This is a genomic window from Nostoc sp. (assembly GCF_036917315.1).
Taxonomy (GTDB): Bacteria; Cyanobacteriota; Cyanobacteriia; order Cyanobacteriales; family Nostocaceae; genus Nostoc.
In genome coordinates this window covers 57,672-115,342 of the sequence record NZ_JBALDR010000013.1, presented here as the reverse complement: position 1 = coordinate 115,342, position 57,671 = coordinate 57,672, and the positions used below count along the sequence as shown (strand labels likewise).

Below are 57,671 nucleotides of genomic sequence, written 5' to 3'. Positions count from 1 at the left end.
AATCTGAGATGTATTTCCTAGTTTATTTAAGGCTTGCAAAGCGTCTTCAGCAGAAGTCAAACGTTTACTCGCAAATTGTGGTGCTGCTTGCCTTGCAACCATAGCACAACACTACGGTAGAACCTTCGGCATCAACAAAATGTGGGAATTAGTAGGTACAGGTAAGCAAGGTACTACTCTGCTTAGTTTAAGACGAGGAGCGGAAAACTTAGGTTTTAATGCCCGTCCAGTCAGAGCAACTCCTGAATTAATAGAACGCTTGGATAGAATTTCTCTGCCTGCCATTATTCACTGGAAAGGATATCACTGGGTTGTTTTGTACGCACAAAAAGATCAGAAATATGTTATCGCCGACCCAGCAGTAGGTATTCGCAAGCTCAACCATCAAGAGTTATTAGAGGGATGGACGAATGGTGTCATGCTGTTATTAACTCCAGATGAAACTCGTTTTTATCAACAGGAGTCGGATAAAATAGACGGCTTTGGACGTTTCCTCAAAAGAGTTTTACCCTATAGCAAAATACTTGCGGAAGCGATCGCAATCAATATTGTAGTTGGACTTCTTTCTCTAGCTTATCCTTTAATGATGCAGCTCCTCACAGATGATGTTTTGGTGAGGGGAGATATACAGTTATTAACTACCGTAGCCATTGCGGTTATTACCTTAAATATTTTTCAAGCTGCTATTGGGATTGTTCAATCTCACTTAGTAGGACAATATGCTCAAAGGCTAGAGTTAGGATTAATTTTAGATTACGGGTATAAACTCCTGCGCTTACCCTTATCTTATTTTGAAGCCCGTCGCAGTGGGGAAGTTGTTAGCCGCATTGATGATATGGAAAGAGTTCATAATCTAGTTTCTCAAATTGTTTTGGGTTTACCCAGTCAATTTTTTATCGCTGTCATCTCTTTGGGAATAATGATTTTTTATAGTTGGCAGCTTTCTTTAGCTTCCTTATTTGTCTTTATAATAGTTATGGGTATTAATTGGCTATTTTTACCAGCTTTACGACAAAAAACCCGTGCTTCTATTATTTTAAATACAGAAATTCAAGGTTTTCTTGTAGAAACTTTTCGCGGTATCCAAATACTTAAGACAACCCAAGGTACTCCTCAAGCTTGGGAAGAGTATCAAGCTAATTACGGTCGCCTCGCTAATTTTAAGTGGAGTACCATGAAGCTAGGGTTTTACAGTACCACCGTTACAACTCTATTCAATAGTTTGACAAATATTGGTTTGCTTTGGTTAGGCAGCTACTTTGTAATTAATCGCACTCTAAGTATAGGTCAATTACTTGCTTTTAACGGCATGAGTGGAAATTTCTTAGGGTTTTTGAGTTCGGTGGTAGGCTTAGTTAATGAATTTATTATTGCTCAAGTAGTAATTCAACGCCTCACAGAAGTCTTAGATGCTACAACAGAGGATGAGAAAGAGTGTAAAAAACCTTGGGCGGAAATCACTGTTAATACAGATATTGTTTGTACTAACCTGAATTTTCATCATCAAGGTAGAGTTAATTTATTAAAAGATTTCTCTCTCATCATTCCTGGGGGAAAAGTAACAGCCTTAATTGGACAATCAGGTTGTGGTAAAAGTACTTTAGTTAAGTTAATAGCGGGATTATATGAATTGCAATCTGGTAATATTCGTTATGGAAGTTATAATCAGCAAGATATATCTTTAGACTGTCGCCGTCAACAAATAATATTGATTCCTCAAGAACCGCACTTTTGGAAGATAGCAGATATCCATGACAATTTTTTTGCTGTTGATTCAGTATTTATATGGCTCATTTTCCCAAACTAAGCTTAGTAAGTAAATATATGGAATTTTATTCGCTATATAGTCTTTATTCTTATAATTATCAAGCTTTTCAAATGCAATATTTTTCAGGTATTTACATATATAAATAATATTTATATAATCCTTATTAATTAGTTATAGTCTTACAGGATTTATTTAAATTTATTAATAAACTTTCTAAATTATTTCTGCCTATTTACACTTAGATTTTTGTTCTGCTCAGGTATCAATTGTATGAAACGCTAAACTGGCATAGGTGCTGTAGCTTGCAAATAAGAAATTGGAACAACACGATTTTGTGAGGTTAGCTTAAAAACAAGCGATCGCACGACGAGACAATTCAGCTTTACGTTGCTGTTACGGTTCAGTTTTCGTTTTCGCACGTTTGTGGATGTCTGCCAAGATAACGATACTGTTGGCGAAATACTACTTATACCAATTCTGTATGAAGATGCGCCTATAGTGCAAGAAGAACAAACCGCCAAGAGCGCCAAGTACGCTAAGAATTAAGAGATTTGGCGCAACTTCACAAAGAAACGGTATAACCTTAAAGCCGTTGTTACTACAGCTTAAGTTGTGGTTATGAACATGGATTTTGTAAGAGTCTATTGCAAAGGAGTAGCGATCGCCTCAAATTGCTGCCAACAAAGATACAATGCACGCGGTACGTGAAAACATCCTTTCCATTTGCCACCTTTAAGGTTCAACAATACTTCTCCACGTCGATTCAGGTAGCCAAACCATTCACCGTATTCGGAATCAGCAAAGTGTGACCAGGCGTAATCGTGCATCTTTTCATACCATTCCCAACACACCTCACGCCCTGTCAACCGATAGCCCATCGCTAATGCAACCAAAGACTCTAGGTGAACCCACCACAGCTTTTGATCCCATTCCAATTGTTGTGGGGGATGACCATCTGCATCCATAAAGTAATACAGTCCACCGTACTCGCTATCCCAAGCAAAATTCAGGATATTTAGCACCACATCAACGGCTTGGTTAATAGTTTTAGTATCGTTTTGGCGACGCGCGATATCCATGATGAACCACATAGCTTCGATACCGTGACCTGGATTAATCAGCCTTCCCTCAAAACAATCTATATGGGAACCGTCAGGGGCAACGTTTTCGTACATTAGCCCCCGTTCTTGGTCGAGAAAATCGGTCATCACTTCCCGGACTGTCTCAGCTAGAACATTCTCTAGTGTTTCCTTTGGCAGCAACCATTCCATTTCTAGAGTCAGGTTGGCTAAAATCATTGGTACAGCTAATGATTTCATCGGGCGTGTGCCGGGATAGGTTTTATTATATTTACCCTTTGGGTTATCTTTGCGGCGTAATACGTTGTTATAAGCTTGCATTGCTACATCCTTTGCCCATTCTTCGCTGCTAGCGAGTGCATATTTACTAAATGCCATCGCTGCAAAGCAATCAGAAAAGATGTTGTAAGGATGAACCAATGGTTTTCCTTCACGGGTGAGGGCAAAGTACCAGTTACCATCGCTATCTCTGCCATGTTGGGCGAGAAAATTAGCGCCATTGCTGGCAATTTTTAGCCAATTTTCGCGCTTTTCTAACTGGTTGTAAAGCATTGAAAAAGTCCATACTTGGCGGTTTTGCAGCCAAATGAATTTGTCTGTATCATAAATTTTGCCTTCGCGATCGAGGCAAGTGAAATAGCCGCCTTGCTGCCAATCGATAGAATATTTTTCCCAAAAAGGGAGGACATCGTTGAGGAGAGCGTTTTTGTAAAGTTCAGCGAGCGCTTGAAAATTATACTCCATAAATTTCCTCCCCATTTTGTGCTAAAGCTAACAGCTTAACAGTTATCATATTTTGGCTCAAACATGGTGCGTAGGCGTAGCCCGTCGTAGATATCGCGTCAGTCTTTTACAAGATTTAGTCAGCAGCAGTTATACTTCTATCTTGTATCTTGCACCATTCTCAATAACCGTAGGGGAGCCAGTGAGGTTGTTATGAGTCAGATTGAACGAGTTGCGATCGTTGGAGGAAACCACGGTAATGAGTTAACAGGAGTACATTTAGTCAAAAAGTTTCAGCAATATCCTAATTTAATTGACAGGGCAAGTTTTGAAACTCTGGCATTACTTGGCAATCTCAAAGCTATTGAAGAAGGCAAACGATACATTGAAAAAGATTTAAATCGTTGCTTCACTAATCAAGGCTTACAAAATCCCCAACTCTCAAGTTATGAAGAGACACGGGCAAAAGCAATTCAAAAGATATTGCAACCGCAAAATCAGCCCTTTGTAGATGTAATTGTTGATTTACACAGCACAACTGCCAATATGGGGTTAAGTCTGATTTTTTGTGATATGCACCCTTTCTTGCTTCGGTTAGGCGCTTATTTAAGTTCTATCAACCCTTTGGTGAAAGTCTTTATTAATCAAGAATCCAAAGAAAATGGTTTTCTCCGTTCTTTGTGCGAATTGGGTTTTGTTATAGAAGTTGGGGCTGTGGCTCAAAATGTTTTAAACGCCAAATTATTTCAAGAAACAGAACAGCTTATTTATGCAGTTTTAGATTATTTTGAAAAGTGCAATCAGGGTAATATTCCGCAGACAAGCAACCACCTTACACTTTATAAATACATTGGAACTGTCGATTATCCTAGAAGCGATGCCTACGGTGGGCTGCGCCTACGCGGGGAAATTCAAGCCATGATTCACCCCCAGCTTCAGTTTAGGGATTATCAACCTTTGCATCCAGGCGATCCAATGTTTCTGACTTTTGAAGGAAAAGATATTTTCTATGAGGGAGCGTCTACTGTTTATCCTATTTTTATTAATGAAGCAGCTTACTACGAGAAAGGAATTGCGATGTATTTAAGTCAAAAGCAGGAAGAAATAGTTTAATTTGTTCATTGCCTTCGTTTCACTTTTATCTCTATTTTTATTCCCTAACACCCCTAAACTAGAAATCCCAGAACTTCAATTTTCTGCCTGCAATAACCAAAAGCCGCTATAAGTCATACCAGAATCATCGGGTTGAACTAACAAAAAATGCAATCCTCGGCTTTGCTTTTTGCGTTGTTCAAATGCTTGGGCTGCTGTTGTAACTTCTGGATCTTCAAATGTGGCAACAATCCATCTATCTACCAAGCTAGCTTCTAATATTAAGCCATCCGGTGCGCCAGAAATGTAGTTCAAGCTGACGGCACGGGCTTGCTGCAACCAGCGTGCTAGGCGCATTGATTGCCGTCCCCCATAAATAACTATGCCAGGAACGGGGACTGTTGATGCCAAACCTAAATTGATCGGTTTGAAATGTTCTGGAATGTGCAAAATGGGAATAGGGCGATCGCTAAATCTCGTTTCTACATCACTAGCAGCTAAACTTGCAAAACGCCATTGTTCTCCCCAGAGGTTTTCTGGTAATGGTGCTGGGGGTGGTTTATCCAGCGTTGAGGGATATTGCTTTTCTTGTAACCACTGCTTTAACGCCAAGGTGTGGCGGGTAGGTTCGACATTAATACTTAAGTTGCGTCCAGCCGCTTCAATTAAGCTTAGAGACTGAGGACGAAACACCTGAATTACATCTGGCAATTTTTCACCAGCAGCTAGCTCAAGTTGAGTCGCAACCCAATTAGAATTTGCTGCTGACTGGAGACAGCTAGCTTCATATTGAAAGCTGCGAGTTGCGTCACAAATCAACAATTCCCATAAAATTTGTCCAGACGCATCTTGTGAGGGACGACGATAAAAATCAACCTGCCAAATTTTCATAATTATGTAGGCATGGGGTATAGAGGGATGGGAGAGGGAGAGTATCGGTGAGAGTTAAAACTAAAAGTTTTAAGTTCAAAGGCTCAACTTCCGAGTTCAGAGGTTCAACATTCAAACTCATCTTCCCATGCCCAATGCCCAATGCCCAACACCAATTTATATAGCCTGAATCCATTCTTTGACAGAATATTCAGTCCAGACGCCATTTTTCCAGTAGGGATCATTTTCAATTAACTGGCGCACGATCGCTTCGTCTTCGGCTTCGTAAATCCCAAAAACTTTTGTGACATCTTTGGTGGGGCCAATGGTAATCAGCACACCGGATTCTTTCTGTTTTGCTAATCCGTCTAAATGAGCTTGGCGATGGGGGGTGCGTTTTTCGAGAACGTCTTCGCAGTAAGTTCCCCAAAGTACATATTTAGTCATAATTGCTTGTTACTCCTACTGGTTAATAAGATATTACTCTTGCGGTTTCTAAGCGCTCTTTTAACTCAAAGCTTAGACTCAATTTGTTGACTCAACCAATCACGAAAGTTAGCATGATAAACACTATAATGCATTTGTGCTGCTATTGATTCTAAATTTAAAAACTCTCGCCACTTGTCTAAAACTTCCTTTATTTCATATTCATCTACATCTAATATTTCTGCGCTCGCTTCTATTGATATCGGTTGCTCTTGAACTAAGATATTTAACACCTGCAAAGCCATTGATTGCTGTTTATGGGTTGCTAAATTCATTTTTTCTAAATGATTTTGGTAATATATCTGTAAATTTTGGGGGTAAATATCCTGATTAATAGCTGCTAAAATTTCTTTAACATACATAAAATTGGTTTCATCATCAAAACCTTGCTCTGTCATGTTGAGCGAAACATCTTCTTCGCTAACGCTATGCACCCTGCGGGAAGCCGCAGAAGCATCTACAGGATGACATGATTTACTTAAATAAGTTTTAATATATTCCTGGATATCAGCGCGATTTTGTTCAAGGTAATTTGATAAATCTAAAGATTGGGCTGGTGTTTCAATTAATAAACCTGATTTATCTGCCAAAAAAGGACGGCGACTAAGGATAAAATAAACTTTGTCAGGTAGATAACGGGGTAAATAGAAAATATTTGAGCCGCGTGGTTGATTGTTGAGATCAATTCTATCGCAGCCATCTATAGTAATAATTAAACGTTGTTTTGGTTGCAATCTATTGCTGATTTGTTGCAGTAACAACGATAAAAAACCACTGTCTTCTGTGGTAGAGTCAGGAAAGCTAGGGGTAAGATTGTTTCGACTCCGCTCAACACAAGTTTTAATACCTTGATTTTGGGCAATTTCTATTAATTGAGTGCAAATCGTTGTCAGAAATTCCTCAACGCGATTTTTACCTGTAATTTCGACATTGTAATAAACAACTCCCGGATTTTGGCTGACATAATGGGCAAGAATGGCACTTTTACCAACACCAGGATCGCCGATAATAGTAAAGTAGCCCCGGTCAGATTGACTGAGAAAGTTATTGATAGCAGAAAAGACAAATTCACGACCGACAAAATTATGATTTTTAGCAGTAATGATTTGCTGAAATTCTAGGGGATATCTGGGGATATCGATCGGATTTTCCGCGATCGATTTCATTTTTTTAACCCCCTTCTAAACGGAGGAAATGAACCCGCCCTGAGCTTTCGCCTGCTGCAATTGTCAATCCATCTGGGGAAACAGCACAGCAATATATATAACTTTCACCAGTGAAAGTAGAGATTTCCTTTGCTGTGTCTAAATCCCACAATCTCAGGGTGTGGTCAGCAGAAGCAGAAAGGCCTTTTTGACCATCTGGGGCGATCGCTACTCCTCTTACCCAGTGGTTATGACCTCTTAGGGTAGAGATTTCTGTTCCTGTCTCTAAATCCCACAGTTTTAAGGTCTTGTCATCTGAAGCAGAAAGGGCTTTTTGACCATTTGGGGCGATCGCTACTGCATTTACTGAGTCGTTATGACCTCTCAGGGTAGAGATTTCCTTTCCTGTCTCCAAATCCCATAGTTTCAGGGTGTTGTCACTAGAAGCAGAAACTGCTGTTTGACCATCTGGGGTAATGACTACTGCATTTACTGAGTCGTTATGACCTCTCAGGGTAGAGATTTCCTTTCCTGTCTCCAAATCCCACAGTTTCAGGGAGGTGTCACTAGAAGCAGAAACGGCTGTTTGACCATCTGGGGTAATGACTACTGCATTTACCGAGTTGTTATGACCTCTCAGGGTAGAGATTTCCTTTCCTGTCTCCAAATCCCACAGTTTCAGGGAGGTGTCACTAGAAGCAGAAATCGCAGTTTGACTATTTGGGGCGATCGCTACTGCATTTACCGAGTTGTTATGACCTCTCAGGGTAGAGATTTGCCATCCTGTCTTCAAATTCCACAGTTTCAGGTTATTAGAAGCAGAAACTGCCTTTTTTCCATCTGGGGCGATCGCTACTGTATTTACTGAACCTCTATGATCTCTCAGGGTAAAGATTTCCCTTCTCGTCTCCACATTCCACAGTTTCAGAGTCCACAATTTCAGAGTCCACAGTTTCAAGGTGTTGTCACTAGAAGCAGAAACGGCTGTTTGACCATCTGGGGTAATGACTACTGCATTTACTAAGTCGTTATGACCTTTCAAGGTAGAAATTTCCTTTCCTGTCTCCAAATCCCACAGTTTCAGGTTGTTAGAAACAGAAACGACTGTTTGACCATCTGGGGTAATGGCAACTGCTGTTACTGAGTTGTTATGACCTCTGAGCGTAGAGATTTCTCTTCCTGTCTTCAAATCCCACAGTTTCAGAGTGTGGTCACTAGAAGCAGAAATCGCTGTTTGACCATCTGGGGTAATGACTACTGCATTTACCGAGTCGTTATGACCGCTCAGGGTATAGATTTCTCCTCCCGTCTTCAAATTCCACAGTTTGAGGGTGTGGTCACTAGAAGCAGAAACCGCTGTTTTACCATCTGGGGCGATCGCTACTGCATTTACCGAGCCTTTATGACCGCTCAAGGTAGATATTTCCCTTTTCGTCTCCAAATCCCACAGTTTTAACTGTTTCAGACGACCTCTCAGGGAAGGGAAATCTCTTGCTGTCTCCAAATTCCACAGTTTGAGGGTGTTGTCACTAGAAGCAGAAACTGCTGTTTTCCCATCTGGGGCGATCGCTACTGCTGTTACCGAGTCTTTATGACCTCTCAGGGTAGAGATTTCTTCTCCAGTCTCCAAATCCCACAGTTTCAAAGTCCACAGTTCCAGGCTATTAGAAATAGAAATTGCTGTTTGACCATTTGGGGCGATCGCTACTGCTGTTACCGAGTCTTTATGACCTCTCAGGGTAGAGATTTCCTCTCCAGTCTCCAAATTCCACAGTTTCAGGGTGTTGTCACTAGAAGCAGAAACTGCTGTTTGACCATTTGGGGTAATGGCTACTGCATTTACTGAGTCATTATGACCTCTTAGGGTAGAGATTTCTCTTCCTGTCTCCAAATCCCATAGTTTTAGGGTGTTGTCAACAGAAGCGGAAACTGCTGTTTTGCCATCTGGGGCGATCGCTACTGCATTTACTGAGTCGTTATGACCAGTCAGAATACGCACTAGGTTTCCACCCGGAGAGGTTAAACTGGCTGTAATCGGTTGAAGTCGAGGAATTTCACTTTTACTTTGTACTGAATCTGCCAATATTTTCTGAATTTCTGGCTCAGGAAAACTCTGCAATCTTCCCCATAATTGTCCTACTAATTGATTTGGGTCTTGATTCAAAACATGGGCTGATAACTGTAGGGTACGTTGAATTAATTTCAGGGGTTTGATTTGTTCTGGGTCTAGTTTCTCTTCTTCTTCTAAGCTATCTAATATCTCTGGGTCATCAATCAAATAATAATCTCTAATCAGGCTTTCTACTCCAAATTGAGGATATTGAATTTTCAAACAAATAAAATCGAAATCTGTGAGAGTTTGATAATATTTTTCCGAGTTCCCAGCTTTTAATTGTTGTTCAGGAAATTGGCCCAAAAACAAATTTTGAAACTCTGCTGATTTGGATGCTAATTTAATGGCAATTTCCCCCAATTTATGCCATCTCCTTCAGCATAAAATTAGCCATACTTTTATTAACTTCTTTAAATAGTTTTCGACCTTTACCTAGTTTATCTTGACCTTTAAGAAATTCTAGAAAACTCTGATGGTAAATACTATAGTAAGTTTTTTGGTCATCTTCATTTACTTCCGATTTTACATACTCAACCCAATCATTTAACACTGATTTTACTTCATATTCATCCTCATCAAGAATTTCTGCAATCATGTTTAGGGATATTGGTTCACCTCTTTCTACCAATATATACAGTATTTTTACCTTTTTTTCATTGGATTCTTTATCCATCCCCATCCGGTTCCAATGAGCCATATAATAGTCATGAAGACCTTGTGGTAATCCCTTTAAAGTTAAATCATTGTATTTACCTTCAGAGATTCCGGGTAATATATAGCGCAAATATATAAAATTATTTTCACTCTTAACAGCTATTTCCTGAGTAAAAATATCTTCAGAAATATTGCGCTCATTAATCCAATTTCTTAGTTTATAATCATTATTCAAAAATAATTGAATGTACTCTTTTACATCTTCTTGACTCAAAGCTGTATAATCACGCTTTGTTAAATCTAATTCATCTACAGGAGTATCAGGAGACAAAGTTAAACGTTTTGTTTCTTGATTGTAAAGTCTTCTAGTCAGTAAAAAATAGACTCCATCGGGAAGATTTTGTGGTAAATCTAAAAGATTACTATTTCCTTCTTGTTCTACTTCATCTAGTGCATCAACAACAATGATAAGTTTCTGTCCTTTTAGTTCTTCACTGGCTTTTTGCAGGAAAGTTCTCAAATCAGCGTTGTCTACATTTTGAAGAGAATGACGCTTGATTAATTGTTGACGAATACTGGCTAAAAACTTTTCTGGTTTGTTGCGTCCTTCTGCGAAAACATTAAAATAACAAGGGAACTTAGTCGCTAAAACGTATTTAGCAGCAATGGAACTCTTACCCATCCCTGCATCCCCAATCACAGAAAAATAACCCTTGCTTTGAGTTGTGAAGAATCTTTGAATAGCCTGAAAAACAAAATCACGACCGCAAAATAAGCGAGTTTTTTCAAAGATTAAGGCTTTAAATTCTTTGGGATAAACATCTAAATTCCAATCTGGATAAGGCTGATATTTGGAGGCTTTCGTTTGTTTAGCAACCGCAATAAAGGCTTCACCAAATTCTTCTAATTCAGCCAAAAAGTTAATTTTAGCATTGATTATCTGCGTTTTTAGTTCGCTATTTTGAGTTATAAATTTTTTTGTATTATCTACAAATTTAAAGGGAGCATTAGAACTGTAAGCATCCCAAAAATAATCTTTAATTACTTTTTCTCTAAACAGCTTTAAAATTGCTTCCGGCTTAAATACACCATATTTTACCAGAGTGTAAGCATAAACCCCATCAATATCATCAGGAATTTGCGTAGGATTGAGTTTTAATTCTTGTAAAACTTTGATAACAGCTTCGTTTTTTTGAGCTTGTTTAATGATTAGTTGACTAGCTTGAGGAGCATATTTACTAATCACTGAAGTAATGGCGGCAAATTCTATCATGGCATATTACCGAAAACTTACTATCTTACGAGCAGTATTATACTAAGTACTGTTGCATAATATTATAGTTGCATAATGTTGTTGTATTTAAATATCTGCTAAAACTACTGCTGCTGGGGCATTACCTACGCAGGGCAAAGCTTACACACAGTACTGCAATTGCGATACTGCTTGTACAAAATATCTAATCTGACGTTGCTTACCTAGTGATAACACTGATTTATTAAAGGAAATTGGATTAGTATTATTTAGATGCGATCGCCTCCGGTGGGGCGTAGCCCATCGCTACACCTCGTACATCATCAAATATGATATCTGTCAAACTACTCATAATAAAACAACGCTTCCCCGCAAGCGGCTACGGTGTACGCACAAACCGGAAAAACTTCTCCACCAAAGATTTACGGTACGTTACGCTGGCGTGACAAAGCTAAATTGTTGCAATCATGGCGATGCCTACGGCTGGCTACGCCTACGCATTTGTTATTTCGGCAATCGCATTTGTTGATTCGGCGATCGCATTTGTTAATTTGGCGATCGCATTTGTTAATTTGGCGATCGCATTTGTTGATTCGGCGAACTCATTTGCTATTTCGGCGATCGCATTTGTTGATTTGGCGTATCCATAACGCACCTACTGGCGTGTCAACAAGTCTGAAATAGCTGATTAACCAGGATTTTACCCCACCCTAACCCTCCGCTTATAAAGGGGAGGGAACTAGATTTCTTTTTCCCCCCTTTCCAAGGGGGGTAATTCGACTTGTGTGTACACTGTAGCCTCGGGCGGGGTGGGGTTCTTGAGGTTTAGCAAGTAATCAGCCGGACATGATATAACTTCTAACTTCTCAAGTTCACGCCGAATTTTTCCACCAAGGCTTCGCGCACTTTATTATGTACTGGTTCGACTTCTGCCTCAGTAAGAGTGCGATCGCTAGCCCGATAAATTAAGCGGAATGCTAAACTCCTCTGTCCTTCGGGGACATTTTCGCCCCGATATTCATCAAATAATTCCACAGATTCGAGCAAATCTTTACCCGCTTTGGTAATTACTTTTTCAATTTCGGAAACTGAGATTTTCACGGGTGCGAAAAAGGCGATGTCGCGATCGCTAGCTGGATATGTAGAATAAGGCTGGAATGTGGGGACGAGAACTTCATCTTGTTCTAGCGAATCTAAAAGCACATCTAGATCCAACTGGAAAACGTAGACGGAATCTGGTAAACCTTTTTCTCGCCGCAGTTGGGGATGGAGTTGCCCAAAAATACCCAGTCTGTTACCCCGAATCCACAGAGAAGCGGTACGTCCTGGATGTAAGCGATCGTCGCGGCGATCGGGTTGAAATTCGATTTGCAAGCTAAGTTGCCGAAATACACTTTCTAAAATGCCTTTGGCTTCAAACCAGGTGATGGGTTCTTCGCGTCCACTTTTTGACCATTTACCAAGGGTGCGATCGCCTCCGATAATTCCCGCCAAAGCTTCTGTTTCTTGCAAACCGTCTTCTTCTTGCCAGAAAATTTGCCCGATTTCAAAGCCGTTCAGCGCACCATTACCCTGCTCTAAATTGTATTGAAAGGCATCAATTAACCCAGAGATCAAATCGGTTCGCAGCGCTGAATATTCAACAAATAAGGGATTTGACAGGACTATATTTCTGTCTTCTCCTGGTTTGACTAAAGAATAGTGGATTAATTCTGTCAATCCTTCAGCCCGCAGGAAAGCTCGTAATTTGCGAATTAGTTCTTGATCTAAAGGTAGATAACCAGCTTCCGCTTTTTCTGGTAAAGTATCGCAGAATTTGTTGTAGCCATAGAGACGGGCGATTTCTTCAATTAAATCAATTTCTCGCTCTAAGTCACGGTAACGATAAGGTGGGACGGAAACTGACCACGTAGGTTGATGGCTGCTATCTTCTCCTGAAGAAGTTAATTGACACCCCAATGCAGTCAGGATGCGCTCAACATCTTGTTTTTGAAGTTCGCCTGTGTCTTCTTCTAAATCGATGGGCCCCAATATCTGATTAACTCGGTCTAAACGCAGGGCGATAGAACGACTCCAAGTAGACGGATCGGGGCGGGTGTCGGCAATTTCCTGCTGGACAATAATTCCACTCGCTAATTCGCTAATTAAAGATAAAGCGCGGCGATTAGCTATTTCCAACTCAGCCCGGTTAACTCCCCGTTCGTATCTGCCAGAAGCCTCACTTCTTAACCCAACACTCCGAGAAGAACGGCGAATTGCCACGGAATCAAATAAAGCTGCTTCTAAAACTAGGCTTTGAGTACCTTGATGGACTTCTGTTTCTTCCCCACCCATGACTCCCGCCAGTGCAACGGGTTTTTCGTTAGCGGTGATTAATAAATTTTGGGTTGTTAGGGTGCGAGTTTGTCCATCTAGGGTTTTGAGGGATTCTCCATTATTGACGAAGCGAACGCCGATGCTTAAATTTTCGCTACTTGCAACAGATTTTAGGCGATCGCGATCAAAGGCGTGCAGTGGTTGTCCCCATTCCAACAAAACGTAGTTAGTAATATCCACCACATTACTGATGGGACGTACCCCAGCCGCCCGCAAACGCTGTTGCAACCATTCGGGAGATGGAGCAATTTTCACCTGTTCAATTACCGTACCGATGTATGCAGGACAAGCTTGGGTATCGGCAATTTTTAAAGCTAAATTTCCGGCATTTTTGGGAATAGATACTTCACCAGGTTCAGGAATGCTCAACTTTCCACCCGTTAAAGCGGCTACTTCTCTGGCTACACCTACCATACTCAAAGCATCAGCGCGGTTGGCAGTTGCAGTCAGGTCTAAAATTACATCATCTAAACCTAACAACGGCCGGACATCACTACCCAATGGTAAATTTTCCTGGGTAAAAATATGAATTCCATCGACATCGGTGGGCAAACCGAGTTCCTTTAAAGAACAAATCATGCCCTGAGATGGGACGCCACGTAGTTTTGCAGGTTTAATTTTTAAATCGATGTTGGGTAAGTAAGTACCCGTAGTTGCCACAGGCACATAGATATCTGCCTTCACATTGGCAGCGCCACAGACAATATTTAAAGTTTCACCTGCACCGATATCTACTTGGCAAACACTTAATTTATCGGCGTTGGGATGGGGTTGACGCTCAAGCACTTTGCCGATCACCACGCCATTTGCCCAAGTGCGGCGGTCTTCAATCTCTTCAACCTCAAACCCCGCCATTGTCAGGGTTTCGGCTAATTCTTCTGGACTAAGTTTTATCTCTACTAGTTCGCGCAGCCAATTTAGAGAAATACGCATGGAGTGTGCTTGTTTTAGGAATCGTCTTTTGCTCTTATTTTAGGGTGCAAGAAGCGCTCGATGGCTACTCGCCTTGCAAGGCGTACCCTTTCACTTGAACAATCCTACTACGTTAGACTGGCAATGTAAAAATTAAGTAAATACTGAGAATGTATCTACGCAGGGAAGTAAGTCCTTATTTTTATTTGGTTGATTTTGACCTTAAACTACATACGCCCGGATTTCTCGCTTGTGAAAAATCCGGGTGTTTTGTTTCAGACAAAAGCGTGTCAAAGGTTTGGTCATCTACGGTTTACTAACAACAATTTTAGCAATGTAGTCTTTGAGTGCGATCGGCTTTTTGCTATTTGGGTACGGGGAAACTCCTATCAATTTCACCGAATACTTATCTAAAAATTGAATTGGTAAAGTATCACGGCCTGGTATCAGGGTTAGCGTTAATGTTGAAACTTGCTGACCATTTTTTATGATGTCTAATCCAATAATAACTTGCCCTTGCCAAATACAAGTTACATCAGAAGGACACCGAGAATCCTGGATAACTTTTGAAAATTTGATTTCAATATTTTCAGTGGGGAGGTAAGCTGTCCTTCCATATCTAAGATAAAATGGAGTATTTAAAGTAGTTCCAACTCTAGCCATCAATTGTTGATGATGACCTTGAGCAATTGATTTAACTTCTATGCTTGAAGGCTTGATATTTGATAAGACTCCATAGGTAGGAAAACAATTTGCTCCACCAATCAATGTTAATATAACCGCTGCGCTTACTACACTTTTCATTTTTTATACTCCATAGTCAGGAATTTTATTATTAGTTGAGCCAGAAAGTAGACTTATAAATTGTTCTGTTTTCTGCTAGAGTGAACTTTTTGCGTCTGAGAGCTACAGACCAGACTGAAGTATCAACAATGACTTTCATCGACTTTGGCGCTGTTGCTCGTAATCATAATCATCGTCATATTCAATCGTGCCAAATAGCTCCAGAATTTTCAGTTGTTTTTGACGTTGTACATACTCTCGTAATGCCTCTTCAACAACGGCATCCTTAGTTGGATGGCCACCAAGTTCGAGTAGCTCTCCTCCTTAATTAAGTTTTCGTCAATTTCTAGATTAGTACTCATGTGTAGATTATCGCACAAAGGAATGTGCATAAAAAACTCATTGGAGTAGTTAATTTAAGTCAAATGCATAAAGACTATTTTCAGTAATTCGGCGCGAGTAAACGGTTTAGTCAGATATCCAGAAGCCCCGACTAATTTGGCTTTTACTTTGTCTACAATTCCTTTATTCCCAGTGACAAAGATAATAGGAGTATTTTGAAATAATGAATTATTTCGTATAATTCGGCACAACTCATAGCCATCAATTCCCAGCATGTTTAAATCCAACAAAATTAAATCCGGTTTGTGCCTTATAATTGACAAAACGGCTTTCACTGGATCGTTAATAGTCACTACAGAAAAATTTTCATTTTCTAAGAAATAACTAATTTCTTTAAGAATTGTAGGGCTATCATCTACAGAAACGATTTTGTGGACTTTTTTTACTGTTACCGTAGCAGCCGTTACTCTTTGGGAAGCAGAATTTATGTTATTTGATATTGTTGGTTGCTGAAAGTTTTCTTTTGAAGGAGTAGAAATCTGTGGTAATCGCTGAACAGGAACTATTTTCTCTTCAGGAATATTTGGGTAAGAATTGACAGTGCTACTTAGTTCTTGTTTGGTGTCAACTAACCCTGAAATCAATTTTGAGAAAAGCGATTGCTCCTCAAAAATCTTTGGTAACTTATCATAAGGCGGATCGGGTTCATGAAGGATAATCGCACCCTTAAGGATGTAAGGGTATAAATTGCGAGCTAGTTGAATTTCATCTTGATTCAAAATTACGGCCAGATGACACAGGCTAAAACCCTTCATCCAGTTAATTAAATCTGGCTGTAGATTTGGTAAATCTTGCTCGTCAAACTTACTGTTAATCAACAGATATGGACGTTGATATGGAGAAGAAATTTTAGGTATAAAAGCCTGCCAATTCTGTAATTTTAATTGGCAATATTCGAGAATTTTTTCGACACCTAGTCGGCAAATCTTTGGCATTCTCTCAAGTGGTTCTGTTAACTCATAAGTACCTACTTTGATGAGCAAAAATGATTCAATTACCTCTTTAACTAATTCTTGAACCAGCACTGCTGCTTGTGTAGAATGTAGATGTTGTTGACTAACAAGCCAGGATATAGCCTGATACTCAGGAGGATGGCTTCTGGAATTAGTGTCATCTTTGATTAACTGACTGTGTGAGTCAGGTTCAAACATCAGCCGTACTTGAGAGCGAACCTCATTAGTCAGGAGTGGGATTTGCTGGCTGAGGCGTCGCAAATGGCGTTCTAATCGATCGAAGGGTTCCACTGAATGGGTAGCGTAAGTTATTTTGCCCTGTTCTAAGTAAATCGACCAAGAAACTGAGTTACTCAATACTTGTAAACAAGTACTGTCGGAACAATTGGATAATTGTCTTAACAAACTTAGAGGACGTAGTTTGGTGAATGTACCTGAGTTATTCATATTTTTGAAGTTTTTTGCGGAATCAACAACCGAACATTTGTAGATTGAAAATATCAGCTATAAAGTATTCTCTTCTTTGTAATATTTTTCTATCCACAAATTATTTATTTGAAAATATGTACATATATTAAAAGATGTAATGCTTCTAAGTCCTTTGTTACATTTAGCACATTTTACTTAATCTATCTCAAAAAACAAGTAGGTGTGAATAAAGGTAAGAATCTATCATAGCGAGATTATCAGTAGATGTTGGTTAATTCTGGATTTTACTAACTACTGAGAACTCTTGAGTGAAGACCTTAATAATGATGTTTATTTATGCCCACTCACTTCAAGAGGCAAATTTGATTCCAAGTTCGCGTAGTTACACTGGTATACTTATAGAGTTAACAAGCTTAATTATGGTTAATTACTTTTCCTTAAAGAAACGATTCTTCTACATAAAATCTTTAAAAACTTATCTAGGAAAGTTTACGTATTTATTGTACTCTAGGTTTAATGGATATAACTTTTTGGTAGATACATTACAACAGATAATGCTGGGTTTTGATAAACTCTTTTTTGCTAAACTAAGCTGTACTCAAGTTCATCTTAAATATATAGAGAACTTCATGAAAATAATTTGTTTAATAAAGATTAGAGCATCTACCAATAGATACTATATTCTGTAGTCGCCTCGGCGATTGAAACTATATACTCTGAGCAAAGGGAAACAAAGCTTTGGACTTTACCATAACACAAAAAGTTATGCATGATACATTAAGACTTGATGAAGTAGTAGAATTTGCTGAGAATCCAGAACCACGTTGTCCTTGTGTACTTTTATTAGACACATCTGGGTCGATGCAAGGAGAGGCGATTGAGGCTTTAAATCAAGGTTTACTAAGCTTAAAGGATGAATTAGTCAAAAATTCCTTAGCTGCCAGACGCGTGGAAGTGGCGATCGTCACTTTTGATAGTAATATCAATGTAGTACAAGACTTTGTGACTGCCGATCAATTCAATCCACCTATTTTGACAGCCCAAGGCTTGACAACAATGGGTGCGGGAATTCATAAAGCTTTGGACATAATTCAAGAGCGGAAATCTCAGTATCGTGCCAACGGGATTGCTTACTATCGTCCTTGGGTATTTATGATTACCGATGGAGAACCCCAAGGTGAGTTAGAGCAAGTGGTAGAGCAAGCATCCCAGCGTCTACAGGGAGACGAGGCAAACAAGCGGGTAGCATTCTTTACAGTTGGAGTAGAAAATGCGAATATGACGCGTTTAAATCAAATAACTGTACGTACTCCCTTAAAGCTTAAAGGATTAAATTTTATCGAGATGTTTGTCTGGCTGTCAACTAGTATGTCGGCTGTTTCTCATTCACAAGTAGACGAACAGGTAGCACTACCGCCGATTGGTTGGGGGACTGTTTAATTAAAAATTGCAGCTTGATGTTTACACAGCTAGCTGCTTGAAAAAAAAATTTATGAACATATCAAAACAGATTGCTCAATGGCGGATTGTGGCTGCGTCTGTATGTGGTACAAGTCACTTAAAAAACAATCAATTATGTCAGGATGCTCATCACTGGCAGATATTGTCAGATAATGTTTTAGTGGCGGCCGCAGCAGATGGCGCGGGTTCTGCTAGCCTTGGGAAAGTAGGAGCGATGGTTGCTGTGGAGACAGCAATCGAAAACATTTCTACCAAAGGGCTGACTCGAAAAAGTTTGACTGATGATACATTGGTGCGATCGCTCTTAAATGATGCCATATTCGCCGCCAAAAAAGCTGTGGAAGATGAGGCGGCTACTTGTGACAAACAGCCTCAAGATTTAGCAACTACCTTAATTATGCTGGTTGCTACACCAGAAGTTGTAGCTGTAGTTCAGATAGGTGATGGTTTGGCAGTGGCAAAAGATAGTATGGGCAACCTGCTGGCACTGACGATGCCTGATAGTGGTGAATACATTAACGAAACTACTTTTTTAACTTCGCCTAATGCCTTAGATACAGCACAAATGAGATTATGGCGCACAGACATAGTAAACGTTGGTATCATCACCGACGGATTACAAATGCTGGCTTTGAATATGGTTGTTGGCGAACCTCACAAACCATTCTTTTTTCCGCTGTTTGAATTTGTCGCCAATACCGAGGATAAGACAGAAGCGAAGGAGCAATTGGTAAAATTTCTACGCTCAGAGCGGATTACGCAACGCACTGATGATGATTTGACACTCATTATAGCTGCATTCAACGACTCATGAGCAATAAATCTACAGGTTTCACATCTTACAATAACTTCCGTTAGCGGTAATTTCATTATGCAGGTACTACGTTGTTCCCCCAAAAAAGAAATCCTCAGTCTCAATGTCAGTTTGGGACGTGGCGGTGAAGCTTGTGTTTATGCAGTGCCATCCGATAACGACTTGGTGGCAAAGATTTACCACAAGCCAACCACTGCCCATGCAGAAAAACTTCAGGCGATGCTTGCTAACCCGCCAGAAAACCCTACGGCGAGTTTAGGGCATATCTCTATCGCTTGGCCAGAGGATTTATTACGGGCGGCAGATGGCAAAAATAGCATCCTGGGCTTTTTGATGCCACGTATTCAGGGGATGCGTCCAATCATCGACTTTTACAACCCCAGAACCCGTCGGCAACACTGCCCTCTATTCAACTATCAGTACCTGCTCCGCACGGCTCGAAACTTGGCGGCAGCTTTTGCCGCTTTGCACGCTAGTGGATATTGCATTGGTGATGTGAACGAGTCTAATATCCTCGTCAGTGATACAGCACTGGTGACTTTGATAGACACAGACTCTTTCCAAGTAACCGACCCAAACAGCAATGTTGTTTATCGCTGCCCAGTAGGTAAACCAGAATTTACTCCACCAGAACTACAGAATAAAACTTTTGCCCAGCACGATCGCGAAATCTCTCACGATTTATTTGGGTTAGGGGTGCTAGTATTTCAACTCTTAATGGAAGGCACCCACCCATTTTCGGGGATTTTTCAAGGTGCGATTGAGCCACCACCTTACGAAGCCCGCATTGCGTCGGGTCATTTCACTTATAGCGAAAAGCGTTACGTACCCTATCTACCTACTCCCATTGCCCCCCCTTGGGAAATTCTCCATCCCAGCTTACAGGAACTATTTGTCCGTTGTTTTGAAGAAGGTCATAACAACCCACAACTACGCCCCAGTGCCCAGACTTGGCTCTCAGCCATCGCTGAAGCCGAAGAGTCCCTGATTACCTGTACGACAAATCCCCAGCATCGCTACAACAACCACATGCGTAGCTGTCCGTGGTGCGAACGTACCGTGCGATTAGGTGGACGCGACCCCTTCCCATCACATCGGGCTATAGAAGCTAGAGAACATCTCCAACCGCGAATCAAAGCGAGAAAACGCTACAATCAGACACCGCATTTTCCCCAGCGAGCCATGTCACCGCAGGTAGCTAATTATTGGCAGCCAATAATGACTCCCAGCGGTTCATATAAACCTTCCAAAAAGTCAAAGTTGTACCCGATTATTTGTTGTTTGCTGGGTTTTGGTTTATTGGGATATGCAGATGTAATGATTAAATTTACTCAGCCGTTGGTTTCCCAAAATGCTTACACCCAACAAACGATCAAGTCTTCCCAGCCAAATAACAAACTCAGCTTCGCTGATTCTTATCAGCAAGGTTATATTGCTTATAAAGAGCGAGACTATGACAAGGCAATTGTCAACTTTAGCCAAGCAATTGAACAAGAACCGACACACGCTAGAGCAATTGTAAATCGTGGCAATGCCCGCTATAACCTGAAAGACTACGAAGGAGCAGTTACAGATTATAGCCAAGCTCTGAAAATCAATCCCAATCAAACCAAAGCTCTGGTAAATCGGGGCAATGCCCGCTATATGCTTGCTGAATATAGCAACGATCCCGATCGAGAATATAATCTAGCGATCGCAGACTATAATCGAGCTATCGGTCTGAATAATAATGAAATTGAAGCTTATGTCAGACGGGGGATTGTCCGCGCCCAAATGGCTAAATACAGCGGTGAATCTCAACAAGCTTACAAAAAAGCGATCGCAGATTTTACTCAAGCCATACAACTTAATGTCTCCAAAGCCGAAGCTTACTTCCAGCGGGGCGTTGTCTATTATCAAATTGCTCAATATAGCAGCAATTATCAGCAAGAATATAATCAAGCGATCGCTGACTTTAACCAAGCATTAACTCTAAGTCCTAAACTAGCAAAAGCATATCTCAAACGAGGTATGGTTCGCTATGAACTGGCACAATATGGCGGTAGTGAAGCTAACAAAAACCAGACAAAAGCTGTCGAAGATATACAGGCATCTGCCAAAATATTTCTTGAACAAGATGACATGGATAATTATCAACAAGCACTCAGTAATATGTGTGTAGTCATCGAAAACAAATGTGACCCTTTATTCCAAGGCTCAAGTAATATGGAAAAAACTAACTAGAAACAAGTATTTTTTGTTACTACCATATTATTGATTTTGATTGAAAAAATCAAGCCTGACTAGGGTTAGCGCCAGCTAATCCTAGTTATTTTATAGGTGACAATTTTATTTCATTGAGTAATTTATTTCTGTATTTATAGATATTCATAGAGCTTTTATATAGAAAAGATTTTAATTTATGTTACCTTTATAATTTCATCGGAAATTACAGTTAGATTATTGACGGAGAAACAGAAATCAGAAATACATTTCTCTCCCTTTAAGTGCATCCGCTTCATCTCGAAAAAGTTAAATAATCATATCCCTACAAATCTCCGAGGTAATTGCATGAAAGCGGTGATTTTGGCTGGAGGTCTTGGTACACGCCTCAGTGAAGAAACCAGTGTTAGACCCAAGCCGATGGTTGAGATTGGTGGTAAGCCAATTCTCTGGCACATAATGAAAACATACTCTGCCCACGGCATTAATGACTTTATTATTTGTTGTGGTTACAAAGGTTACATAATTAAAGAGTATTTTGCTAATTACTTTTTACACATGTCAGATGTTACCTTTGATATGCGCTTTAACCAGATGAACGTGCATTCTGGTTATGCAGAACCCTGGCGCGTCACCTTAGTAAATACGGGTGATAATACAATGACAGGTGGACGCTTAAAGCGAATCAGCGAACATCTTGGTAACGAGACTTTTTGCTTTACTTATGGCGATGGTGTCAGTAATATTAATATCACCGAGCTAGTTAAATTTCACAAAGAACAAAATAGCTTAGGAACACTCACAGCCGTTCAACCAGCGGGGCGTTTTGGTGCTATTTCTTTAGGACATGAGCAAACCAAAATCAGCAGCTTTCGGGAAAAACCTGAAGGTGATGGAGCTTGGATTAATGGCGGTTATTTTGTGTTAGAACCAGAAGTAATCAACTTAATTGCTGATGACTCTACAGTATGGGAACAAGAGCCATTAGAAAAGCTAGCTGATATGGAACAGCTATCTGCTTTCAGACATGATGGGTTTTGGCAACCAATGGATACTTTACGCGATAAAAACTATCTCGAAGGACTGTGGAAGAACAATCAGGCTCCTTGGAAGGTATGGTAAGGAGAGTTGGGGGAGCAGGGGAGCAGAGGAGCAGGGGAGCAGAGGAGAATAATTAATAACCAATGCCCAATGCCCAATGCCCAATGCCCAATAACTTTATAGATTTACTGTAATTTGAAGTGCGATAATACTAATGTATGATTTTGCGATTATAGGTGGGGGAATAGTTGGACTCTCGACAGCGTTGGCTTTAGGAAAACGCTATCCCAATGCCCGGATTTTAGTACTAGAAAAAGAGAGTCAATGGGCATTTCACCAAACTGGCAATAATAGCGGGGTGATTCATTCTGGTATTTATTACAAGCCAGGGAGTTTCAAAGCTAAATTTTGTCGTGATGGTTCTCGTTCAATGGTAGAATTCTGCCAAGAGCATGGAATTGACCATGAAGTTTGTGGTAAGGTAATTGTTGCAACTGAAGAACAAGAACTACCACGCTTAGAAAATCTCTACCAACGCGGCTTAGACAATGGCATAGAAGTCCAGAGAATTAGCCCCGAAGAAGTGAAGGAAATTGAACCTCACGTAAGATGTGTAGGTGGGATTCGCGTATCCTCAACTGGTATTGTTAATTACAAGCAAGTTTGTTTGAAATATGCCCAGCTAATTCAACAGCAGGGTGGAGATTTGCACCTGAATACAAAAGTCCTGAAAATCTCTCCAAGTGGTAAAAATCAGGTACTGCAAACAAACAAAGGTAACTTTGAAACCCGCTTTGTAATTAATTGTACTGGATTGCATAGCGATCGCACCGCCAAACTAGGTCAAGTTGAACCCCAAGCCAAAATTGTGCCATTCCGGGGAGAATACTACGAACTCACGCCAGAAAAACGCTATCTAGTCAAAACATTAATCTATCCAGTTCCCAATCCAGATTTCCCCTTCTTGGGTGTCCACTTTACTCGGATGATTGATGGTAGCGTCCATGCAGGGCCAAACGCAGTTCTATCCCTCAAACGCGAAGGTTACAAAAAAACCGACTTTGACTTACGGGATTTTATGGAAGTTATCACCTATCCCGGTTTCTGGAAGTTAGCAGCTAAACACGCTGATGAAGGCATCCAAGAAATTATTCGTTCTTTTAGCAAAGCAGCCTTCACCAGAAGTTTACAAAAACTAATTCCCGAAGTGCAAGCAGAAGACTTAGTTCCCACCCATGCAGGAGTTCGCGCTCAAGCCTTAATGAACGATGGCAAGCTTGTAGACGACTTTTTGATTGTTTCCGGTCAAAACTCCATTCATGTTTGCAATGCACCTTCTCCTGCTGCCACATCTTCTCTAGAAATCGGCAAAGCACTTGTGGCAGAAATTCCCCAACTTTCGCATCTAGAGAGTGTAGTCACTGCATAGATATCATAGTCATTATTTCCGGGACTGCTGACGTAAGGGATGAATCTTGTATAGTGGGCATCTTTCTTTGCCTGCCTCGAAATACAAGGGACGGGTAAGATACCCATCCCACAACAAAAAAGTGTCATGCATCAATTAAGAACCGCTATAGAGTGCTACTACCCAATGGGTTAGTCGGCAAACTATGTAATGAATGTTAGCCGATATATATAGCGCTTCTGGGTTGAGTCCAATGACCTAACCCCCAACCCCTTCCCTTATAGGCTATCCATTAGTCACATCTTTCTTTACAATCTTGAAACGCTTGTTTTGTAGGCATCTTGAACACTGAGGTGTCAAACATACTTGACAGATTGGCTCTTAGTCTTCTCGCTAAAATTAGGTTTTTATTGAGAATTGACGACGAACGAATCAGGGTTAGAAAAAGCGTGAGTGAATACTCTCGTAAATGTTGAGAAAGATCCGGGTAATGGATAGCCTTATAGGGAAGGGGAGCAAGATTCAAAGCCTCTCTCCTAAGAGGAGAGAGGCTTTGAAGAGAGGTTATTTGCTTGCATACAAACGAAAAATATAGCGGTTCCCTTTTAGATACAACACCCTATAGGGCGAATATTTGTGCGTCCCTACTAAACGAAAAATTTAACTCATCAATACAAAGGAATTAACCACAATGAAAATATTAGTAACTGGAACAGAAGGCTATCTAGGTTCATTATTACCGCCTTTGTTAATCGAACGAGGACATGAAGTTATTGGTCTAGATACCGGCTTCTATAAAGTTGGTTGGCTGTACAACCCTAGTGGAGTCACACCCAAAACCCTGAATAAAGATATCCGCAACATCACTCCTGATGATTTGGAAGGTATTGAAGCCATAGTTCACATGGCAGAACTCTCCAACGACCCAGCCGGACAATTAGCACCTAATATTACCTACGAAATTAATCATGTAGGTTCAGTTCGTCTAGCTAGTTTGGCTAAGGCTATGGGTGTGCGTCGCTTCGTATATATGTCTTCGTGCAGTGTCTACGGTGTTGCAACCGCAGGTGATGTCACAGAAGAATCCGCAGTTAATCCCCAAACAGCCTACGCAGAATGCAAAACTCTGGTAGAAAGAGATGTCAGACCACTCGCCGACGATGACTTCTCTCCCACCTTTATGCGGAATGCGACAGCCTTTGGTGCTTCTCCCAGAATGCGCTTTGATATTGTTTTAAACAACTTAGCAGGGCTGGCATGGACTAGCAAAGAAATCAAAATGATTAGTGATGGCACACCTTGGCGGCCATTAGTCCACGCATTGGATATTTGCAAAGCAATAGTCTGCACCTTAGAAGCACCACGAGACATTGTACATAACCAAATCTTCAACGTGGGAGATACAGCAAATAACTATCGCGTTAAAGAAATCGCGGAAATTATTGCTGATATTTTCCCAGATTGTAAATTGTCCTTTGGTGACAACGGCGCAGACAATCGCAGCTATCGCGTATCCTTCGAGAAAATCAACACAATCCTACCCGGATTTAAATGTGATTGGAATGCCCGACTTGGTGCCCAGCAGCTATTTGATTTATTCAGTCAGATACACATGGCTGAAGATACTTTCTTGTTTAGAGGATTTACTCGCTTAAAACAGCTAGAGTATCTAATTCGGACAGAACAAATTGACAAAGATTTCTTCTGGAATAAAAAATAGATAAAGTTGCCTAACTGCAACGGAAAAAGAATCTAAGCTTCCGAATCAAATAGCGTTGATTCGGGCTTATTCCATCCATCCAATTATTTGCAATCAGCGAGTTAAATTTTATGGTTTTCCTCTCAGCAATTAGGAAGCGAGTTAGCCATCTGAAAGCTAAATTAATTGCCCCTGGATTGAATCGCTACATTTTGAGAAAAAGCCGAATAAACAAAGCAGAAGATGAATAAATTGCTGACTATCGCAATTCCTACATTCAATCGTGCCCAGATTTTAGATAAGCAACTTACTTGGTTAGCCAAATCTATTAAAGGGTTTGAGTCTGACTGTGAAATCTTTATTTCTGATAATTGTTCTACAGATAATACCCAACAAATTATTAAAAAGTGGCAGATAATTCTTGGTAATGTAACATTTACATCAAACAGGAATAGTGAAAATATCGGGGTCATGGGTAACATTGCTTGTTGCTTAAAAGCCCCAACTAGTAAATATATTTGGACAATTGGTGATGACGATCCAATTCAAGAGAGAACCCTAGATTATGTGTTAACAACACTAAAAAAACATTCAGATTTAGCACTAATGTTTTTAAACTTCTCTGGTCGTCAAAAACAAACAGGTCAACTTGTTGTCGAACGCTGGTTGAATAGCGATAACGACGAACTAAAAGTTGATGGCAAAACTGTATTTCAAAGTTATCTGAATGAAAATTTTGGTGGTGTACTTTTTATATCAGCAGCAATTTATCGCACAAATTTAGTGCAACGTGCTTTACAAAAATGGCCGTCTGCTACTAATAATTGGGCATCTCAAGCATATTGGACTGCATTTTGTGCTGCTCATGGAAGTGTCATCGTCACTAAAGATACTTATTTAGAATGTACTATGGGCGCTAGTCTTTTGGATCTCGACCCAACATGGAACTTTAAAATGCGATATGCGTACATACCTGAAGTTTATATAAAACTACTCAAAGTAGGATATCCTCATAAATTTTGTCAGGAAATGATTTGGCAGAATTTCCATCAAAAAACTGACTGGAAAATCCTATTAGGTGCTTTAAAACGTTGGCCTTTATTGACAATCAAGATATTTATTCCTTACCTACGTTTGTTAAGCATATCAGCTTGGGCAATTCTTTTTCCACCCAAACAGCTAGAGACTAACCTGTAACCATTCATATATCAATTTATTAACTACTATTTTTTACCATGCAGAAATTACTGACCATTGCTATACCGACTTATAATCGTGCTGAATTGCTGGATAAACAGTTAGCATGGCTAGCTCAAGCTATCAAAGGTTTTGAAGATGATTGCGAAATTTTAGTTTCTGATAATTGTTCAACAGACAATACTCAGGATACGATCAAAAAATGGCAAATAATCCTTAGCAGTATCCCATTTAAATCAAATAAAAATCCTCAGAATTTAGGCGTTGTAAAAAATATTATGTATTGCCTAAATTCTACTACCACAAAATATGTTTGGACGATTGGTGATGATGACCCAATTCAAGATAGAGCCATTGCTTATGTGATTAGCAAACTTAAGCGATATGAAGATTTATCATTATTGTTTCTTAACTTTTCCGGTCGGAACCAAATTACTGGTGAACCAGTTCATCCACCAACAATTGTTGGTAATCGCTGGTTTGATATAGATAGTGAAGATGGTGATGGCGATGGTAAAGCTATATTTGAGCATTGTTTCTCAAAAAGTGTCGGTGCGGTCATTTTTCTGACTGCGACAATCTACCGCACTGATTTAGTGAAACGCGCTCTACAAAATTGGCAAGATGCTGAGAATAACTGGATATCTTTAGCATATTTAGCCGGTTATTGTGCTTCTAATGGTCGGGTAATTGTCACGAAAGAGACTTATTTGGAATGTGTTGTGGGTGTGAGTTATTGGCAGAAAGAACCAAAATCTGCACTTTTAATGCAATACAAACACATACCCGAAGTAATTTTGAAATTGGAGCAGAGTGGATATTCTAAGCAGTTTTGCCGGCGGATGCTTTTGCAAAACGGTAAAGAAGTCAACTTGAAAGTTTTCTTCGGTGCTTTAAGAAGATGGCCTATGTCTGCCATTCAGACAGTAGTCCCATTTTTGGCTTTAGTCGGTTTATGTGCTTTTGACGTGATGATTTCTAAAGAATTTAGTTTAGCAGAATCAAGTGAAATGCCTGCTCAAGAAATACGGAACTATAAGCCATAAGTTACTAAATTACTGATAAATCGACATTGAAACTAGAAAGAGTTTACCAGATGTTTAATCTAATTAAACGCAAATTATCTACATTATCTGCTGACTTTGAATATTATGTAGCTCGTTGGAAGCATAGCAGAAATCTGCCAGCATTGGAAGGGCGCGATCGCAACATCCTCAAGGCTCTCAAAAAAGACGGTGTTTATGTCACAACACTGGCAGATTTAGGCTTAAACTCTAGCTCCGAACTGCTCAAAGCTGCTTACCAGCAATTGTCTCAGATGGAAAATCTCAACAACGACCATCTAGATGAAAAGTTGCCACAAATTTCCACAGTTACAGGTTTACCAGAGTTTTATGCCTGGGCAATGGAGAAAAGACTTCTCAATCTCATCGAAAATTATATTGGTCTGCCTATTGCTTTTCACGGTGTGCATTTACGTAAAGATTTCCCTAGCAAACATCAGTTTGGCACACTACTATGGCATGGCGATTCCGAAGACCGTCGCATTATCAAAATCTTTATTTACTTGAATGATGTTGAAGAAAAAACTGGGCCTTTTGAATACATTCCCCGCTCTTTAACTTCCTTATTTAGTTGGAATTATATTCGGCTGTTCTACAAACTTTGGAAGTCAGGCTATAGGGGCATCGATGATGAGGAAGTGAAAACAGTCATCCCCAAATCAGCTTGGAAATCCTGCCCAGGTCCAGCAGGTACTGTCTTGATTGTAGATGCGAAAAATACTTTGCATCACGGAACAGTCCGCACAGAAGAACGCTTAACACTATTCTTTTGTTACACCGCCAACCCTCCTGAAAAGCCAGAACTCTGCACCCAATACTGGGATGATACTTATCCCAGAGCAGAGTTAAGGCAGCAAGTCGAAAATAGCCGATAGTGTATTAAAGGTAGTCATGCAATGCTGATCGAGATTAAACGCAAAATATCTTCACTGGGATCTGAGTTCGTTTACAGATTAGCACTTTTGAAACACACTGCTAATTTACCTACACTAGAAGCAGGCGATCGCAAAATTCTTGATGACCTTAAATGTGATGGTATTCATATTACCACACTTACTGAATTGGGATTCGATTCAACACCAGAATTGCTCAAGGCAGCTTATGGGTATTCGTCCCAAATGGAATCTGGCAATCATGAGGATTTAAATGAAAAAATTCCCCAAGTTTACACAGTTACATATTTACCTGAATTTGCTACTTGGGGAAGCGAAAAAAGGCTCCTAAATATCATTGAAAATTACATTGGTCTGCCAATCATTTTTCATGGTGTACATCTCCGCAAAGATTTCCCTAATAAAAATCAGTTTGGTACACAACTATGGCATAAAGATGCAGAAGATCGCCGCATGATCAAAATCATTATTTACTTAAATGATGTTGAAGAAAAGCACGGGCCATTTGAATATATCCCAGCCTCTTTAACCTCTTTATTTAAATTAAACTATTACCGTACTTACTACAAGCTTTGGCAATCTGGTCATTTAGGCATCACAGATGAAGAACTAAATGAAATTATCCCGAAAGAGGCTTGGAAATCTTGTACAGGATCAGCAGAAACAGTCATTATTGTCGATCCCAAAAAAGCCATACATCACGGTACATCACGCACTGAAGATAGGTTAACTTTATTCTCGTGCTACACTTCTACTTCTCCCGAACGTCCAGAAGTTTGTACTCAATATCGAGACAATACTTTTCCTCAACCAAAGTTAACTGAACCAGTCAGTAATAGCACCATATAGTTTTGTTAAAGCAAGCTGCTTGTTAATCTAAAAATCCGCTCAAGACTATTGTTGATGGGATTTATAACAAGTTAAGTTTTCAAATGTGCCAAGTTTTATTGTCGTTAATATTCCTATCGAGGTTATTCATTCATGCTCTTCACTCCAACTGCACTCAAAGACGCATTCATCATTGATTTAGAAGAAAAGCCAGACCACCGTGGTTTTTTCGCTCGGTCTTTCTGCGCTCAAGAATTTGAAGCACACGGATTAAAGCCAACAGTTGCCCAATGTAACTTGTCTTTTAATTACAAAAAAGGCACTATCCGGGGAATGCACTATCAAGTTCTGCCAGCAGCAGAAACAAAATTAATTCGCTGTACTAAAGGCGCAATCTACGACGTAATTATTGATATGCGTCCTGAATCTCCTAGCTTTCTATCACATATTGGTGTAGAGCTAACCCCAGAAAATCGGCGCGCTTTGTATGTTCCAGAAATGTTTGCTCATGGCTATCAAGCGCTCACCGATGAAACTGAAGTTGTATATCAAGTGGGCGAATTTTACACCCCAGGATATGAAAGAGGTTTACGCTATGACGACCCATTCTTTAACATTGATTGGCCTCTAGATGTGACTGAAATCTCTGAAAAAGATTTAAATTGGCCCTTGTTGAGAATGATGACTGTTGGCGTATAGACTATTTCTCTGTGCCAGGTGTTTTCCACACAACACACTGGCTCCTCTGTATCAGGTAAGGTTAAGGTACTTCCAAAAAATATCCCATCGCTATAGAGGCAAGGGGAGGGAATATGCAAGAGCAACTCATACCAAAGAAAAGTTTGCCCAAGCCTACAGAAATGCTATGGAGCAAATTATCAAAAATCATAGCTGGAAAAACGGACTGCTGTTATAGCATCTAGCAAGCAACCAGTTAGTAGCTATCATTAATGATAATTTCCATGAAAATGTACTTAATGTTTAGCTGTAAAAAATTATTAAGTGCAAAATTATCGAGAATTTGTAACACAACAAACAGTTCCAAAAAGGAGTTTAGTTCATGATTATTATCGATCGCGCCTTACAAGCCCGTGCAGCAGCAGGAAATCCTATCAAAGTGGGAATGATCGGTGCTGGTTTTATGGGTCGAGGAATTGCCAACCAAATTGTCAATTCAGTGCCAGGAATGGAGTTAGTTGCTATCTCTAATCGTCAGATTGGTGCAGCTAAACAAGCTTATTCGGAAGCAGGAATTGAAGATATCCAAGTTGTTGCAACTATCAGCGAATTAGAAGATGCGATCGCTAACGGTAAGTATGCAGTCACAGAAGACGCTAAGTTACTGTGTCGGGCTGAAGGCATCGATGCATTAATCGAAGTCACAGGTGCAGTGGAATTTGGCGCTCAGATCGTTATGGAAGCGATCGCCCATTGCAAACATGTGATCATGATGAATGCCGAACTCGACGGCACCATTGGCCCCATCCTGAAAGTGTATGCCGACAAAGCAGGCGTGATTCTCAGCGCTTGTGATGGCGATCAGCCAGGGGTACAAATGAACCTTTATCGCTTTGTAAAAAGCATTGGTTTAACTCCCTTATTGTGCGGTAACATTAAAGGACTCCAAGACCCCTATCGCAATCCCACCACCCAGGAAGGATTTGCTAAACGTTGGGGTCAAAAGCCCCACATGGTGGCTAGCTTTGCTGACGGAAGCAAAATTTCCTTCGAGCAAGCGATCGTTGCCAATGCCACAGGCATGAAAGTCGCCAAACGGGGAATGTTGGGATATGACTTCAGCGGTCATGTCGATGAAATGACCCAGTTATATGATGTTGAACAACTCAAAGAACTAGGCGGTATTGTCGATTATGTAGTTGGAGCAAAACCAGGCCCAGGCGTATATGTATTTGCCACTCACGACGACCCCAAGCAACGCCACTATCTCAACTTATATAAATTAGGCGAAGGCCCACTTTACAGCTTCTATACTCCTTATCACCTCTGTCATTTTGAAGTTCCCTTGTCCGTAGCGCGTGCTGTTTTATTTGGTGATGCCGTTATGTCTCCACTAGCAGGCCCGTTAGTAGATGTTGTCACCACCGCCAAAATTGACCTGAAAGCAGGAGAAACCTTAGATGGCATTGGCTACTACATGACCTACGGACAATGTGAAAATTCCGATATCGTCCAACAGCAAAATCTTCTACCAATGGGTTTAGCTGAAGGGTGCCGCCTCAAACGAGATATTTCTAAAGATCGAGTCCTCACTTATGAGGATGTAGAATTACCTGAAGGCAGACTCTGCGACCAACTACGAACTGAGCAAAATGCCTATTTCGCTCCAGAAAAAATCTTAGTAGCAGTTGGATAATATCGGTTCTCAAAACATTTGCCACAAATGAATTGGCTGTAGGGGTGTACAGCTAGCTGTACGCCCCTAATACGTTTCGGATAAGATCCCCCCGCCTGCGGCGACCCCCTTAAAAAGGGGGTAAAAAGAAGAAAAAAGCCCCCCTTTTTAAGGGGGGTTGGGGGGATCTCCGACGCCTCTACCAAAATATTTGTAACAATAATTTCATCAAGAGGATAGAAAGCTATACTGCGGGACACTAAAGTTGTTGATAGTAACTTGCTGGGGAGCGTTTCAACAAACCCGATCGAAACTTTAGGTCAAATTTCATGAAAATTGCTCTCGTCCATGATTATTTAACCCAGCGAGGTGGGGCAGAGCGTGTGTTTGAACTGCTTTGTAAGCGTTATCCCGAAGCAGATATTTTCACATCTTTGTACGATCCCCAAAAAACTATCGATCTAGGCGATCGCATAGTTAATACAACCTTCTTACAAAAGATTCCTGGTGCAGCAAAATATTTCAGGTCGATGGCTCCTTTATATTTTCCTGCCTTTCGTGCCTTGGATCTGCAAGACTACGATTTAATTATTAGTAGTAGCACCAGCTTCGCCAAAGCAGTGCGAAAAAATCCCAATGCCCACCACATTTGTTTTTGCCATAACGTTACCCGTTTCTTATGGGATACAGCAACTTATTTAAGAGAGTACGGGGACTATAGATATTTTGCTCCTTTAATCGAACAAGTATTTCAAGTCATGAGAAAGGTAGACCTGAAATATGCACAGGAGCCTGACCTTTACATTGCTAATTCTAGTGTTGTTGCCCGCCGAATTGAAAAGATTTATGGTAAAAAGGCAATGATGGTGAACTATCCAATTGATACTAGTAAATTTGTTTTTTCAGATATAAAAGATGAATATTATCTGGCCTCCGCCCGGATGATCGGTTATAAGCGACTTGATATAATAGTCGAAGCTTTTAATTGGTTAGGGTGGCGGCTATTAATATCTGGTGACGGGCCAGAACTAGCACGGTTAAAATCCAAAGCATTACAAAATATTGTGTTCTTGGGACACGTAAGTGATAGAACCCGCAAAGACTTGTTTTCCAAAGCCAAGTCTATTATTGTCGCAGCCTTAGAAGATTACGGATTAGTTCCAGTAGAAGCTAACGCTAGTGGTACACCAGTCATCGCTTATGGAGCAGGTGGAGTATTAGATACTCAAATTCCAGGTGAAACAGGAGTCTTTTTCAAAAGACAAACACCCGAATCTCTACAAGTTGCATTACTAGAAGCCAACGCCATTTCTTGGGATTACGATCGCATCCGCAATCATGCAGTAGCAAATTTTTCAGAAAATGCATTCTTTGGCAAGGTTGAGCAAATTATTAACCAAGCTTGTGGCGTGCAGCAATTATTTATTTGATTTCTGAATCTCTTTCCACTATCAGATTACCTATTTCTTTGCTCTCTCCTCATTGGCGGTTCGTAAAAAAATAGGTATTCATCGGAGAATCTCTTAGCGTAAGTCTTGAAGACAAGGATATAAAAGTGGTTCAAACTAGTCTAAATCCTCATCTAGCTCCAGCTTCTGAAAGTGAACCAAGTTACGGACAAATGTTTGCCGTATTTGTGCGGCGGTTTCCTTGGTTCTTAGCAGTATTAATTAGTTCTATTGCGATTGCCAGCATAGTAACTGTAAAAACAAAGCCTACTTATAAAAGTTCTATGCAACTGCTAGTAGAACCTAACTATCAAGGTAAAACGGAAGGTGGCGCGGGGGTAGACAATCAGTTTACTGACTCTAACGTGGTCATAGATACAGCCACTCAGCTTAACTTGATGCAAGGTTCAGGACTCATCCAGAAAGCAGTTGATAAACTTCAGTCTAATTATCCAGATATAACTTCAGCTGAAATTAAAGCTTCTTTGGTCTTAACTCAAATCAGGAGCAAAGAAGATAATGTCGCTACTAAAATATTTCAAGTTGAATATACTGCTGGAGATCCTGAGAAGACCCAAAAAGTTCTAGATGCAATTCGACAAGTTTATCTGGAATATAACAAACAACAACAGACTTCGCGTTTACAAAAAGGTCTGCAAATCATCAGGGAACAGTTAAGTAAAGCCAGTGAAGAAGTAAACGCATCTGAAACAAATTTACAAAGATTTCGTAGAAATCAGAACTTAATCGATCCAGAGTCACAGGCCAAAGCAATTGAAACAGCTTTGAATAATCTTTCCCAAGAAAGACAGACAACTCGCGCTCAGTATGGAGAAGCTTTAGCACGCCAAAAATCTTTAGAAGAACAACTTAATCGTTCTCCCCAAAATGCCCTAGTTGCTTCTCGTTTGAGTCAGTCTACTCGCTATCAAGGCTTACTAAACGAAATCCAAAAAAGCGAATTGGCACTAGCACAAGAACGCTTACGCTTTACAGATCAAACTCCGAGCGTGCAAAAGCTCAAAGAACAGCTTCAGGGCCAGAAGGAATTATTGCAACAAGAGGTAGGAAGAACTTTAGGCGGAAAATCTGCTGGTGCATTCACTTCTGGAGACTCTCTTCTCGAAAAAGGGCAGCTGGGCCAAATCGATCTCAGCCTTGCTGGTCAGTTAGTAGAAACGCAGACAACTATAGTTGCTTTAACTGCTCGCGATCAAACTTTGGCTCAGAAAGAAAACGAGCTACGTTTGGAAATCAAACGCTTCCCGCCTCTGTTGGCTTATTACAATCGGATGCTACCGCAGTTGCAATTTAGTCGTGAAAGATTAGAGCAGCTTTTAAGAGCAGAACAACAATTGCGACAAGAACTTTCCAAGGGTGGATTTAATTGGGAAGTGGTGGAAGATCCCCAAAAAGGCGCGCAATTAGGCCCCAATCTCCAACAGAATTTGCTGTTAGGTGCTGTAGTTGGGTTAATGTTAGGAGGCATTGCTGCCTTTATTCGCGAATCGGCTGATGATGCAGTTCACACCACTGCTGAGTTAGAGAAGCAAATGGCCATGCCGTTGTTGGGAACAACTCCCAAGTTACCGCCAGCCAAACCCAGAGAATCAATGATCAAGTTGCCTTTTGGCAAGCCAGAAGTTCTCGCCCCCTGGACGATTCAGGTATTGCAATCTCCACCGCGTTGGGAATCGCTGGATCTGATTTACAAAAACATCGAACTTTTAAATACTGTTACTAATTTAAAATCTTTGATGATTACCTCGGCTTTAGCGGATGAGGGTAAATCAGCTTTGGCGTTGGGTTTGGCAATGAGTGCTGCTCGTTTACACAAAAGGGTACTGCTGATTGATGCCAACTTACGCGATCCCAATTTGCACCATCAGCTGAATCTTCCTAATGAGCAGGGGCTTTCAACTTTATTGGCAAGTGATACAACTCTACCCAACCAAATTAGTCTTCAATACTCAGGTTCCGCCTACATTGATATTTTGACCGCTGGCCCCAAACCTACCGATCCAGCTAATCTGTTGAGTTCTCCTCGGATGATGCAATTAATGGCAGCATTTGAGGAAAACTATGATTTGGTACTGATAGATGCTCCCCCAGTTCTCGGTTTGGTGGATGCTATGCTTACCGCATCATCTTGTCGTAGTGTGATTATGGTGGCAAGCATTGGTATTGTGACGCGAAGTCAGCTTAATCAAGCGACAGCCATGCTGAGTAAGTTAAATCTGATTGGGGTTGTAGCTAATGGGGTATCAAACTCTAGTAGTAATTACGTACCCAATATCAAACAACAGCAATTGGCTCTACGTCAAGCTGTAGAAAAGTAGCTAGTACGGCTAGATGATAAATCCCCGACTTCTTAAAGAAGTCGGGGATTTTGCGTTTCGTATTTATAATCAAAATTTGCTTTTGTTGCGATCGGGAAGAATCCAGTATATTTATGCTATCTTCATAGATTTTCAGAGAAATCACTGACTCTTTAAAGAATAAATAAAGAAGTTATTTGAGCGATCGCTATTTCTACAGAGTCTTATATTCTAGAGATTAAAGCACCTTCATAAAGGCTAGAAGACAAGAGCAGACTGGTTTTTCAAATCTATCGAGACAATGAACACTTCAGCGTAATTAAACGTAGATATAGATTCATGGGTAATTTCCCTCTACACTTCTCTACTGTCAGTAGTTTCCGGAAAATCAAGATTTGCCCATGAATGTTAATAGTAGCGGTGATTGCTACCTATGTAATTAGTATCTGTCTAATTTGTAAATCTCTACACCAGCAGAATTCTACGCAATACGTGCTTGGCTGAGTGGCAAATACTATAGCAGATTTTTGGACTTACAACAAGATTCGGATTTGGGTCTTTGGCATTAATAGCCTTTGATAACGCCTCAGTAATTCACTCCTGTATAAACCCAAAGACATTATGACAACTTCAATAATTCCAACTCTAGAGAATTTATATGATGTAACCCAGTCACAGCAAGATAATCGTGGGTACTGCACACTCCTGTGGCGACGGGGTAAGCTGTTGGTGAAGCCGCTTGGAGGAGTGAAACAACCATATCTAGCTTCATTAGATAGTAAGCGATCGCTAGTAGAATGCTTACAACATTCTCCAGTAAGTTTGGTCAGCATAGATCCAAAATTGGGTGAGACTTTGCTCAAATTTTGGGCAGATGCATGTGAAGCAGCTCAAAAACCAATATTTTTAAGCATACCCGCTGGCAAAAAACTTCCTAACCAACCCTTCAGACAATTACAGCGAGTAATTGATTGGATTGCTGCTTTCGTATTGCTGCTATTAGTAAGTCCAGTCATGTTGGGATTGATTGTATTAATGCAGGTTTACTCGCCAGGGCCACTTTTTTGTCATGAATGGCGTGTTGGGGAACGGGGTAAATTCTTTCAAGCGATGAGCTTTTGCACCCACAATACCACACCGCTAGCGCGTTGGATAGGTAAATACAATCTCGACAATCTGCCACAGTTATTTAACGTGCTACGAGGTGACATGAGTTTAACCGGATCTCGTTGTTGGACTTTGGAAGATGCAGTACAGCTAAATAAATTACCAGAAATTACAGCTTCCTGGGAAGTAGAGGCACAGTCTCATTTGTTACATCTGGATAGCCAAACTCTGTAATTTATCGGTGCGGTAATTGATGATTTCATTTATCGCACTGAGGCTCAAAAAAATTATTTATGTAACATCCGGTTCTAGATAATTAGTTTTCCAAACGCGATAAATCGCATCTCTACATCAGGGTTTTGTTGCTCATTCTGAACTCTGTATCGATTTATAGAGGTCTATCTACCTTGCCAAACTATTATGATAAAATCCATGAATTTCCAGCTTCCTCAACCTCTCAGTAATCTGCTCAAAGCTAGCAGCTTTTGGCAGGATAACTATTTGATATTGCGAGAATTTAAACACTTTCGTAAAATTGCAATTTTAGCTCTGGTTTTCTCTATTTTGGCGGCAACCTTTGAAGGTGTAAGTATTGGTTTTTTACTTTCCTTCTTGCAAAGCTTAACTAGTCCCAACGCTCAACCTGTGCAAACAGGAATAGAATGGTTCGATCTTTGGATTTTGGGAGCCAAGACATCAGCAATTAATCGTTTATATCGCGTATCTTTGCTGATTCTATTGAGTACTTGGTTACGTGCCACCTTTAATTATTTTTCTCAAGTCTATACTGAATTATCTCAACTACATCTTGCCGATCGCTTACGCAAGCAAATTTTTGAACAGTTACAATCTTTATCGCTAAGTTACTTTAGTCAAACTCGTTCTGGCGAACTAATTAACACAATTACCACCGAGATTGAAAGAATCAGACAAGGTTTTAGTGGCGGAGCTTTTTTAGTAACTAGAGGACTAACAACCTTTGTTTACTTAATATCGATGTTTTTGATATCATGGCAATTGACGGTAATATCAGCATTACTATTTACACTTTTAGGTGTGGGGTTGTCAAATCTGAATGCTAGAGTCAGAGAATCGAGTTTTGGCATGACAACTGCTAATGCTAATTTTACATCAACAGCCATAGAATTTATTAATGGCATTCGCACTGTTCATTCCTGTGGTACTCAAGAATTTGAGCGTCAGCGTTACTATAAAGCTAGCGATAAGGTAATAAGTAGTACAACAAAGGTTGTATTTACCTGGACACTTGTGAAGCCAATCGCCGAAGGAGTAGCGACTACGGTATTGATCGGAATGATTATTTTGGCATTCACTAGTCTTGTCACTAATGGAACGCTACAAGTTGCTTCTTTGCTAACCTTTTTCTTTGTACTCTTTCGCTTTATCCCATTTGTTCAAGATATTAATGGCACGAGAGCATATCTTAGCACTTTACATGGTTCAGCAGACAATATTAAAAATCTGTTGACAAGTGATGAAAAATATTACTTTAAAAATGGCAGAGTTGAGTTTAAGGGATTAAATAGGTCAATAGATTTAGTATCTGTGGATTTTGGTTATGATGATGAAAATCTAGTATTGCATAATATTACCTTGACGATTGAAAAGGGAAAGATGACAGCATTAGTCGGATCGTCTGGCGCTGGTAAAACAACCCTTGCTGATTTGATTCCCCGATTTTATAATGCTACAGATGGATATCTTTTCATTGATGAAATCGATATCCGACAATTTGAAATTAACTCTCTCCGTCGTAAAATAGCTGTCGTTAGTCAGGATACCTTTATCTTCAATACTAATGTTTGGCAGAATATTTCTTACGGAACTCCAGAGGCGACGAATGAGGAAATTCAAGAAGCCGCTAAACTAGCGAACGCACTAGAATTTATTTTGGAAATGCCCGAAGGTTTTGATACCCAATTAGGAGATCGGGGTGTTAGGTTATCTGGAGGACAAAGACAGCGAATTGCTATTGCAAGAGCCTTACTGCGGAACCCAGAAATTTTAATTTTGGATGAAGCAACTAGTGCCTTAGATTCGCTATCTGAGCGCTTAATTCAAGATTCATTAGAAAAGCTATCTGTTGGTAAAACAGTAATTGCGATCGCTCACCGTCTTTCTACTATTTCTAAAGCAGATAAAGTTGTAGTTTTAGAACAGGGACGGATAGTAGAGCAAGGTAAGTATCAAGAACTATTGGAACTAAAAGGCAAGCTTTGGAAATATCATCAAATGCAGTATGAGCTAAGGCAGCCAGATTAGGAATAACATCCAATTCCCAAAGGAATTAGAGCATATTTATCGGCTGTACATCTCTACAGCCGTAAACCCCTAAATATGTATCAGTAATTTTGCAAAATAGTAAAATAATAAGATTTTAAACACTTATTGTCTCTATAAATAAGTTATTAAAATTAGTCCTATATACTTAAAATTCATAGAAAATATGTCCCAGGAAACCTTTGAAAAAGACCTAATTTATCAATGCTCAAGTTTTGGTGTCGGTGGGAGTGGAGGTGTTGAAACTTATTTAGCTTCTCTGTTTGAACATCGACCACCTGATGTTAGCGATCGCGTGATAAAATCACTTAAAAATATCGATCAAAGACAGTTCAAACTGCTGCACATCCACAGTCCAGATTTGCTATTGCAGCTTACAGGTGAATGTCCTGCTATCTTCAGCGTTCATAATCACTCATTCTACTGCCCTAGCGGCACAAAGTATTTAGCAGAGCAACGGACAATCTGCGATCGCAACTTCTCTTACTTAGGATGTACCTGGGGTAAATTAGTCGATAAATGTGGTAGCCGTAGACCTTTAAGAACTCTTAGAGAACTTCAAACCACTCATCAGTTTTTAGATGTCTTGAAAAGGCTAAAAATTACCTTCATTGCCAATAGCGAGTATGTGCGGCAAGAGTTAATTCAAAACGGTGTATCCCCCGAACAAGTTATAACGCTACATTGTGGAATTTCTATACCAGAAACAGCAAGTTCACCCCTAAGCTTGGAAGTACATCAAAATCATCGAATTTTGTTTGCTGGACGAATTGTTTCTGATAAAGGTCTGGAATGGTTACTGAAAACCTTAATACATACAGACCCGAAAATTCAACTTGATATTGCAGGTGAAGGTTGGGAACGACCAAGGTTAGAAAAGTTAGCAGCCACACTCGGATTGAATAAGCGAATCACTTGGCATGGTTGGTGCGATTCGGATAAATTAGATAAACTTTATCAACAGTGTTTTGCAGTCATCTTTCCCAGTGTTTGGCCTGAACCTGCCGGTCTTGTAACTCTGGAAGCATACTCTCATTATCGACCTGTAATTGGTAGTGCAGTCGGAGGGATACCAGAACATTTACGAGATGGAGAAACGGGTATTCTTGTTCCAAGCAATAATATCCAAAAGCTGGCTGATGCTATTAATGAATTGTATGGAGATTATCAAAAAAGCCGATACATGGGCGAGCAAGGTCATACTTTATTGATGAAGGAATTTACAATGGCTGCTCATGTAAATAATCTCCGAACAATTTATGCAAAAACAATAGCTGAATTCTCTTCCCAAGCCAACAAAGTATATAGTATCTGTCCAGCTAAATAAGTTGAATTAAATAGTGCATCTTTTACTTAGAAAATATAAAGTGAGAAAAATATGTCATTACATCAAGAATGTCAACAACCTTTAGTCAGCGTTGTTATCCCCACCTATAATCGACCAGACTATCTCAAGCAAGCGATCGCAAGTGCTATAAAACAAACTTATCAAAATATTGAAATTATTATTTCTGATAATTGTAGTTCCGAAAATCCTCAAGCAATTGTCGCATCTTTTGGTGATTCACGCATCAAATTTTGGCAGCATCCGCAAAATGTGGGGATGTTAGCTAATCAGCAGTATGGCTTTAAAATGGCACAAGGTAAATATGTTGCTAGTCTGCATGACGATGATATTTGGCATGAAGACTTTTTAGCAAAGCTTGTACCACCACTAGAAGCCAATTCTGATTTAATTCTCGCTTTTTGCGATCAATACATTATAGATGCTAATGGCATAATTAATCACGCTGGTACCGAAGAAAATACACGCGCTTACAAGCGAGATAAACTAGCAAAAGGAATTTATAAATCTTTTTCCAAAATTGGATTAGTAGATAAAAGTATACCTACTGCTGCATCTTGTGTGATTCGCAATAACTTGGTGGATTGGTATAGTATTCCCTCAGAAGTTGCTGGGATGTGGGATTTATATCTAACCTATCTATTCTGTATATCTGGTTATGGCGCTTACTATTGTCCTGAAAAATTGACGCGATATCGTGCCCATGAGCAAACTGATACTATGCTCAGTGGTAGTCGAGATGTACAAGCAAAAATTCGCAAAGCAAAAAGCGAAATGTTTTGCTATCAAGTATTTATGGAAGACCCTCGGCTACAGGAATTTAGAACTCATTTTCAACAGAAATGGTTAGAAGCTAATACTACTTTGGGAATTGGTTTGCTACGAAGCGAACAGATAGCCGCAGCACGTCCTTATTTTTGGCAAGCGCTGAATCAACAAAAGTTTAATGTGCGAACTCTGGCAGCACTTAGTCTTAGTTTTACTCCGCAACTTTTAGCAAGTAAGTTAATAGGAATATCGAAATAATATCTCAATATCTCTGAGTTGAGGAATTTATTTGTTCAAGAGACCTCTTGAATAAGTCGTAGGACTTACGCACACTCTACGAATTCTCGGCGCTCTTGGCGTCTTCTCTGCGAGACGCGAAGCGCGATGGCGGTTCGATAAATTAAGCTTTTTAGCAATTTTTGCGTAGAATAGACCCCCCTTAATCCCCCCTTATAAAGGGGGGAAACTTGAAATCTTGCCCCCTCCCCAATACATACGGGGAGGGTTGGATTCAAGCTTTATTATCCTTAAGGAAATAGTGTATGAAACTTTGTATTGTTACTCATAAAATCAAAAAAGGTGATGGACAGGGGCGGGTAAACTATGAGGTTGCTAAGGAAGCAATACGTCGCGGTCATCACTTGACATTATTAGCTAGTGAAGTCGCACTAGAGCTAGAAGAAAATAGTCAAGTTAATTGGATTAAAATTCCAGTCAAAGGCTATCCTACAGAATTTGTGCGTAATTTCATCTTTGCCCAAAAAAGTGCAGATTGGTTACGTAAACATCGCTCTGAGATTGATTTAGTTAAAGTCAATGGAGCAATTAATCTGGCCGCGGCTGATGTGAATGCTGTACATTTTGTCCACAGTTCATGGTTGCGATCGCCTGTTCATATTTCTCGCAACCGCCGCGATTTATATGGTTTCTACCAGTGGTTATTTACGGCTTTTAATGCCCGTTGGGAAAAACAAGCTTTCCAAAAAGCGCAGGTTGTGGTGGCTGTATCTGAAAAGGTAGCCCAAGAATTAGTCAACATTGGTGTACCGCGTTCTCGGATTCGGGTAATTGTCAATGGTGTTGACTTAGAAGAGTTTACCCCTGGTGAAAGCAATCGCCAAAAATTAGGTTTACCGGAGAATGTCACCCTAGCTCTGTTCGCTGGAGACATCCGCACACCCAGAAAGAATTTAGATACAGTCCTACACGCCTTGGTGAAAGTTCCCGATTTACATTTGGCGGTAGTAGGTCATATCGAAGGTAGTCCCTTCCCACAACTAGCGGCATCCTTGGGGTTAAGCGATCGCGTGCATTTTGTCGGATTTCGCCGTGATATCCCCGAAATTATGCGGTCAGTAGATTTATTTATTTTTCCTTCCCGATATGAAGCTTGTAGCCTCGTATTGTTAGAAGCACTTTCTTCAGGACTACCAGTAATTACTGCCACAGCCACCGGGGGTGCAGAGTTGGTGACACCAGAATGTGGCATCGTCTTAACCGACTCAAATGATATCGAAGCTTTGGCTGTGGCGATGATGTCCTTGGTAAGTGTAGATATGCTCATGCAGCAAATGAGTCAAGCTGCTCGTTCTGTGGCAGAACAACACAGCTGGACTACTATGGCACAAACTTATGTGGATTTATTCGAGGAGTTAAGCAAGAATGCGGAACACCGTTCTTATACCGACTTATCGCCGTCCACAAGACCTCTCACGCTGCCTTTTGGCGCTACAGGAGCAAACTAAACCAGTCGATCAGGTGATAGTGGTTGTCCGCGATACGGATGCAGAAACTTGGCAATTTCTTGCCCAATACACAGCGCACAATTTGCCACTGCATACCGTGAAAGTGACACAACCGGGGGTGGTAGCAGCTCTCAACGCCGGACTGGCAGTAGTGGAGGGCGATATTGTTTCCATTACTGATGATGATGCCGCACCTCACCCCGATTGGTTAGAGCGGATTGCGGCTTACTTTACCTGCGATCGTCACCTCGGCGGACTGGGAGGGCGTGATTGGATATACCACGGCAGCAAATTAGAAGACGAATCCCGCCCAGTAGTGGGACAGTTGCAATGGTTTGGGCGAGTCATTGGCAACCATCACCTGGGAGTGGGAGAACCCCGCGAAGTCGATATTCTCAAGGGCGTGAACATGAGTTTTCGTACCCAAGCTATCGGACAACTACGCTTTGACGAGCGGATGCGCGGTACTGGAGCGCAAGTACACTTTGAAATGGCATTCACCCTGGCATTAAAGCGGGCTGGTTGGAAGATAATTTACGATCCTAGCGTTGCTGTAGATCATTATCCAGCACAACGTTTTGACGAAGATCAGCGAAATAACTTTAATGAAATTGCCTTTATTAATTTAGTCCATAATGAAACCTTAGTTTTACTAGAGCATTTACCATTTATCCGCCGGATTGCATTTTTGTTCTGGGCAGTATTTGTGGGTACATGCGATAGTTTGGGCTTAGTACAATGTCTGAGATTTTTACCTAGCCAAGGGCAGTTGGCAGGGAAAAAGTTATTAGCATCTTGGCGTGGGCGTTGGCAGGGATATCAAGAATTCAAAATTCAAAATTCAAAATTCAAAATTAAGGAAATTTGAATTTATTGGAAGCTGCTAAATTTATTTATCTGTACATCTAAAATTGAATGAATTCTAAGCAGATACTTTTCAATAGTTTTTTACAAGAAAACTATTCTCCCGAAGAGCGATCGCTACAGGGTTGGATGGCGATCGCAGGCTTTATATTACTAACTGTAGTTTGCTATTTTGGTGGTGTTACTGCCGGATTGCGTCTAATTTACCCGGCGACAGCTTTAGTAGTAGCCTTATTTTTATACTTGCGGCATCCCATTCTCTACATTGGCTTTACCTGGTGGATTTGGTTTCTCACACCCTTAGCGACTCGCTTAGTTGATTATCGGGTAGGGTGGGATGCTAGCCGTCAAATGCTTATAGCACCCTACTTAGTGGTGTTTATTACTATAGCAACATTCTTGCGACACTTTCCCCGCGCTTCTCGTCAAGGGGGTTTGCCGTTTGTTTTAGCTTTTATCGGAGTGTTTTATGGCTTTCTCATCGGTCTAATTTACAACCCACCTATCCCTGTAGCACGCGGATTGATGGATTGGCTCAGTCCAATTATTTTCGCTTTTCACTTATTTATCAACTGGCGAGATTATCCCAGCTATCGCCAGAATATTCAACGAACATTTCTCTGGTGTGTGTTGATTTTAGGAACTTATGGCGTATATCAATTTGTGGTAGCTCCTGAGTGGGATAGGTACTGGCTCATACAATCAAAATTATTCATGAGTTCTGGAAACCCTGTACCTTTCGGGATGCGCGTCTGGAGTACATTACACTCAGTTGGCCCCTTTGGTTCTGTTATGCAGGCTGGGTTACTGTTATTATTGACCGGTTCAGGAAGCTTAATTTTTCCGGCTTCAGCTGTTGGTTACTTATCTTTTCTATTAACACAAGCACGTACTAATTGGGGAGGCTGGCTATTTGGAATAATTATGATTATGGGTTCAGTCAAAGCCAAAATTCAAATGCGCTTAATTACCATAATTGCGGTCATGGCTATTTGTGTTGTGCCATTGACAACTATCGAACCAATTGCTGGAGTAGTAGCAGCACGTTTTGAAACTTTTTCTAACATTCAAGAAGATGGCAGCTTTAAAGATAGATCGGGAACTTACGATAGAAATCTTGGTTTAGCCCTTTCTAATGGTCTAGGTAACGGCTTAGGAAATATTTGGAAGGTCAACGAAAAAACTGGTCAAATTGAAGTAGTGGTAATTGATAGTGGCATTTTAGATATGTTTTTCACCCTTGGTTGGTTTGGAGGCATATTTTATATGGGTGGATTAATCTTTTTGATTATTACTGTTAGCAGCTATGGTGAAGGTCGTTTTGATAGTTTTCTCAGTGCTGCCCGCGCCATTGGGATCAGTTCTGCTTCACAGTTAGTTATCGGTAGCGGGATGTTGAGCGTATCAGGGATGATTCTTTGGGGATTTTTAGCTATGGCTATGGCTGGACATAAGTACTATAGCAATCCTCAGATGTTTTCCAATATTCCTAACTTCTCTAATAAATCGAGAATCTCATAAATCTTTTGACATCCTCACCGCCGTGAACGCACTCTTAAGAAGGAGTAATGAGTAATAAGTAATAAGTAATGAGTAAATACCCATTTTTCATCCACTCATTACTCATTACTCCTTACTCATTACTTTAAAGCCGTGCTGGAAACACGGGGTTTTAAACCCATTTTTCTTACAACTTAAATAGGAATTTTATAGATTATGAAAGTAATTATTGTCATGCCACTGGCCGAGCAACGAGGCGGTGGTGAAATGATGCTTTGGGATTTGGTGCAGCAGGGACGCAATGCTGGTGTTGAGTGGCTGGTGATATTTTTAGAAGACGGCCCGATGGTCGAACAAGTAAAGTCTCTCGGTATTGATGCGCGAGTTGTGGAAAGTGGACGTTTACGGCAAATCCACCGTTTTATTGGTGCTGTTTTGCGGATAGCTGCGATCGCTCGCCGCGAACGTGCAGATATAATTGTCAATTGGATGTGGATTACGCATATATCGGGAGGTTTGGCAGCGATGCTGGCGGGCTTGCCTGCTGTGTGGTATCAACTAGAAGTACCTAGTGATAAAACTTGGTTGGTGCGACTTGCTACTTTAATTCCAGCGCGGGCAATTATTACCCTTTCGCAAGATGGTAAGCAAGCACAGGCAGAGATTTGGCCGCACAGACCAACACCTTTGGTTTATCCTGGTGTCGCATTAGACCGATTTGAGCCGAATGCTTTACCAACTCCAGAAGAAGTACGGCGAAAACTAGGCTTACCTTTACACGGGCCGTTGATTGGAATTGTGGGACGATTGCAACGATGGAAGGGAATGCACGTATTGGTGCAAGCAATGCCCAAAATTTTACAGAAGTATCCCGATGCCCATTGTGTAGTGGTTGGCGGTAAGCACGATTTGGAACCGGATTATGAGGACTTTTTAAAAGGCGAAATCACCGCTTTAGGCTTGAAAGACCAAGTAATTATGGCTGGACTACAGCGTAATATCCCAGAATGGGTGCAGGCAATGGATGTATTTGTTCATGCATCGGATAATGAGCCATTTGGGATTGTGATTATTGAGGCGATGGCGCTGGGTAAACCTGTAATTGCCGGCAGTGCAGGCGGCCCGACAGAGATTATTACCGATGGCATGAATGGACTATTAACACCTTACGGCGATGCGGAGCAATTAGCGATCGCAATTCTCCGCTATCTTGACGAGCAAGAATTTGCCCAGAGTGCGGGAGTTGCTGCTAGACAACGCGCTCTCGATTTTTCAACGCAGAATTATGCCCAAAATTTTATTAGTGCAATTCGCTCTGTAATGCCTAGTCCTTTATCACAATAGTTTTTATAGGTTTGTAGTAAGCACTTTAGTGCTTAAAAATTCAGGACTAAAGTCCTTACTACAAACGCATTTACGCCTCATAATTAATACCCTGTATGCATCTGCACAATATAAAAAATATTTATGCAAAAGGAACTAAATCAATGTTGATTGATAGCCGCAAATTGCCAATAGATGAAATTATTAATACTGAAGTTTGTATAGTTGGTGCTGGCCCAGCAGGAATTACACTCGCACGAGAATTAATTGGGCAAGACTTTCGAGTTTGCTTACTAGAAAGTGGTGATTTGGAATTTAATCAAGAAACTGCATCTCTTGGTGAGGGCGAAACGGTTGGAGATCCTTTTCCACCCTTACAAGATATGCGTCATCGTCAATTTGGTGGGATGGCTAATGTCTGGAATATTGAAATTAATAAAAATCAACTTGGTTTAAGGCACGTACCGTTAGACGAAATAGATTTTGAAAAACGAGATTGGGTTCCATACAGTGGCTGGCCTTTTAGTAAATCTCACCTGAATCCATTTTATGAGCGCGCTCAAGCAGTCTGTAAACTAGGTTCTTTTGCTTATGAGGCAGAGGCTTGGGAAAATGCTCAATCTCCTCGGACACATTTCACAAGTGACCGAGTTACTACTAGTATGTTTCAGTTTGGCCCGCGCGATATTTTCACCAATGAATATCGCCACCAAATCAATCAATCTCCTAATATAACTACATTCCTCAACGCCAATGTGGTAGAAATTGAGGCAGACGAAACAGCCCAAACAGTGAAACGCGTGCAAGTTGCTTGTTTATCTGGTAAGAAATTTTGGGTTGTTGCAAAAGTATTTATTTTAGCCGCAGGTGGGATTGAAAACGCGCGTTTATTATTATTGTCAAACAGAATTCAAAAGAATGGATTAGGCAATCAACATGATTTAGTGGGTAGATTCTTCATGGATCATCCTTTTATTCGTTGTGGTATGCTTGTTCCGCAAAATCGCAAAATCTTTAATTCGATGGCTTTGTATGACTTACGCCGCGTGAATAATGTCACAGTCATGGGAAAATTTGCGCTCACGGAACAAGTTATGCGCCGCGAGAAATTACTAAATATGACCGCGTTGTTATATCCCAGAGATGAAAGGTATAGATCGGCAGCAAAGGCTTCTGCAAAAATTTTGTTCTCTTCACTTCGACAAAGACAGTTACCTAAAAATATTTTTCAGCATTTGCAAAATGTAATTACGAATATTGATGATTTAGTAGCTGATTGGTATAAATATAATCTCAAAAAGGAATATTTATTCCCTGATTTAAGTCATGGAGGATGGTCTGAGGATGAAGGTAATGAACAGAAATATACAAAGTTTGAAGTTCTTAGCCAAACTGAACAAACACCAAATCCAGATAATCGGGTAACACTCAGTAATCAACTAGATAAGTTGGGTTGTCCGCAAGCAAAATTAACTAATTATTGGAGCGAAATAGATATTTGCAGTGTGAAGCGATCGCAGTTAGTATTTGCACAAGAGTTTGCTAGCGCCGGACTGGGTGAGTTGCAGATTGAATTAGACGGAGATCGTCCAGTTGCTTCTCTTAGTACTCATCATAATATGGGTACAACGCGTATGCATCACGACCCAAAACAAGGAGTTGTCGATGCAAATTGTCAAGTTCGCGGCATCTCTAATTTATTTATGGCAGGTAGCTCTGTTTTCCCTACAGGAGGCTATGCTAATCCGACGCTTACCATTATCACGTTGGCAATTCGATTAGCTGACCATCTGAAAGCTGAATTGTCTCACTAAATATAACTTTGTGTAAAATCGTCACGTTTTAGATGTAGCGATCGCCTGATATTTTCGTGCCATTCAGTGCGAAAAGTTATATCAATTACAAAAAAAGAATGTGACAGATACAGCCTAGAAATCTAGATAAAATTTAGCTTTCTGAATTTTTAATTTTTAATTTTTAATTGGTATTACTTGCCTTTTACCGAATGTTGTACCAGCCAGCAATGTAAGCCCATCATTAACAGCGCCAATGGCAGCATCAACATTGGGATAATTTCTAAACTTGTCCAACTTGCAACCCAGCCTGCTCCAGTGGGTATAATCGCAGCCCCCAAACTGGCGGCACTAGTGGCAATGCTAACAGCCGCAGGAACATGGGGGTCTGGTAATCGTTGAGGAATTAACCAAATGGTTGCAGGAAAGATGGCTGCCAACCCAAAGCCAATCAACGGCAAGCTAATCCATTGATCTGGCAGTTGCCACCAAGCAAGCAATCCAATGATTACAAGACTAAGCGACATACTGATTGTGCGGACTGCCCCAAGCGATCGCAAGAAATAACTTAAAATGAAACGTCCCAATGTTAATCCCACCCAGTAGGCACTAACGCTGTAACCAGCAATCAGCGTCGGAGTGTGACGAGCGACAGACTGCACAGTGTATGCCCAGTTGCCAATGCAGGCTTCAGTGCCAACATAAACCAGCAAAAGTAATCCAGTTAGCAGTACTATCGGAGTTTGCAGCGCTCTGCCCAGATTTTCTAAGGCAGTTGTCTTTGATGGCAATACCCGTACTGTCATTGGAGTGTAGTTGAAGATGATGACGCCCAGCACGCTGACAATTAATAGGCTGACAATCCCGGCTAATACCCCATAAACTTGTCGCCAGTTCATCCCAACTGCTAACAAAGTAGTAGCGATCGCGGGGCCTGAAAGTGCGCCAATACCATAGAAAGCATGGAGCAAACCAATCAAATTGGCACTGCGGGAATCTTGCACAATGTAAGTGTTAATGCCTGCATCAATCAACCCAATGCCCAATCCCAACGCCGATCCAGCGGCAACCATGAGAAACCAGGAGGGTGAGATGGCATAGATTATCAGTGCCATCGTCAGCGCACCCGCAGCAATCAACAGCATTCGGGCTAATCCCAGCCGACTACTCACCAGACTGCTGGTGAATGCTGCCAGAATGTAGCCGCTAATTTGACTGAGAAACAGTAGGGTGACGGTTGCTGGAGTCAGGTTATAGGTAGACAGAATGGAGGGTAGAAGAACTCCTAATCCTGCTTCAGCAATGCCAATGGCAATAAAGGCATAGAAAGCGATCGCCGAACCTATCCACAGAGGCGGTAAGGTGCGTTGATAGTCTGTCATTGGCTGGAATGCTCCTGGATCGGACAATTTGACTGCTGAGATTTACTCAATTAATCAACAAACTTATGGTTGTGCAAAGCATGAATAGTTAAAAATATTTTTATAACTAAGCTAATCGGCATTATGAGTAATTATCTCAAAATATCATCACTATTTTGCTAAAAAGTCTACAAGGATTTGAGATAAATCCTTGTAAAAACTGGATTGCAAATTTTTGGACAGGTCTATTTATCCTTCCTTTTTGAATGCTTGACCTGCTATAAACGCTAATGCTGCTGTACCAGCGATCGCACCCCACTGAAGAAGCGGATTTTTCTCTAGCCAGTCGGAAATGCTAGGTATAACTAAGTTACTAAAATCACCCTTAACTCTGTCGTCTTCAGGAACAGATTGGTAAAAATTATTTGGTGCATCTTCAGATTTCGGCTCAGAAGAACGTAGTAAATCGAAGCCGACGAGCAGTAACAGTGAATCTACTAATGATGGTGAGAGGCGCTGTACCACATCTAATATTTTAGCTACATCCCCAACCAAGTAATCACGAGTTGGATGTTCGGCTACATAGAGGATAGCATCAGCTACAAGTTTAGGATCGTAGTAAGGTGGTATCCCGGAAGGCTTTACGCCTAATTTCGTCAGACCATTATTCCAAAAGGGGGTATTAATCACCGCTGGTTTCACACTCGTGACGCTGATCGGCCATTTTTCATGTTGCAACTCAAGGCGCATGGCTTCGATAAAGCCCTCAACCCCGTGCTTGGCTGCCGAGTAAGCACTTTGGTAGGGGAGCGATCGCCTACCTTCCATTGAAGAGACATGGATCAGTGCGCCCCGTCCCTCACGCTTCAGATGGGGTAGGGCTGCCATTGCACCATACACTTGTCCCATGAGATCGACATCAATGACATGCTTAAACTCTTCTGGTGTTATGTTGTCGAAAGTGGCAAAGATGCCGATAGCAGAGACGTGTACCCATGTATCGAGTCGCCCGTACACTTCTACAGCTTTATCTGCGATCGCTTTAACTTGCTCAGATACTTCCACATCAGCTACGTAAAAAGTTGCCTCACCGCCAAAGCCGCGAATCTCCTCCACTAAAGACTTTAGCTTCGACTCACTCCGAGCCGAGACTACGACTTTTGCGCCGCGTCTAGCAAACTCAAGAGCTGTGACACGTCCGATACCACTGGAGGCTCCGACGACCGAAACGACTTGCTGATTGATTGGCTTTAATTGCATAAGTGTTACGTTTTAAAATAAATCAGGGATTGGGAATTGGCTTCGAGAACGTTAGAGACTTTAGCTTCAATAGGTAATTCAGTTGCTTTGTTAGTATCAGTTGTTATTAAAAATATTTCTTAATAACTTTCCTAGTACATATATATGTTAATTATTGTTACGGTTGCATTTCTCTGTCTATTGGGGAATCTGAAAGCGCCACAGGAAGTAGATGTAAGCATTTTCTAGACTTTCAAGACTCCCGCATTTCTCACAAGCTTCAGGCGTTTGATGGAGCGGAGGGGCAGAGAGGCAGAGGGGCAGGGGGAAAAGACCTCTTATCTGCTGCCGTGAATCAGAGCGGAACATGGGGCTGAGTCCATCCACTTCTTAATAAGTGGTTCTCGTACCCTACAGGAAGCTAGCTCAACAGTGGGGTTAATCCCTTTTCTGTTTTGTTTCCCCTGCTCCTCTGCCCCCCCGCTCCTCTGCTCCCCCGCTCCCCAATCTGTTTAAGCGAGCCATTGCAATCCCTTATTCTGTAATTTCTGCTCGATCTGCTGCATTTCCTGGATAGTTTCTCCAGTAACGATCGCATAAATTTCGGTATAGATTTTTCCGTATTTGACCCTCTCTAAAGCCGACAGAACGATTAAGTCCTTGCGATCTAGTTCTGGTTTTAAGGTCACTAAAATTGAATCTAACGTTCCTTCCATGCGGTAGCTACTAGAATATTTGGCAACTTCCTTTCCCAGTCCCAGTAAGGTGTGACGCTGCAAACACAACGGAGTCGATCCATTAACTCGGAAATTGGCATCGATTGCATAAAACTCTCCGTCTCGATCTTCCAGCACATCGAACCCAATCACGCCGAAATAACCATGTTTGTAAGCATATTCACCAATGGCGGCAATCATCTCAAAGAACTTGCTCATGTCAGTGTTGCGGTAGTCAATCAGTCCCCCTAAATAGTTACCTTCTGGAGTGACGAGTTGGCTGGTAGTGCCGATGAGGGTTATCTCTCCCGTTTTGTTGACATAGAACTGTACGCAGTAATTCTGCACCTCATTCTTGACGAACTCCGAGACAATAATCCTATCGAGCAACTTAATATCCAAATATTTCTTGATTTCTTCAAAACAGTAGTTCAAATCGCTGGAGCTTTTGATAATATAAGTGCCTTCTCCTGAGAGTCCGTGGGACGTTTTAATTAAGTAGGGAAATTCTGGTAATTTAATATCTTCGAGATTGACTTCATGCAAATTGTAGCTTTCGTATTTTGGACATTGCACCCCCAGATGGTCTAGCGTTACTTTGCTGAGTAAACGGTAATGAGTGTCTGAATCAATAGCGTGTTTTTCAGGTTTTAGGCGATCGAAGGGAAATAGAGTGATGAGTTTGTCAAAGCGCTCGCTGTGGCTGAGATCGTCCAGATAAGTTAAGCGATCCATCATTAACCTATTGGAGTAGCTGAAGCCAAAATGCTCTTGCCAGTATGCAAGCAGCGACTTTGGCGGCGGATTAATCGCAATTCCTGGAATGCGATCGCCTAATACAGCTAAAATTTTCCAAGGTTCCTTTTGGCAAATCTTGTCAAAGGAGGTTTTGGTGGCTTCACTACTGCCATCTTGAATAAAATATTTTTCCAGGTTGGGATAAGCAGCCCAACTGGCAGTTGCAGGGTAATTCAGGATAAACCCATAAGATGCATCTGTAATATCTTGAGCAAACAGATCGGAAAGAGAACTCCCTTGAAAGTATTGAAAGTTATATTGTGAGTTCATTTAGCCCTCCCAGAAACCGCATCCTCAAACAGTTGAACAGATACATTTTCTGTCTGCACTCCTATCAGCAGCATCCTGTCTTGCTCAGAGACAATTTCTTTAGTAATTGCAGCTAAGGCTTGGGCAAGTTTCGGCGAAATGAATCTATCTTTTGGTTGATTTTGTTTGTAAACACGTTGTAATTGTTTTGTTTTAGTAGATTTTATAGCCTGAAGATTGCTATATTTTTTTTGCATAAAGCTAAAATTTGGTAATTTGCTCTTTATTTATATATCTTACTTATCTTTTAATTAACTCTATCAAACGAAAGAACTAAATCACTTTATTCTTTCTACAAAATAGTTGTTCATCTTAATAAACCAATAATCATGAAGGTATAAATATGTAAATATTGCTGTGTTGAGATATTGAATCTAATTGCACCAACTAGTTCATACTCTAAATAAATGCGTAGGCGTAGCCCGTCGTAGACATCGCAACCTACTTTCAAAACACCAAATTACAGACGAGGAAATACGATCCATTTGCTCGTCAAAGTTTTTCAGAGTGAGATGCTAGTAGCTAAGTGCGTGAAGACTCAGATTTGAATGAAAACCTGAGTTTAGGTATTCCACTTTCCTGTAAGCGACTTTTGATAATTTCTACAACCTCGCTGTATGACATATCATCTTTAGGGCCAAATGGTATATCTGCTTTCCACTTACCATTTAAGGTGACAGTAAGCATCGCAGGTACTAGAAATTTCCTAGCAGATATATATGCTTTACTTATGTATCCTTCTTCTTTATTGAGTCTTACTTTAGTGAAATCTGATAGACAGGATTCTAATAGCAACCAAAATACTCGATCTACTGTGACTGCTAAATAAACTTCTTTATAAAGAGAGCCTTGTAATGTACTACCTTTTGCTCCATGTATGAAATTACCTCTACCAACCGTCGTTGTTTCACCGTTCGCTAGCTTAAGAACCTTGTAGCTTATTGGTTCTTTGAGATTACCCAAAAATGTTTTGACGAAGATACTCATCCTTTTATCTTTCATGCTGTCTACGTAGTTATCATCTATTGGTAGAGAATCCAAATACTTATTAACCTGATATTGTTCCAAGTCAATACCACGTTCTATTAATAACTGCTTGAAATACTCTTTTTTGGCAATAAGGTTTGTTAGTCTCTTGGGAGAGTTTGTATTGCTTTCTTCTTCCGTCTTGTGTTCTTTCAGGAAAACTTTAAGTTTGCTAATGTCTATCTGTTCGTTAAATAGCAACTTAATCAGATCCTTCTTATATGGAGATAATCGTTCTATTGCCTTCTGACGATTTTGCTCATATGCATGGTATTGCTTATCAGAAGACATGTAAATTCCAGTAACACTTAGCAGGCATTTATTTTTGAGTGCAACTAGAGAGTTTTCATTGACAACCCTCATATCAACTCCAGCCAATTGAGTTAATTCATAACCTTCAATATGTTCTAAAGCTTCTTTCGTAGCTCTGTAGATTTCGATAGCAAAACCATTAACTAATAGTCTCCTTAAGAAGAATAAACCATACTTTTCATCTTTTACTTGACCTTTACAAGCCCAGTTATCTGAATAGTTAGTGCGCTGCTTGAACACCTGTTTTAAAAATCGATTAACAGACAGCCAATCCTTTGCAAATTCTTCTAACTCTTTTAAATTTATACAAATGTGTATTACATTCAGGGGCAATACAGCTTTCTGAACTCTCCAATCATCTCGCCAATGTATAGAATCATTAATCAGCTTAGGATCTTGTTTTCGTGGAGGTTCTACACCTAGTACAAAACTGTATGGTGCAAGTATAGTTAATGTTTCTCGTAATAGCGTTTCTGTTGGATGTAGTTTCTTTGTTCTAATTTTAGTTCCATTCAGTTGCGGGTTGTATTCTTCAATGCGCTGTCGTTCCATAGCATTGAGATGTGATTCAGCTACCAATTCGTAGTATATGACAAACTGCTTCTTTCGCTGTTTTTGTAACTGATACAGTCTGTGATGGCTATCACCTGCCCAACGACTACGTAAATTTTTTGCCTGCCCTACATACCAAACTATAAATTGTTCATCTAGTACATAGTATATCCCTGAATTTTCAGGAAGTAATTCTCTGCTATTTATACTTACATGAGGTAGTTGTGAGATAAATTCATTTGCATTCATATTCACGTTATATACTTAATAAGTTAAGTATTTACAGTTAATATTCCCAACTTTGCAAGCTATATAAAAACGTATCTCACAACTTAACAATCAAACTATCCCGCAAATGAAAGTCAGCTTCGTCACCTTTATGAGTTAAAGCCCAGTAACTCACATTACCATCTATATTTTTGATAACAGTAGTAATGCCAATTTCAATAGCTTGTTCTGCCAAGACGATTTTATCCAAATCGACATCTAACGCAAGTACCAAAGCATTAGCTTGATTATGAACGCTAAACGGTAGCTTTTCAAAAGCTGTTTCCTCTTGCATTCCTTGACGATAGCCATCAAAGCGATAGACATTCCAGTGTCCGGCAGGAGAGAGATTAAACTCCCAATACCGTGCAGAATCTTTAATGCTAAGAAAAAACTCGAAGCAGGTATCTTCCCAAAGTTCATGCTTGCGTGATGGTGCATTTGATGGTGAGGCAACTGTAATTTTTTTTAAGTTGCCTCCAAGGTTGTAGCAGATGGTAAGTTGATTAGCATTTCGGGAGATATTGCCTGTAATTTTCAAATCAGGAAAAGACTCGGTGGAAGGGAAGGGTTGCAGGGAAAATGTCTGGTTGTTCATTTCATATCTTGGATAATTTTGCGAATCTGCGTTTCTTGAGATTCAATACTTTCAGTCAGCTTAAACTGGACGATCGCTCTTGCTAAATTATGTTCTGGGTGCTTAACTTTGAAGTAGACATTCCCTGCTAAATAATCAGCAAAAAATCTCAGTCCTAGTTCAAAAGTAATTAGACGAATGGCATCATATATGTATGCATAATCATTCTCGGTCAGAAATGCCTTAGCCACAGCGAGATAACCCTGGAGGATTTCTTGACACAGATCGGTATCGAAATAAATACTTTCCCAATTCTCGGTTTCTTCGCCAGCCGGATTGCAACCCGATCGCAGGCAATCACCAATATCATAATGTACCAAACCGGGTTTCACGGTGTCGAGGTCGATGACGCTAACGGCTTGCTGGGTAACAATGTCAAACATAACATTGTTGATTTTCGGATCGCCGTGCATCAGACGTAGGGGTAGCTTGCCTTCAGCTTTGGCATTTTCTAGGATATGTGCAAAGGTTTGGCGATCGCTAACAAACTGCAAGCAATAATTAACTTCCGAAGATTGACGCACACTAGTTTTCGGCAAAACTTCCTCGTAATGCTGGAGATAAAACGGTGTAATATGGAAGCCTTCGAGGGTGTCAGCAAGTTTTTCTGCTGGCAAATCGCTGATTAGATTGTGGAACATCCCCAAGGCATAACCGATTTCTTTCGCGTGGGAGCGATCGCGCATATTATCAAAAGACTGGGAGCCTTCAATAAAGCTGATTGCCCGCCAAAATGAGCCGTCTGCATCCTTCAAGTGGTCTTGAGCGTTTTCGGTCAACAGTACCCGTGGCACTTCCCAGCGACGATTAAGGGGCATATCCTGCAACCTTTTTTGAACGTGTTCAGTTAAGGTACGCATATTCTGCATAATCAGTTGTGGTTGACGGAACACCTGTGTGTTAATGCGTTGCAGGACAAAATGTTGTTCTTTGGAAGAATCTAGAGTTGCTAAAAAGGTGTCATTGATATTACCACTGCCAAATGCTTTAACGCCTGTAACCTTTCCCAGTTGGGCGAATTGGTTAGCGATCGCAACTAGATTTCGGGTATCCTGTGTATTAAATTCTTTTATCATCTGTTTCATCTTTACAACTCCTCACGTACTTTGCACGAAAGCAATAGGGGATATCGTAGCGCAAGTGTCAGGATAATTTGTAATTCGTAATTCGTAATTCGTAATTCGTAATTGATTAACGAGATGTCAATTATGATTTTTAAAAGTACTAGAGCAATATTGAATCCATTCGTGAAAAACAAGATTCCCGGCTTTTTTGAAAAGTCGGGAATCTGCGGGTTGCAATTTTTGTCAACCCCGTGTTAATTCAACAGTTAGGAAATCTCATCGCTATCAACCCACTCGTCATAAGATGAGTCATAATCAACGTAGTGAAGAAAGTATTGTTGACCTTGGATTTGCTCAATCGTTGCGGAATACCAAGCCTCTTGGTCATCATCCCAACATTTTACCTTTTGACCTACTGCATATCCATTTTCATCAGTGGAGCGAAGATCGCGAGTCCGAATGTCATCTTCGCCTACCCACTCGTCATAAGATGAACCGTAACCAAGGTAATGAACAAAGAACTGGTCATCTTCGATTTTCTCAATAGTTCCCTGATACCAATCCTCGTCATCATTATCCCAAACTTCTACTGTTTTGCTGACTTCATACTGAGTCTTATCTGATTTATCTGATTTAGCAGCAGATGAGACATCTTGAATCGGCTTTTGTTCATCTTGTTTGATTTCCTCTTTTACTAGAGCGTATGCTTGCAAAATCAAACTGCGAGCGACAGTTTGAATTCCTGTATGCTCGTAGTAATTGGTAGTTTGATCTAGGAATGCTGCAACTAAATCTAAATTATCATCAGCAATCTGAATAAAATTACCCAAATGACTAGAAATTGATTGCGGGGTTACGCCTGTCTTGGCTACTAAATTATT

Annotated in this window: 46 protein-coding genes and 1 pseudogene (2 of these 47 cut by a window edge); 26 read left to right on the top strand and 21 right to left on the bottom strand. The window is 40.6% G+C overall.

What is annotated here, in order from left to right; all coding sequences use genetic code 11:
* Positions 1-102, bottom strand: partial view of a hypothetical protein gene (locus V7K84_RS06800; RefSeq protein ID WP_334837054.1) — the beginning only. The gene continues 561 nt to the left of window position 1, outside the view; 102 of the gene's 663 nt are visible here — the first part of the coding sequence; its start codon is at positions 100-102; its stop codon lies beyond the left edge, outside the window.
* Between V7K84_RS06800 and V7K84_RS06795 the strand changes: the two genes are divergently transcribed.
* Complete coding sequence (locus V7K84_RS06795; RefSeq protein ID WP_442940932.1) at positions 101-1,807, top strand: peptidase domain-containing ABC transporter; 1,707 nt, start codon at positions 101-103, stop codon at positions 1,805-1,807. The genes V7K84_RS06800 and V7K84_RS06795 overlap by 2 nt on opposite strands.
* 348 nt (positions 1,808-2,155) lie before the next feature.
* Positions 2,156-2,314, top strand: coding sequence for a hypothetical protein (locus V7K84_RS06790; RefSeq protein ID WP_334837053.1), 159 nt, complete (start codon positions 2,156-2,158; stop codon positions 2,312-2,314).
* Between the two features lie 95 nt (positions 2,315-2,409).
* Here the strand turns inward: V7K84_RS06790 and V7K84_RS06785 are convergent, their stop codons facing one another.
* A complete protein-coding gene (locus V7K84_RS06785) occupies positions 2,410-3,591 on the bottom strand; it encodes an AGE family epimerase/isomerase (protein ID WP_334837052.1) in 1,182 nt (393 codons plus the stop codon).
* A gap of 192 nt (positions 3,592-3,783) precedes the next feature.
* On the opposite strand from V7K84_RS06785, the gene V7K84_RS06780 reads away from it, so the two are divergent.
* Positions 3,784-4,683 carry an aspartoacylase gene (locus V7K84_RS06780; RefSeq protein WP_334837051.1) on the top strand — a complete coding sequence of 300 codons (900 nt, stop codon included), beginning with the start codon at positions 3,784-3,786 and terminating at the stop codon, positions 4,681-4,683.
* 75 nt (positions 4,684-4,758) lie between these two features.
* On the opposite strand, the gene V7K84_RS06775 is transcribed toward V7K84_RS06780, so the two are convergent.
* From V7K84_RS06775 to V7K84_RS06730, 10 genes and pseudogenes are all read right to left on the bottom strand, one after another.
* The gene (locus V7K84_RS06775) at positions 4,759-5,553 is read right to left on the bottom strand and encodes a Tab2/Atab2 family RNA-binding protein (RefSeq protein WP_334837050.1); all 795 of its coding nucleotides are present in this window, start codon (positions 5,551-5,553) and stop codon (positions 4,759-4,761) included.
* A 156-nt stretch (positions 5,554-5,709) separates the two neighbouring features.
* The gene (locus tag V7K84_RS06770) at positions 5,710-5,979 is read right to left on the bottom strand and encodes a YciI family protein (protein WP_334837049.1); all 270 of its coding nucleotides are present in this window, start codon (positions 5,977-5,979) and stop codon (positions 5,710-5,712) included.
* A gap of 65 nt (positions 5,980-6,044) precedes the next feature.
* A complete protein-coding gene (locus V7K84_RS06765; protein ID WP_334837048.1) occupies positions 6,045-7,184 on the bottom strand; it encodes an ATP-binding protein in 1,140 nt (379 codons plus the stop codon).
* Between the two features lie 4 nt (positions 7,185-7,188).
* Positions 7,189-9,636 carry a WD40 repeat domain-containing protein gene (locus V7K84_RS06760; RefSeq protein WP_334837047.1) on the bottom strand — a complete coding sequence of 816 codons (2,448 nt, stop codon included), beginning with the start codon at positions 9,634-9,636 and terminating at the stop codon, positions 7,189-7,191.
* Position 9,637: 1 nt separating this feature from the next.
* Positions 9,638-11,203 carry an ATP-binding protein gene (locus tag V7K84_RS06755; RefSeq protein ID WP_334837046.1) on the bottom strand — a complete coding sequence of 522 codons (1,566 nt, stop codon included), beginning with the start codon at positions 11,201-11,203 and terminating at the stop codon, positions 9,638-9,640.
* A gap of 472 nt (positions 11,204-11,675) precedes the next feature.
* Positions 11,676-11,837: a hypothetical protein gene (locus V7K84_RS06750; protein WP_334837045.1), complete on the bottom strand. Its 162-nt coding sequence runs from the start codon at positions 11,835-11,837 to the stop codon at positions 11,676-11,678.
* A 203-nt stretch (positions 11,838-12,040) separates the two neighbouring features.
* Positions 12,041-14,491, bottom strand: a complete 2,451-nt coding sequence (pheT, locus tag V7K84_RS06745) for a phenylalanine--tRNA ligase subunit beta (RefSeq protein WP_334837044.1) — start codon at positions 14,489-14,491, stop codon at positions 12,041-12,043.
* Between the two features lie 285 nt (positions 14,492-14,776).
* On the bottom strand, positions 14,777-15,274 hold the full coding sequence (locus V7K84_RS06740; RefSeq protein ID WP_334837043.1) for a hypothetical protein: 498 nt from the start codon (positions 15,272-15,274) through the stop codon (positions 14,777-14,779).
* Between the two features lie 135 nt (positions 15,275-15,409).
* Positions 15,410-15,520 (bottom strand): annotated as a pseudogene (locus V7K84_RS06735) (type II toxin-antitoxin system VapB family antitoxin); the annotation flags it as partial.
* Positions 15,521-15,669: 149 nt separating this feature from the next.
* Positions 15,670-17,055: a response regulator gene (locus V7K84_RS06730; RefSeq protein ID WP_334837042.1), complete on the bottom strand. Its 1,386-nt coding sequence runs from the start codon at positions 17,053-17,055 to the stop codon at positions 15,670-15,672.
* Positions 17,056-17,802: 747 nt separating this feature from the next.
* On the opposite strand from V7K84_RS06730, the gene V7K84_RS06725 reads away from it, so the two are divergent.
* From V7K84_RS06725 to V7K84_RS06615, 23 genes are all read left to right on the top strand, one after another.
* Positions 17,803-18,477, top strand: coding sequence for a vWA domain-containing protein (locus V7K84_RS06725; RefSeq protein WP_094351580.1), 675 nt, complete (start codon positions 17,803-17,805; stop codon positions 18,475-18,477).
* Positions 18,478-18,529: 52 nt separating this feature from the next.
* Positions 18,530-19,312, top strand: a complete 783-nt coding sequence (locus tag V7K84_RS06720) for a PP2C family serine/threonine-protein phosphatase (RefSeq protein ID WP_334837041.1) — start codon at positions 18,530-18,532, stop codon at positions 19,310-19,312.
* Between the two features lie 57 nt (positions 19,313-19,369).
* Positions 19,370-21,535: a tetratricopeptide repeat protein gene (locus V7K84_RS06715; RefSeq protein WP_334837040.1), complete on the top strand. Its 2,166-nt coding sequence runs from the start codon at positions 19,370-19,372 to the stop codon at positions 21,533-21,535.
* 327 nt (positions 21,536-21,862) lie between these two features.
* Positions 21,863-22,636: a glucose-1-phosphate cytidylyltransferase gene (gene rfbF, locus V7K84_RS06710; RefSeq protein ID WP_334837039.1), complete on the top strand. Its 774-nt coding sequence runs from the start codon at positions 21,863-21,865 to the stop codon at positions 22,634-22,636.
* A 133-nt stretch (positions 22,637-22,769) separates the two neighbouring features.
* Positions 22,770-23,984, top strand: a complete 1,215-nt coding sequence (lhgO, locus tag V7K84_RS06705; protein ID WP_334837038.1) for an L-2-hydroxyglutarate oxidase — start codon at positions 22,770-22,772, stop codon at positions 23,982-23,984.
* A gap of 670 nt (positions 23,985-24,654) precedes the next feature.
* Positions 24,655-25,683, top strand: a complete 1,029-nt coding sequence (locus V7K84_RS06700; protein ID WP_322688854.1) for an NAD-dependent epimerase/dehydratase family protein — start codon at positions 24,655-24,657, stop codon at positions 25,681-25,683.
* A 222-nt stretch (positions 25,684-25,905) separates the two neighbouring features.
* Positions 25,906-26,859 carry a glycosyltransferase family 2 protein gene (locus tag V7K84_RS06695; RefSeq protein ID WP_334837037.1) on the top strand — a complete coding sequence of 318 codons (954 nt, stop codon included), beginning with the start codon at positions 25,906-25,908 and terminating at the stop codon, positions 26,857-26,859.
* A 38-nt stretch (positions 26,860-26,897) separates the two neighbouring features.
* Positions 26,898-27,905, top strand: a complete 1,008-nt coding sequence (locus tag V7K84_RS06690; RefSeq protein WP_334837036.1) for a glycosyltransferase family 2 protein — start codon at positions 26,898-26,900, stop codon at positions 27,903-27,905.
* 50 nt (positions 27,906-27,955) lie between these two features.
* Positions 27,956-28,798 carry a phytanoyl-CoA dioxygenase gene (locus V7K84_RS06685; protein ID WP_334837035.1) on the top strand — a complete coding sequence of 281 codons (843 nt, stop codon included), beginning with the start codon at positions 27,956-27,958 and terminating at the stop codon, positions 28,796-28,798.
* 21 nt (positions 28,799-28,819) lie between these two features.
* Positions 28,820-29,665: a phytanoyl-CoA dioxygenase gene (locus V7K84_RS06680; protein ID WP_334837034.1), complete on the top strand. Its 846-nt coding sequence runs from the start codon at positions 28,820-28,822 to the stop codon at positions 29,663-29,665.
* A 132-nt stretch (positions 29,666-29,797) separates the two neighbouring features.
* Entirely contained in the window at positions 29,798-30,343 is a 546-nt protein-coding gene (rfbC, locus tag V7K84_RS06675) for a dTDP-4-dehydrorhamnose 3,5-epimerase (RefSeq protein WP_334837033.1), read from the top strand.
* Between the two features lie 361 nt (positions 30,344-30,704).
* Complete coding sequence (locus V7K84_RS06670) at positions 30,705-32,018, top strand: NAD(P)H-dependent oxidoreductase (protein ID WP_334837032.1); 1,314 nt, start codon at positions 30,705-30,707, stop codon at positions 32,016-32,018.
* 308 nt (positions 32,019-32,326) lie between these two features.
* Positions 32,327-33,427 carry a glycosyltransferase gene (locus V7K84_RS06665; RefSeq protein WP_334837031.1) on the top strand — a complete coding sequence of 367 codons (1,101 nt, stop codon included), beginning with the start codon at positions 32,327-32,329 and terminating at the stop codon, positions 33,425-33,427.
* Between the two features lie 125 nt (positions 33,428-33,552).
* Positions 33,553-35,784 carry a GumC family protein gene (locus tag V7K84_RS06660; protein WP_334837030.1) on the top strand — a complete coding sequence of 744 codons (2,232 nt, stop codon included), beginning with the start codon at positions 33,553-33,555 and terminating at the stop codon, positions 35,782-35,784.
* Positions 35,785-36,384: 600 nt separating this feature from the next.
* Positions 36,385-37,104 (top strand): heterocyst development glycosyltransferase HepC, encoded by a 720-nt coding sequence (hepC, locus tag V7K84_RS06655; RefSeq protein WP_334837029.1) that lies wholly within the window; start codon positions 36,385-36,387, stop codon positions 37,102-37,104.
* A gap of 198 nt (positions 37,105-37,302) precedes the next feature.
* On the top strand, positions 37,303-39,153 hold the full coding sequence (gene hepA / locus V7K84_RS06650) for a heterocyst formation ABC transporter subunit HepA (protein ID WP_334837028.1): 1,851 nt from the start codon (positions 37,303-37,305) through the stop codon (positions 39,151-39,153).
* 184 nt (positions 39,154-39,337) lie between these two features.
* Positions 39,338-40,498 carry a glycosyltransferase family 4 protein gene (locus V7K84_RS06645; RefSeq protein WP_334837027.1) on the top strand — a complete coding sequence of 387 codons (1,161 nt, stop codon included), beginning with the start codon at positions 39,338-39,340 and terminating at the stop codon, positions 40,496-40,498.
* Positions 40,499-40,549: 51 nt separating this feature from the next.
* A complete protein-coding gene (locus tag V7K84_RS06640; protein ID WP_334837026.1) occupies positions 40,550-41,542 on the top strand; it encodes a glycosyltransferase family 2 protein in 993 nt (330 codons plus the stop codon).
* Positions 41,543-41,826: 284 nt separating this feature from the next.
* Entirely contained in the window at positions 41,827-43,029 is a 1,203-nt protein-coding gene (locus V7K84_RS06635; protein ID WP_334837025.1) for a glycosyltransferase family 4 protein, read from the top strand.
* Entirely contained in the window at positions 42,947-43,897 is a 951-nt protein-coding gene (locus V7K84_RS06630) for a glycosyltransferase family 2 protein (RefSeq protein ID WP_334837024.1), read from the top strand. Before V7K84_RS06635 ends, V7K84_RS06630 begins: the two co-directional genes overlap by 83 nt.
* 47 nt (positions 43,898-43,944) lie before the next feature.
* Positions 43,945-45,414, top strand: a complete 1,470-nt coding sequence (locus V7K84_RS06625) for an O-antigen ligase domain-containing protein (protein WP_334837023.1) — start codon at positions 43,945-43,947, stop codon at positions 45,412-45,414.
* A 195-nt stretch (positions 45,415-45,609) separates the two neighbouring features.
* A complete protein-coding gene (locus V7K84_RS06620) occupies positions 45,610-46,737 on the top strand; it encodes a glycosyltransferase family 4 protein (protein ID WP_334837022.1) in 1,128 nt (375 codons plus the stop codon).
* Between the two features lie 143 nt (positions 46,738-46,880).
* Positions 46,881-48,530 (top strand): GMC family oxidoreductase, encoded by a 1,650-nt coding sequence (locus V7K84_RS06615; protein ID WP_334837021.1) that lies wholly within the window; start codon positions 46,881-46,883, stop codon positions 48,528-48,530.
* 173 nt (positions 48,531-48,703) lie between these two features.
* Here the strand turns inward: V7K84_RS06615 and V7K84_RS06610 are convergent, their stop codons facing one another.
* The 9 genes from V7K84_RS06610 to V7K84_RS06570 form a co-directional block, all read right to left on the bottom strand.
* The gene (locus V7K84_RS06610) at positions 48,704-49,891 is read right to left on the bottom strand and encodes an MFS transporter (RefSeq protein WP_334837020.1); all 1,188 of its coding nucleotides are present in this window, start codon (positions 49,889-49,891) and stop codon (positions 48,704-48,706) included.
* A 228-nt stretch (positions 49,892-50,119) separates the two neighbouring features.
* Positions 50,120-51,130 (bottom strand): SDR family oxidoreductase, encoded by a 1,011-nt coding sequence (locus V7K84_RS06605; protein ID WP_334837019.1) that lies wholly within the window; start codon positions 51,128-51,130, stop codon positions 50,120-50,122.
* A gap of 491 nt (positions 51,131-51,621) precedes the next feature.
* Positions 51,622-52,893 (bottom strand): carbamoylphosphate synthase large subunit, encoded by a 1,272-nt coding sequence (locus V7K84_RS06600; RefSeq protein ID WP_334837018.1) that lies wholly within the window; start codon positions 52,891-52,893, stop codon positions 51,622-51,624.
* Positions 52,890-53,129 (bottom strand): hypothetical protein, encoded by a 240-nt coding sequence (locus tag V7K84_RS06595; RefSeq protein WP_334837017.1) that lies wholly within the window; start codon positions 53,127-53,129, stop codon positions 52,890-52,892. Before V7K84_RS06595 ends, V7K84_RS06600 begins: the two co-directional genes overlap by 4 nt.
* Before the next feature lie 110 nt (positions 53,130-53,239).
* Positions 53,240-53,383 (bottom strand): hypothetical protein, encoded by a 144-nt coding sequence (locus V7K84_RS06590; RefSeq protein WP_334837016.1) that lies wholly within the window; start codon positions 53,381-53,383, stop codon positions 53,240-53,242.
* 71 nt (positions 53,384-53,454) lie between these two features.
* Complete coding sequence (locus V7K84_RS06585; protein ID WP_334837015.1) at positions 53,455-55,071, bottom strand: GIY-YIG nuclease family protein; 1,617 nt, start codon at positions 55,069-55,071, stop codon at positions 53,455-53,457.
* 76 nt (positions 55,072-55,147) lie between these two features.
* Entirely contained in the window at positions 55,148-55,687 is a 540-nt protein-coding gene (locus V7K84_RS06580) for a DOMON-like domain-containing protein (RefSeq protein ID WP_334837014.1), read from the bottom strand.
* Positions 55,684-56,802 carry a phosphotransferase enzyme family protein gene (locus V7K84_RS06575; protein ID WP_334837419.1) on the bottom strand — a complete coding sequence of 373 codons (1,119 nt, stop codon included), beginning with the start codon at positions 56,800-56,802 and terminating at the stop codon, positions 55,684-55,686. Before V7K84_RS06575 ends, V7K84_RS06580 begins: the two co-directional genes overlap by 4 nt.
* Positions 56,803-57,056: 254 nt before the next feature.
* A protein-coding gene (locus tag V7K84_RS06570) for a Tudor-knot domain-containing protein (RefSeq protein ID WP_334837013.1) crosses the window boundary here: on the bottom strand, positions 57,057-57,671 show its final stretch. 699 nt of this gene lie beyond the right edge of the window; the window shows 615 of its 1,314 coding nt (coding positions 700-1,314); its start codon lies beyond the right edge, outside the window — the gene reads right to left on this strand; it ends in the stop codon at positions 57,057-57,059.

Excerpts from the sequence above, each read along its gene's own strand:
- V7K84_RS06785 (WP_334837052.1), bottom strand. The coding sequence starts at position 3,591 with ATGGAGTATAATTTTCAAGCGCTCGCTGAACTTTACAAAAACGCTCTC.
- V7K84_RS06780 (WP_334837051.1), top strand. The coding sequence starts at position 3,784 with ATGAGTCAGATTGAACGAGTTGCGATCGTTGGAGGAAACCACGGTAAT.
- V7K84_RS06775 (WP_334837050.1), bottom strand. The coding sequence starts at position 5,553 with ATGAAAATTTGGCAGGTTGATTTTTATCGTCGTCCCTCACAAGATGCG.
- V7K84_RS06770 (WP_334837049.1), bottom strand. The coding sequence starts at position 5,979 with ATGACTAAATATGTACTTTGGGGAACTTACTGCGAAGACGTTCTCGAA.
- V7K84_RS06765 (WP_334837048.1), bottom strand. The coding sequence starts at position 7,184 with ATGAAATCGATCGCGGAAAATCCGATCGATATCCCCAGATATCCCCTA.
- V7K84_RS06755 (WP_334837046.1), bottom strand. The coding sequence starts at position 11,203 with ATGATAGAATTTGCCGCCATTACTTCAGTGATTAGTAAATATGCTCCT.
- pheT (WP_334837044.1), bottom strand. The coding sequence starts at position 14,491 with ATGCGTATTTCTCTAAATTGGCTGCGCGAACTAGTAGAGATAAAACTT.
- V7K84_RS06740 (WP_334837043.1), bottom strand. The coding sequence starts at position 15,274 with ATGAAAAGTGTAGTAAGCGCAGCGGTTATATTAACATTGATTGGTGGA.
- V7K84_RS06730 (WP_334837042.1), bottom strand. The coding sequence starts at position 17,055 with ATGAATAACTCAGGTACATTCACCAAACTACGTCCTCTAAGTTTGTTA.
- V7K84_RS06725 (WP_094351580.1), top strand. The coding sequence starts at position 17,803 with ATGCATGATACATTAAGACTTGATGAAGTAGTAGAATTTGCTGAGAAT.
- V7K84_RS06720 (WP_334837041.1), top strand. The coding sequence starts at position 18,530 with ATGAACATATCAAAACAGATTGCTCAATGGCGGATTGTGGCTGCGTCT.
- V7K84_RS06715 (WP_334837040.1), top strand. The coding sequence starts at position 19,370 with ATGCAGGTACTACGTTGTTCCCCCAAAAAAGAAATCCTCAGTCTCAAT.
- rfbF (WP_334837039.1), top strand. The coding sequence starts at position 21,863 with ATGAAAGCGGTGATTTTGGCTGGAGGTCTTGGTACACGCCTCAGTGAA.
- lhgO (WP_334837038.1), top strand. The coding sequence starts at position 22,770 with ATGTATGATTTTGCGATTATAGGTGGGGGAATAGTTGGACTCTCGACA.
- V7K84_RS06700 (WP_322688854.1), top strand. The coding sequence starts at position 24,655 with ATGAAAATATTAGTAACTGGAACAGAAGGCTATCTAGGTTCATTATTA.
- V7K84_RS06695 (WP_334837037.1), top strand. The coding sequence starts at position 25,906 with ATGAATAAATTGCTGACTATCGCAATTCCTACATTCAATCGTGCCCAG.
- V7K84_RS06690 (WP_334837036.1), top strand. The coding sequence starts at position 26,898 with ATGCAGAAATTACTGACCATTGCTATACCGACTTATAATCGTGCTGAA.
- V7K84_RS06685 (WP_334837035.1), top strand. The coding sequence starts at position 27,956 with ATGTTTAATCTAATTAAACGCAAATTATCTACATTATCTGCTGACTTT.
- V7K84_RS06680 (WP_334837034.1), top strand. The coding sequence starts at position 28,820 with ATGCTGATCGAGATTAAACGCAAAATATCTTCACTGGGATCTGAGTTC.
- rfbC (WP_334837033.1), top strand. The coding sequence starts at position 29,798 with ATGCTCTTCACTCCAACTGCACTCAAAGACGCATTCATCATTGATTTA.
- V7K84_RS06670 (WP_334837032.1), top strand. The coding sequence starts at position 30,705 with ATGATTATTATCGATCGCGCCTTACAAGCCCGTGCAGCAGCAGGAAAT.
- V7K84_RS06665 (WP_334837031.1), top strand. The coding sequence starts at position 32,327 with ATGAAAATTGCTCTCGTCCATGATTATTTAACCCAGCGAGGTGGGGCA.
- hepC (WP_334837029.1), top strand. The coding sequence starts at position 36,385 with ATGACAACTTCAATAATTCCAACTCTAGAGAATTTATATGATGTAACC.
- hepA (WP_334837028.1), top strand. The coding sequence starts at position 37,303 with ATGAATTTCCAGCTTCCTCAACCTCTCAGTAATCTGCTCAAAGCTAGC.
- V7K84_RS06645 (WP_334837027.1), top strand. The coding sequence starts at position 39,338 with ATGTCCCAGGAAACCTTTGAAAAAGACCTAATTTATCAATGCTCAAGT.
- V7K84_RS06640 (WP_334837026.1), top strand. The coding sequence starts at position 40,550 with ATGTCATTACATCAAGAATGTCAACAACCTTTAGTCAGCGTTGTTATC.
- V7K84_RS06635 (WP_334837025.1), top strand. The coding sequence starts at position 41,827 with ATGAAACTTTGTATTGTTACTCATAAAATCAAAAAAGGTGATGGACAG.
- V7K84_RS06630 (WP_334837024.1), top strand. The coding sequence starts at position 42,947 with ATGCGGAACACCGTTCTTATACCGACTTATCGCCGTCCACAAGACCTC.
- V7K84_RS06625 (WP_334837023.1), top strand. The coding sequence starts at position 43,945 with ATGAATTCTAAGCAGATACTTTTCAATAGTTTTTTACAAGAAAACTAT.
- V7K84_RS06620 (WP_334837022.1), top strand. The coding sequence starts at position 45,610 with ATGAAAGTAATTATTGTCATGCCACTGGCCGAGCAACGAGGCGGTGGT.
- V7K84_RS06615 (WP_334837021.1), top strand. The coding sequence starts at position 46,881 with ATGTTGATTGATAGCCGCAAATTGCCAATAGATGAAATTATTAATACT.
- V7K84_RS06610 (WP_334837020.1), bottom strand. The coding sequence starts at position 49,891 with ATGACAGACTATCAACGCACCTTACCGCCTCTGTGGATAGGTTCGGCG.
- V7K84_RS06605 (WP_334837019.1), bottom strand. The coding sequence starts at position 51,130 with ATGCAATTAAAGCCAATCAATCAGCAAGTCGTTTCGGTCGTCGGAGCC.
- V7K84_RS06600 (WP_334837018.1), bottom strand. The coding sequence starts at position 52,893 with ATGAACTCACAATATAACTTTCAATACTTTCAAGGGAGTTCTCTTTCC.
- V7K84_RS06595 (WP_334837017.1), bottom strand. The coding sequence starts at position 53,129 with ATGCAAAAAAAATATAGCAATCTTCAGGCTATAAAATCTACTAAAACA.
- V7K84_RS06585 (WP_334837015.1), bottom strand. The coding sequence starts at position 55,071 with ATGAATGCAAATGAATTTATCTCACAACTACCTCATGTAAGTATAAAT.
- V7K84_RS06580 (WP_334837014.1), bottom strand. The coding sequence starts at position 55,687 with ATGAACAACCAGACATTTTCCCTGCAACCCTTCCCTTCCACCGAGTCT.
- V7K84_RS06575 (WP_334837419.1), bottom strand. The coding sequence starts at position 56,802 with ATGATAAAAGAATTTAATACACAGGATACCCGAAATCTAGTTGCGATC.